This window comes from Synechococcus sp. CBW1107 (genome assembly GCF_015841355.1).
Taxonomy (GTDB): domain Bacteria; phylum Cyanobacteriota; class Cyanobacteriia; order PCC-6307; family Cyanobiaceae; genus Regnicoccus_A.
The window spans coordinates 1489011-1543079 of record NZ_CP064908.1 but is presented as its reverse complement, the minus strand read 5'-3'; the positions used below and the strand labels follow the sequence as shown (position 1 = coordinate 1543079).

60 protein-coding genes and 1 tRNA gene (2 of these 61 running past the window's edge) are annotated in these 54069 nt (G+C 67.1%); 32 read left to right on the top strand and 29 right to left on the bottom strand.

The genetic code is table 11. The annotated features are described in order from the left end of the window. Nucleotides 1-821 carry the 5' portion of a 4-hydroxy-tetrahydrodipicolinate synthase gene (gene dapA, locus I1E95_RS08055; protein ID WP_370594588.1) on the bottom strand. Its footprint begins 46 nt before the window's first position, so the window shows 821 of its 867 coding nt (coding positions 1-821); it begins with the start codon at nt 819-821; its stop codon lies beyond the left edge, outside the window. 50 nt (nt 822-871) lie between these two features. Next, nucleotides 872-1975, bottom strand: coding sequence for an aspartate-semialdehyde dehydrogenase (locus I1E95_RS08050; RefSeq protein ID WP_197166790.1), 1104 nt, complete (start codon nt 1973-1975; stop codon nt 872-874). A 400-nt stretch (nt 1976-2375) separates the two neighbouring features. On the opposite strand from I1E95_RS08050, the gene tig reads away from it, so the two are divergent. From tig to I1E95_RS08025, 5 genes are all read left to right on the top strand, one after another. Next, complete coding sequence (gene tig, locus I1E95_RS08045) at nt 2376-3731, top strand: trigger factor (RefSeq protein WP_197166782.1); 1356 nt, start codon at nt 2376-2378, stop codon at nt 3729-3731. Between the two features lie 47 nt (nt 3732-3778). Beyond that, complete coding sequence (gene clpP, locus I1E95_RS08040) at nt 3779-4420, top strand: ATP-dependent Clp endopeptidase proteolytic subunit ClpP (RefSeq protein WP_197166780.1); 642 nt, start codon at nt 3779-3781, stop codon at nt 4418-4420. Nucleotides 4421-4509: 89 nt separating this feature from the next. Beyond that, on the top strand, nt 4510-5850 hold the full coding sequence (gene clpX / locus I1E95_RS08035) for an ATP-dependent protease ATP-binding subunit ClpX (protein ID WP_197166778.1): 1341 nt from the start codon (nt 4510-4512) through the stop codon (nt 5848-5850). A gap of 83 nt (nt 5851-5933) precedes the next feature. Further along, entirely contained in the window at nt 5934-6614 is a 681-nt protein-coding gene (locus tag I1E95_RS08030; protein WP_197166776.1) for a lecithin retinol acyltransferase family protein, read from the top strand. 34 nt (nt 6615-6648) lie between these two features. Continuing rightward, nucleotides 6649-8421 (top strand): DNA polymerase III subunit gamma/tau, encoded by a 1773-nt coding sequence (locus tag I1E95_RS08025; RefSeq protein WP_197166774.1) that lies wholly within the window; start codon nt 6649-6651, stop codon nt 8419-8421. 11 nt (nt 8422-8432) lie between these two features. Here I1E95_RS08025 and I1E95_RS08020 read toward each other — a convergent pair whose 3' ends face one another. After that, nucleotides 8433-9860, bottom strand: a complete 1428-nt coding sequence (locus tag I1E95_RS08020) for a glycosyltransferase family 2 protein (RefSeq protein ID WP_197166772.1) — start codon at nt 9858-9860, stop codon at nt 8433-8435. A gap of 54 nt (nt 9861-9914) precedes the next feature. Then, nucleotides 9915-11474 carry a SpoIID/LytB domain-containing protein gene (locus tag I1E95_RS08015; RefSeq protein WP_231594940.1) on the bottom strand — a complete coding sequence of 520 codons (1560 nt, stop codon included), beginning with the start codon at nt 11472-11474 and terminating at the stop codon, nt 9915-9917. Nucleotides 11475-11567: 93 nt separating this feature from the next. Here I1E95_RS08015 and rpmI point away from each other — a divergent pair, with 93 nt between their 5' ends. Genes rpmI through I1E95_RS08000 form a run of 3 tightly spaced genes read left to right on the top strand, consistent with a single transcriptional unit; the run spans nt 11568 to nt 12882 of the window. Continuing rightward, nucleotides 11568-11768: a 50S ribosomal protein L35 gene (gene rpmI / locus I1E95_RS08010; protein WP_094554864.1), complete on the top strand. Its 201-nt coding sequence runs from the start codon at nt 11568-11570 to the stop codon at nt 11766-11768. Nucleotides 11769-11824: 56 nt separating this feature from the next. Beyond that, nucleotides 11825-12172 (top strand): 50S ribosomal protein L20, encoded by a 348-nt coding sequence (gene rplT / locus I1E95_RS08005; RefSeq protein ID WP_197166770.1) that lies wholly within the window; start codon nt 11825-11827, stop codon nt 12170-12172. Between the two features lie 53 nt (nt 12173-12225). Beyond that, complete coding sequence (locus tag I1E95_RS08000; protein ID WP_197166769.1) at nt 12226-12882, top strand: tetratricopeptide repeat protein; 657 nt, start codon at nt 12226-12228, stop codon at nt 12880-12882. A gap of 65 nt (nt 12883-12947) precedes the next feature. On the opposite strand, the gene I1E95_RS07995 is transcribed toward I1E95_RS08000, so the two are convergent. Beyond that, entirely contained in the window at nt 12948-13514 is a 567-nt protein-coding gene (locus I1E95_RS07995) for a hypothetical protein (protein WP_197166767.1), read from the bottom strand. A gap of 125 nt (nt 13515-13639) precedes the next feature. On the opposite strand from I1E95_RS07995, the gene I1E95_RS07990 reads away from it, so the two are divergent. The 4 genes from I1E95_RS07990 (at nt 13640) to I1E95_RS07975 (ending at nt 17154) form a co-directional block, all read left to right on the top strand. Beyond that, nucleotides 13640-14458 carry a thiazole synthase gene (locus I1E95_RS07990; RefSeq protein WP_197166765.1) on the top strand — a complete coding sequence of 273 codons (819 nt, stop codon included), beginning with the start codon at nt 13640-13642 and terminating at the stop codon, nt 14456-14458. A 69-nt stretch (nt 14459-14527) separates the two neighbouring features. After that, nucleotides 14528-14695 carry a photosystem II assembly protein Psb34 gene (gene psb34 / locus I1E95_RS07985; protein ID WP_197166763.1) on the top strand — a complete coding sequence of 56 codons (168 nt, stop codon included), beginning with the start codon at nt 14528-14530 and terminating at the stop codon, nt 14693-14695. Between the two features lie 92 nt (nt 14696-14787). Beyond that, nucleotides 14788-15984 carry an NAD-dependent epimerase/dehydratase family protein gene (locus I1E95_RS07980; RefSeq protein WP_197166761.1) on the top strand — a complete coding sequence of 399 codons (1197 nt, stop codon included), beginning with the start codon at nt 14788-14790 and terminating at the stop codon, nt 15982-15984. A gap of 36 nt (nt 15985-16020) precedes the next feature. Next, nucleotides 16021-17154 (top strand): glycosyltransferase family 1 protein, encoded by a 1134-nt coding sequence (locus I1E95_RS07975; RefSeq protein ID WP_197166759.1) that lies wholly within the window; start codon nt 16021-16023, stop codon nt 17152-17154. On the opposite strand, the gene mrdA is transcribed toward I1E95_RS07975, so the two are convergent. The 5 genes from mrdA to cbiD form a co-directional block, all read right to left on the bottom strand. Beyond that, the gene (gene mrdA, locus I1E95_RS07970; RefSeq protein ID WP_197166757.1) at nt 17139-18890 is read right to left on the bottom strand and encodes a penicillin-binding protein 2; all 1752 of its coding nucleotides are present in this window, start codon (nt 18888-18890) and stop codon (nt 17139-17141) included. The genes I1E95_RS07975 and mrdA overlap by 16 nt on opposite strands. Before the next feature lie 5 nt (nt 18891-18895). After that, nucleotides 18896-19288 carry a hypothetical protein gene (locus I1E95_RS07965; RefSeq protein ID WP_197166755.1) on the bottom strand — a complete coding sequence of 131 codons (393 nt, stop codon included), beginning with the start codon at nt 19286-19288 and terminating at the stop codon, nt 18896-18898. 83 nt (nt 19289-19371) lie between these two features. Next, nucleotides 19372-19980: a hypothetical protein gene (locus tag I1E95_RS07960; RefSeq protein WP_197166754.1), complete on the bottom strand. Its 609-nt coding sequence runs from the start codon at nt 19978-19980 to the stop codon at nt 19372-19374. Nucleotides 19981-20038: 58 nt separating this feature from the next. Further along, the gene (gene guaA, locus I1E95_RS07955; RefSeq protein WP_197166753.1) at nt 20039-21637 is read right to left on the bottom strand and encodes a glutamine-hydrolyzing GMP synthase; all 1599 of its coding nucleotides are present in this window, start codon (nt 21635-21637) and stop codon (nt 20039-20041) included. A gap of 35 nt (nt 21638-21672) precedes the next feature. Beyond that, nucleotides 21673-22833 carry a cobalt-precorrin-5B (C(1))-methyltransferase CbiD gene (cbiD, locus tag I1E95_RS07950; protein ID WP_197166752.1) on the bottom strand — a complete coding sequence of 387 codons (1161 nt, stop codon included), beginning with the start codon at nt 22831-22833 and terminating at the stop codon, nt 21673-21675. Between the two features lie 110 nt (nt 22834-22943). Between cbiD and I1E95_RS07945 the strand changes: the two genes are divergently transcribed. From I1E95_RS07945 to I1E95_RS07935, 3 genes are all read left to right on the top strand, one after another. After that, nucleotides 22944-24095 (top strand): alanine--glyoxylate aminotransferase family protein, encoded by a 1152-nt coding sequence (locus I1E95_RS07945; RefSeq protein WP_197166751.1) that lies wholly within the window; start codon nt 22944-22946, stop codon nt 24093-24095. Nucleotides 24096-24166: 71 nt separating this feature from the next. After that, nucleotides 24167-24238: transfer RNA gene (locus I1E95_RS07940), tRNA-Gly, on the top strand. Between the two features lie 126 nt (nt 24239-24364). Then, entirely contained in the window at nt 24365-25627 is a 1263-nt protein-coding gene (locus I1E95_RS07935; RefSeq protein ID WP_197166750.1) for a hypothetical protein, read from the top strand. Nucleotides 25628-25644: 17 nt separating this feature from the next. Here the strand turns inward: I1E95_RS07935 and I1E95_RS07930 are convergent, their stop codons facing one another. The 12 genes from I1E95_RS07930 to I1E95_RS07875 form a co-directional block, all read right to left on the bottom strand. After that, nucleotides 25645-26364 carry an SHOCT domain-containing protein gene (locus tag I1E95_RS07930; protein ID WP_231594939.1) on the bottom strand — a complete coding sequence of 240 codons (720 nt, stop codon included), beginning with the start codon at nt 26362-26364 and terminating at the stop codon, nt 25645-25647. Between the two features lie 112 nt (nt 26365-26476). Next, nucleotides 26477-26716: a helix-turn-helix domain-containing protein gene (locus tag I1E95_RS07925; RefSeq protein ID WP_197166748.1), complete on the bottom strand. Its 240-nt coding sequence runs from the start codon at nt 26714-26716 to the stop codon at nt 26477-26479. After that, nucleotides 26716-27531 (bottom strand): KilA-N domain-containing protein, encoded by an 816-nt coding sequence (locus I1E95_RS07920; protein ID WP_231594938.1) that lies wholly within the window; start codon nt 27529-27531, stop codon nt 26716-26718. Before I1E95_RS07920 ends, I1E95_RS07925 begins: the two co-directional genes overlap by 1 nt. A 151-nt stretch (nt 27532-27682) precedes the next feature. Next, entirely contained in the window at nt 27683-28549 is an 867-nt protein-coding gene (istB, locus tag I1E95_RS07915) for an IS21-like element helper ATPase IstB (protein ID WP_197163513.1), read from the bottom strand. Beyond that, nucleotides 28546-29898: an IS21 family transposase gene (istA, locus tag I1E95_RS07910; RefSeq protein ID WP_197163515.1), complete on the bottom strand. Its 1353-nt coding sequence runs from the start codon at nt 29896-29898 to the stop codon at nt 28546-28548. Before istA ends, istB begins: the two co-directional genes overlap by 4 nt. Before the next feature lie 349 nt (nt 29899-30247). After that, a complete protein-coding gene (locus I1E95_RS07905; RefSeq protein WP_197166745.1) occupies nt 30248-30835 on the bottom strand; it encodes a hypothetical protein in 588 nt (195 codons plus the stop codon). Beyond that, on the bottom strand, nt 30828-31064 hold the full coding sequence (locus tag I1E95_RS07900) for a hypothetical protein (protein WP_197166743.1): 237 nt from the start codon (nt 31062-31064) through the stop codon (nt 30828-30830). Before I1E95_RS07900 ends, I1E95_RS07905 begins: the two co-directional genes overlap by 8 nt. Then, nucleotides 31061-31786, bottom strand: a complete 726-nt coding sequence (locus tag I1E95_RS07895; protein ID WP_231594937.1) for a hypothetical protein — start codon at nt 31784-31786, stop codon at nt 31061-31063. Before I1E95_RS07895 ends, I1E95_RS07900 begins: the two co-directional genes overlap by 4 nt. A gap of 122 nt (nt 31787-31908) precedes the next feature. After that, nucleotides 31909-32610 carry an XRE family transcriptional regulator gene (locus I1E95_RS07890; RefSeq protein WP_231594936.1) on the bottom strand — a complete coding sequence of 234 codons (702 nt, stop codon included), beginning with the start codon at nt 32608-32610 and terminating at the stop codon, nt 31909-31911. Nucleotides 32611-32653: 43 nt separating this feature from the next. Then, entirely contained in the window at nt 32654-32833 is a 180-nt protein-coding gene (locus I1E95_RS07885; RefSeq protein ID WP_197166738.1) for a hypothetical protein, read from the bottom strand. Then, entirely contained in the window at nt 32830-33210 is a 381-nt protein-coding gene (locus tag I1E95_RS07880; RefSeq protein WP_197166736.1) for a VRR-NUC domain-containing protein, read from the bottom strand. The genes I1E95_RS07885 and I1E95_RS07880 overlap by 4 nt, the downstream gene beginning before the upstream one ends. 21 nt (nt 33211-33231) lie before the next feature. Beyond that, entirely contained in the window at nt 33232-34644 is a 1413-nt protein-coding gene (locus I1E95_RS07875) for a DEAD/DEAH box helicase (RefSeq protein WP_197166734.1), read from the bottom strand. A 106-nt stretch (nt 34645-34750) separates the two neighbouring features. Here I1E95_RS07875 and I1E95_RS07870 point away from each other — a divergent pair, with 106 nt between their 5' ends. The 7 genes from I1E95_RS07870 to I1E95_RS07840 all read left to right on the top strand — a co-directional run bounded on the left by I1E95_RS07870 (nt 34751) and on the right by I1E95_RS07840 (nt 41900). Then, nucleotides 34751-34954, top strand: a complete 204-nt coding sequence (locus I1E95_RS07870) for a hypothetical protein (RefSeq protein ID WP_197166733.1) — start codon at nt 34751-34753, stop codon at nt 34952-34954. A gap of 10 nt (nt 34955-34964) precedes the next feature. After that, nucleotides 34965-37589, top strand: coding sequence for a primase-helicase zinc-binding domain-containing protein (locus tag I1E95_RS07865; protein ID WP_197166732.1), 2625 nt, complete (start codon nt 34965-34967; stop codon nt 37587-37589). A gap of 287 nt (nt 37590-37876) precedes the next feature. Next, on the top strand, nt 37877-38569 hold the full coding sequence (locus I1E95_RS07860; RefSeq protein ID WP_197166731.1) for a hypothetical protein: 693 nt from the start codon (nt 37877-37879) through the stop codon (nt 38567-38569). A 104-nt stretch (nt 38570-38673) separates the two neighbouring features. Further along, on the top strand, nt 38674-39048 hold the full coding sequence (locus I1E95_RS07855) for a hypothetical protein (RefSeq protein WP_197166730.1): 375 nt from the start codon (nt 38674-38676) through the stop codon (nt 39046-39048). Between the two features lie 4 nt (nt 39049-39052). Further along, on the top strand, nt 39053-39574 hold the full coding sequence (locus I1E95_RS07850; RefSeq protein ID WP_197166729.1) for a hypothetical protein: 522 nt from the start codon (nt 39053-39055) through the stop codon (nt 39572-39574). Next, entirely contained in the window at nt 39571-41202 is a 1632-nt protein-coding gene (locus I1E95_RS07845) for a terminase (RefSeq protein WP_197166728.1), read from the top strand. The genes I1E95_RS07850 and I1E95_RS07845 overlap by 4 nt, the downstream gene beginning before the upstream one ends. Continuing rightward, nucleotides 41199-41900: a sigma-70 family RNA polymerase sigma factor gene (locus I1E95_RS07840; protein ID WP_197166727.1), complete on the top strand. Its 702-nt coding sequence runs from the start codon at nt 41199-41201 to the stop codon at nt 41898-41900. Before I1E95_RS07845 ends, I1E95_RS07840 begins: the two co-directional genes overlap by 4 nt. Nucleotides 41901-42010: 110 nt before the next feature. Here I1E95_RS07840 and I1E95_RS07835 read toward each other — a convergent pair whose 3' ends face one another. After that, nucleotides 42011-42406, bottom strand: a complete 396-nt coding sequence (locus tag I1E95_RS07835; RefSeq protein ID WP_197166726.1) for a hypothetical protein — start codon at nt 42404-42406, stop codon at nt 42011-42013. 657 nt (nt 42407-43063) lie between these two features. Between I1E95_RS07835 and I1E95_RS07830 the strand changes: the two genes are divergently transcribed. Genes I1E95_RS07830 through I1E95_RS07820 form a run of 3 tightly spaced genes read left to right on the top strand, consistent with a single transcriptional unit; the run spans nt 43064 to nt 46331 of the window. Further along, complete coding sequence (locus I1E95_RS07830) at nt 43064-44638, top strand: DUF4055 domain-containing protein (RefSeq protein ID WP_197166725.1); 1575 nt, start codon at nt 43064-43066, stop codon at nt 44636-44638. 19 nt (nt 44639-44657) lie between these two features. Next, nucleotides 44658-45155, top strand: a complete 498-nt coding sequence (locus I1E95_RS07825; protein ID WP_197166724.1) for a hypothetical protein — start codon at nt 44658-44660, stop codon at nt 45153-45155. A gap of 3 nt (nt 45156-45158) precedes the next feature. Further along, nucleotides 45159-46331 carry a LysM peptidoglycan-binding domain-containing protein gene (locus I1E95_RS07820; protein ID WP_197166723.1) on the top strand — a complete coding sequence of 391 codons (1173 nt, stop codon included), beginning with the start codon at nt 45159-45161 and terminating at the stop codon, nt 46329-46331. A gap of 194 nt (nt 46332-46525) precedes the next feature. On the opposite strand, the gene I1E95_RS07815 is transcribed toward I1E95_RS07820, so the two are convergent. Next, nucleotides 46526-47446, bottom strand: coding sequence for a hypothetical protein (locus I1E95_RS07815; RefSeq protein ID WP_197166721.1), 921 nt, complete (start codon nt 47444-47446; stop codon nt 46526-46528). Between the two features lie 144 nt (nt 47447-47590). Between I1E95_RS07815 and I1E95_RS07810 the strand changes: the two genes are divergently transcribed. Further along, nucleotides 47591-48547: a hypothetical protein gene (locus I1E95_RS07810; RefSeq protein ID WP_197166719.1), complete on the top strand. Its 957-nt coding sequence runs from the start codon at nt 47591-47593 to the stop codon at nt 48545-48547. A gap of 19 nt (nt 48548-48566) precedes the next feature. Then, nucleotides 48567-48842 carry a hypothetical protein gene (locus I1E95_RS07805; RefSeq protein ID WP_197166717.1) on the top strand — a complete coding sequence of 92 codons (276 nt, stop codon included), beginning with the start codon at nt 48567-48569 and terminating at the stop codon, nt 48840-48842. 41 nt (nt 48843-48883) lie between these two features. Here I1E95_RS07805 and I1E95_RS07800 read toward each other — a convergent pair whose 3' ends face one another. The 5 genes from I1E95_RS07800 to I1E95_RS07780 all read right to left on the bottom strand — a co-directional run bounded on the left by I1E95_RS07800 (nt 48884) and on the right by I1E95_RS07780 (nt 51176). Further along, a complete protein-coding gene (locus tag I1E95_RS07800; RefSeq protein ID WP_197166716.1) occupies nt 48884-49102 on the bottom strand; it encodes a hypothetical protein in 219 nt (72 codons plus the stop codon). A gap of 275 nt (nt 49103-49377) precedes the next feature. Then, a complete protein-coding gene (locus I1E95_RS07795; protein ID WP_197166714.1) occupies nt 49378-49701 on the bottom strand; it encodes a hypothetical protein in 324 nt (107 codons plus the stop codon). 115 nt (nt 49702-49816) lie between these two features. Continuing rightward, nucleotides 49817-50083, bottom strand: a complete 267-nt coding sequence (locus tag I1E95_RS07790) for a hypothetical protein (protein ID WP_197166712.1) — start codon at nt 50081-50083, stop codon at nt 49817-49819. A gap of 54 nt (nt 50084-50137) precedes the next feature. Beyond that, on the bottom strand, nt 50138-50881 hold the full coding sequence (locus I1E95_RS07785; protein WP_197166711.1) for a L,D-transpeptidase: 744 nt from the start codon (nt 50879-50881) through the stop codon (nt 50138-50140). Between the two features lie 97 nt (nt 50882-50978). Then, the gene (locus tag I1E95_RS07780; protein WP_197166709.1) at nt 50979-51176 is read right to left on the bottom strand and encodes a hypothetical protein; all 198 of its coding nucleotides are present in this window, start codon (nt 51174-51176) and stop codon (nt 50979-50981) included. Between the two features lie 261 nt (nt 51177-51437). Between I1E95_RS07780 and I1E95_RS07775 the strand changes: the two genes are divergently transcribed. The 5 genes from I1E95_RS07775 to I1E95_RS07755 form a co-directional block, all read left to right on the top strand. Continuing rightward, nucleotides 51438-52346: a major capsid protein gene (locus tag I1E95_RS07775; protein WP_370594584.1), complete on the top strand. Its 909-nt coding sequence runs from the start codon at nt 51438-51440 to the stop codon at nt 52344-52346. A 62-nt stretch (nt 52347-52408) separates the two neighbouring features. Next, a complete protein-coding gene (locus I1E95_RS07770) occupies nt 52409-52843 on the top strand; it encodes a hypothetical protein (protein WP_197166705.1) in 435 nt (144 codons plus the stop codon). Nucleotides 52844-52853: 10 nt separating this feature from the next. Next, nucleotides 52854-53552, top strand: a complete 699-nt coding sequence (locus tag I1E95_RS07765) for a hypothetical protein (RefSeq protein ID WP_197166703.1) — start codon at nt 52854-52856, stop codon at nt 53550-53552. A 77-nt stretch (nt 53553-53629) separates the two neighbouring features. Next, a complete protein-coding gene (locus I1E95_RS07760; RefSeq protein ID WP_197166701.1) occupies nt 53630-53872 on the top strand; it encodes a hypothetical protein in 243 nt (80 codons plus the stop codon). Nucleotides 53873-53912: 40 nt separating this feature from the next. Next, nucleotides 53913-54069, top strand: partial view of a hypothetical protein gene (locus tag I1E95_RS07755; RefSeq protein WP_197166699.1) — the 5' end (the start) only. 521 nt of this gene lie beyond the right edge of the window; only the first 157 of its 678 coding nucleotides appear in the window; its start codon is at nt 53913-53915; its stop codon lies beyond the right edge, outside the window.

Genomic DNA, 54069 nt, shown 5'->3' with positions numbered 1-54069 from the left:
ACGTCGCTGTCGGCGGAAACCAGCGGAAGACGGGGGGAGCCCACGGGCCAGCCCTCCAGTTCAAGGGCGGCTTTGACGGGAATCGGATTGGTGGAGGCGAACAGGGCCCGGCAGAGGGGCAGCAGGCGTTCATGCAGGGCCAGGGCGGCCGCCAGCTCACCGGCGAGAAAAGCGGAAATCATGCGCTGGATCTCGCGCCCCACCAGATGGCTGGCCACGCTCACCACGCCGACGGCACCCACGGACAGCATCGGCAGGGTGAGGGCATCGTCGCCGCTGTAGATCGCCAGCCGGTCGCCGCAGAGCAGACGCAGCTGGCTGACTTCATCGGTGCTGCCGCTGGCGGCCTTGTAGCTCACCACGTTGGGCAGATCGAGCAGGCGGGCCGTGGTGCGGGGCTCAAGGCTGCAGCCGGTGCGACCGGGAATGTTGTAGAGCATCACCGGAAGGCTGGGGGCCGCCTGGGCGATCGCTCGGAAATGGGCTTCCAGCCCCTCCTGGGGCGGCTTGTTGTAATACGGAACCACCACCAGGGCCCCGTCGGCGCCTTCCTCGGCCGCCCGCTCGATCGCTTCGATGGCCTCGGCTGTGCAGTTGCTGCCCGTGCCGGCGAGCACCAGGGCCCGGCCCGCCACGGCGCGCTTCACAGCTTCGAACAGCTCGTGCTGCTCCTGCCAGCTCAGGGTGGGGGACTCGCCGGTGGTGCCGCAGAGCACCAGTCCGTCGGAGCCTTGATCCACCAGATGCACGGCCAGGCGCGCGGCCAGATCGAGATCCACCGCGCCATCCACACGGAAGGGGGTGACCATGGCGGTCAGCATCCGGCCGAAGGGAGGATGCTCAGCCGTGATGGCCTGATCAGCCGTGGCGCTCAAGCGGCACCTCCGACGGCAGAAGCGGATGGGGTCACCGGTGGCTGGGGGTCGGCCTGGCGCCAGGCTGGATCCAGCAGCAACTCCGCGATCTGCACGGCATTGAGGGCCGCCCCCTTGCGGATCTGATCGCCACAGAGCCAGAGCTCGAGAGCGTTGGGATCGCTCAGGTCCTGGCGAATGCGTCCCACCGCCACCGGATCGCGGCCGGTGACATCGGTGGGCATCGGGAAGCGGTTGGTGGCGAAATCCTCCAGCAGCTCCACCCCAGGTGCCGCAGCCAGCAGGGCTCTGGCCTCCTCGACTGGGAAGGGCTGCTCGAACTCGATGTTCACCGCCTCGGAGTGGGCCCTCAGAACGGGCACCCGCACACAGGTGGCTGAGAGCCGCAACTCCGGCAGATCCATGATCTTGCGGGTTTCGTGCAGCATCTTGAGCTCCTCCTCGCAGTAGCCACTGGGTTGCAGGGGGGAGTTGTGCAGGAAGAGATTGAAGGCGAGGGAGTGGGGCAGCACCTCGCTCACCGGCTCACCCCCATCAAGAACCGTGCGGCTGAGGGTGCGCAGCTCCTCCATCGCCCGGGCCCCGGCGCCGCTGACCGACTGGTAGGTGCTCACGACCACACGACGGATCGGACGGCGGGCCTGCAGAGGCGCCAGGGCCAGGGTGAGCAGGATCGTGGTGCAGTTGGGGTTGGCGATGATCCCCCGGTGACCCAGGGCCGCCTGCGGATTCACCTCTGGCACCACCAGCGGCACCTCCGGATCCAGGCGGAAGGCGCTGGAATTGTCGATGACAACAGCCCCTGCCGCCGCCGCCACCGGAGCCCAGCGCCGTGAGATGGAGCCACCGGCGGAGGCCAGCACCACATCAACCCCCTCGAAGGCGGCAGCGTCAACAGCCTTGATGGAGAGATCGCGGCCCTGCCACGCCAGCCGGCGTCCAGCGGAGCGGGGGGAGGCCAGCAGCCGCAGATCACCGACCGGAAAACGGCGTTCCGCCAGCAGGGACAGCAGCTCGTGCCCCACAGCACCGGTCGCACCCAAAACCGCCACCGTCAGGGGACGACTGGGAAGAGGTTGAAAGGAGGTGGTGCTTGACAACGGCAGGAAGGGGCGAAAGCTCTGGTGCTGAGGCTGGGCCTGGAGCTCGCCGGGGTGCGACGGAAGCTCGGCTGAGGAGGACGCGAGGTCCGCAGAAGAGGCCGAGCCCGCTGATCAGGGCCGGGCCATCAGGGAAAGAGCGGAGGGAAGTGGGGAGGGTTGCAGAGGAACGGGAAAGACTTGGTGAGCCTGGGCCAGCGTCACGCTCCGTGGGGCGGAGGGAGCTGTGCACGGTGGACCGGAGGCTCGAAGTGGAACCGGATGGTCCTGGTGGATATCAACGACCACATGTCGTTCCTCTTACAATACGCTCCCCGGGCCTCTCGCGGGTCGGCTGAATGCGCTGGAGGTCGAGTTCATAGGATTGGGGGCTGCATCGCCGCGGCCCGGCCGTTTCGCCATGAGCTCCGCCCTGAAGGTCAAGACCAGCCCCCGCCCCGGCAGCCGCCTGGCGCTGGAGGTGGCCGTCCCCGGCGGCCGCTCCCAGGCCAGCTACGAGGCCGCTGTGGTGAAACTGAGCCGCAGTGTCCGCCTGCCCGGATTCCGTCAGGGCAAGGTGCCCCGGCCGGTGCTGCTCCAGCAGATCGGACCTCTGCGGATCCGGGCCACCGCCCTTGAAGACCTGGTGGACAGCGTCTGGCGGGATGCCCTGGAGCAGGAGAAGATCGAGGCTCTCAGCAGCCCCGAGCTGAGCGGGGGCTTCGAGGCCCTGCTCGAACGCTTCAGCCCCGGCGAGGAGCTCACCCTCACCCTCGAGCTGGACGTTCAACCCACCCCCAGCCTCAAAACCACCAAAGGGCTCAAGGCCGAAGCCGAGCTGATCACCTACGACCCCGCGCGGGTTGAGGAGATGCTCGAGCAATCACGCCGCCAGCTGGCCACCCTCGTGCCTGTGGAGGATCGGCCCGCCGCCACGGGCGACGTGGCGGTGGTGGCCTTCAGCGGCACCTTCGTCGACACCGGCGCGGCGATCGAGGGCGGCAGCTCCGACGCCATGGAGGTGGAACTCGAGGAGCAGCGGATGATCCCCGGCTTCGTGGCAGGCATCCTCGGCATGTCCGTGGGCGAGGAGCGCGAGGTGAGCTGCCGCTTCCCTGACGACTACCCCCAGGAGGACGCCCGGGGCCGCGAGGCCAGCTTCCACATCACCCTCAAGGAACTCAAGGCGCGCGAACTGCCGGCCCTGGATGACGCCTTCGCCAGGGAGGCCAGTGACAAGGACAGCCTCGAAGAGCTCAGATCGGATCTCGAGACCCGCCTGCGCGAGGACGCCGAACGGCGGGCCCGCAGCAGCCGCCACGACGCGCTCCTGGCGGCACTGGTGGAGCAGCTCGAGGTGGACCTGCCCGAGACGCTGATTCAGCAGGAGATCCGCTCGCTGATCGAGCAGACCGCCTCCCAGATCGCCCAGCAGGGGATGGATGTGAAGAAGCTGTTCACCCCTGAGCTGGTGCGCAGCCTCATGGACAGCTCCCGCCCCGAGGCCGAGCAGCGGCTGCGGCGCAGTTTCGCCCTCAAGGCCCTGGCCGAAGCCGAAGGCATCCGCCCGGAGGCCGACGCCATCGAGGCCAAGGTCAAGGAGGTCAGTCAGGGGCTGAGCGACACCAGTTCGATCGATCCGCTGCGGCTGCGCGAAGCCGTGGCCGAGGATCTCCTGCGCGAGAGCCTGCTGGAGTGGCTTGAGGCCAACAGCACCCTCACGGAGAAAGCCCCTGAGGCCGCCGAGCCTGCTCCCGGCGCCGACGACCAGGCCTGAGGCCGCCATAGATTGAACACCTGAACCGTTTCCCCTGCCCCGGCCGCGTGATCGAAGCCCTTCGCTCCCATCCGATCCACAACAGCTGGCAGGCCTCGCCAGGCGTGCTGCCCACCGTGGTGGAGCAGTCGGGGCGCGGCGAGCGGGCCTTCGACATCTATTCCCGCCTCCTGCGGGAGCGGATCATCTTCCTGGGCACCGGCATCGACGATCAGGTGGCCGACTCCCTGGTGGCCCAGCTCCTGTTCCTGGAAGCGGAAGATCCCGAGAAGGACATCCAGATCTACGTCAACTCCCCGGGCGGATCCGTCACGGCCGGGCTGGCGATCTACGACACCATGCAGCAGGTGGCTCCCGACGTGGTGACCATCTGTTACGGCCTGGCGGCCAGCATGGGCGCGTTCCTGCTCTCGGGTGGAACCAAAGGCAAGCGCATGGCCCTGCCGAGTGCGCGGATCATGATCCACCAGCCCCTCGGGGGCGCCCAGGGACAGGCCGTCGACATCGAAATCCAGGCCAAGGAGATCCTTTTCCTCAAGGACACCCTCAACGGCCTGATGGCAGAGCACACCGGTCAGCCCCTCGAGAAGATTGCGGAGGACACCGACAGGGACTACTTTTTGTCTCCGCCTGAAGCCGTCAGCTACGGACTGATCGATCGTGTCGTGGATGACACCGTCACGGTTTGATCCTTAAGGTCTGCTGACGAACCTCTGGTTTCGGCCCATCCTGGAAGGCCGGCCCACGCCCCACCCCCTGACCAGGACGCCCCAGCCCGATGGCCAAGTTCGACGCCCATCTCAAGTGCTCGTTCTGCGGCAAGTCTCAGGAGCAGGTGCGAAAACTGATCGCCGGACCAGGGGTCTACATCTGCGACGAGTGCATCGATCTCTGCAACGAGATCCTGGATGAGGAGCTGGTTGAAAGCCATGGGACCGCCAGGTCCGGCGGAGACCACGGCCGCAAACCTGCCGTCAAGAAGACCAGCAAGCCCGCCCCCACCCTGGCGAGCATCCCCAGACCCAAGGAGATCAAGGCCTTCCTCGATCAGCAGGTAGTGGGTCAGGACGAGGCCAAGAAGGTCCTCTCGGTGGCGGTCTACAACCACTACAAACGCCTGGCCTGGCAAGGGGACGGCAAGGGTGAGACCGATCGCAGCGCCACCCGTCTGCACAAATCGAACATCCTGCTGATCGGCCCCACCGGCTGCGGCAAGACCCTGCTGGCCCAGACCCTGGCCGAACTGCTCGATGTGCCCTTCGCTGTGGCTGACGCCACCACCCTCACCGAAGCGGGCTACGTGGGCGAGGACGTGGAGAACATCCTCCTGCGCCTGCTGCAGAAAGCCGACCTCGACGTCGAGCAGGCCCAGCGCGGAATCATCTACATCGACGAGATCGACAAGATCGCCCGCAAGAGCGAGAACCCCTCGATCACCCGCGACGTCTCCGGTGAAGGGGTGCAGCAGGCACTGCTCAAGATGCTGGAAGGCACTGTCGCCAACGTGCCGCCCCAGGGGGGCCGCAAGCATCCCTACCAGGACTGCATCCAGATCGACACCAGCCAGATCCTCTTCATCTGCGGCGGGGCCTTCGTCGGCCTCGAAGAGGTGGTGCAGCGGCGCCTGGGGCGCAATTCGATCGGTTTCGTGCCTGCGGATGGCCGCGGCCGCGGTCACCGCGAACTCAAGGCCAGCCACGTGCTGCGTCACCTCGAACCCGACGATCTGGTGCGCTACGGCCTGATCCCGGAGTTCACCGGCCGGCTGCCTGTGAGCGCGGTGCTGGAACCCCTTGATGTGCGCTCCCTGGAGTCGATCCTCACCGAACCGCGCGATGCCCTGGTCAAGCAGTTCCAGACGCTGATGAGCATGGACAGCGTGCGCCTGGAGTTCGAGCCCGGCGCCATCGAGGAAATCGCTCATGAGGCCCACCGCCGCCGCACCGGTGCCCGCGCCCTGCGCGGCATCGTCGAGGAGCTGATGCTGGATCTGATGTACGACCTGCCCTCCAACAACGAGGTCAGCACGTACACGATCACCCGCGAGCTGGTGGAGCAGCGCAGCAAGGCCAAGGTGCTCCCTTATCCCAGTGTGGTCAGCCAGCAGGAATCGGCCTGAACGGCAATCCACCCCTGACCGTTCTTGTCCGGCCTGCAGACCCGGCGGCAGGCTGAATCGGTCCTGACCCGCGATCACGGCCCATGGCAGCCGCCGACCATCTCCAGGTGCCTAGGCAGCATGGTCTGTTCCACCACCACGGCATCGACCTGGGAGATGGCAGCGTGGCCCATTACCTGGAGGGCCGGGCAATCCTGCGCTCAACCCTCGAGGACTTCAGCCGCGGTGAACCCGTGGCGGTGGTGGCCTATGACCCTGCCGAGATCTCTCCGGCGGGCATGACCCTGCGCCGTGCCATGGGCCGGCTTGGAGAGCAGCGGTACAACCTGATCTTCAACAACTGCGAGCATTTCGCCATCTGGTGCAAGACCGGTCGTCATCGCAGCGCCCAGGTGGAGGGCTGGCTGCACACCGGCAGCCTCGGAGCCCTGATGCTCGGCCAGCTGGTGCCGGCGGCCCTGATCACCGGCGTGCGTCTGCTGCTCAGGCAGGGCCTCAACCTGGATGGGGAACAGCTGGAGAAGGGTCGAACACTCGCGCTGCAGAGCCTGGAGCAGCTGGATGGTCTGCGCCTGAAGCTGCAGCAGAGGCTGGAGGCGGAGCTGGCCCGGGCGGAGGCTCGCTGGGGGGAAGGCCGGGACGAGGCCTCGGAGGCGTTCCTCAAGCTGCGGCAGGCGGCCCAGACCCTGGCCGACCAGCTCGAGGAGGTGGAGGAGATGGAGGACCGTCTGGAGCGCCTGCTCGCCCCGAAACCCTCTGAGTAGCCTCATGGGCCAGGCCGTCCGGGGAGCAGCCTCCATGACCCAGGCCAGCGCCTACCTGCCCCTGCCCCAGAAGTACAGGCCGCAGCGCTTCGACCAGCTGGTGGGGCAGGAGGCGGTCGCCTCAACCCTCACCAGTGCCCTGCGCCAGAACCGCATCGCACCGGCTTACCTGTTCAGCGGGCCCCGGGGCACGGGCAAGACCTCCAGCGCCCGGATCCTGGCGCGGTCGCTCAATTGCCTGACGGCCCCGGGCCCCACCCCCGACCCCTGCGGCAGCTGTGAGCTCTGCCGCTCGATCACGGCCGGCAACGCCCTTGATGTGATCGAAATCGATGCCGCCTCCAACACCGGCGTCGACAACATCCGCGAGCTGATCGAGCGCTCCCGCTTCGCGCCGGTCCAGGCCCGCTGGAAGGTCTACGTGATCGATGAGTGCCACATGCTCTCGACCGCCGCCTTCAACGCCCTGCTCAAGACCCTGGAGGAACCACCACCTCGGGTGGTCTTCGTCCTGGCCACCACCGATCCCCAGCGGGTGCTGCCGACCATCCTCTCCCGCTGCCAGCGCTTCGACTTCCGTCGCATTCCCCTGGAGGCCCTGGAGGGTCATCTGCGCTTCATCGCCAGCGAGGAGGAGATCGCTATCACCCCCGAGGCGCTGCATGTGGTGGCGCTGCGGGCCCAGGGTGGCCTGCGCGATGCCGAGAGCCTGCTCGACCAGCTCAGCCTGCTGAGCCCGCCGATCGAGGCCCTGGCGGTGTGGGACCTGCTCGGCGCCGTGCCTGATCAGGAGCTGCTCGAGCTGGTGGCCGCCATGGGAGAGACTGATCCCGTGGGACTCCTCGAGACCTGCCGGCGGCTGCTCGAACGGGGGCGGGAGCCCGGGGCCGTGCTGCAGGGTCTGGTCAGCCTGCTGCGGGATCTGGTGCTGGCCGGGGTGGCCCCGGACCGACTGGAGCTCACGGCGGTCAGCGCCCAGGTGCAGCCGCTGTTGCCCGAACAGGCCCGCCGTATCGGCAAGGCGCGGCTGCTCAGCTGGCAGGCGCAGCTCAGGGGCAGCGAACAGCAGCTGCGCCAGAGCGCCCAGCCGAGGCTCTGGCTGGAGGTGCTGCTGCTGGGTCTGCTGGCGGAGCCGGTGGCTGCGGCTCGGCCCCAGGCGCCCGAGGCAACGCCGACAGCCCCCCGCCCCCAGGCAGGAGTGACAGCAACAGCCTCTCCTGCTGCTGTCGTCACCCCAGCCAGCCCGGCTCCGTCCAACACCCCTGCTGCCGGCCCGGAGCCGGAACCGGAGCACCAGGATCTCGGGGAGCTCTGGCAGCAGATTCTCTCCAGCCTGGAGCTGCCCTCCACCCGCATGCTGCTCTCCCAGCAGGCCTCCCTGCTGCGCCTCGATGGCCAGCGGGCGGTGGTGCGGGTCAGCAGCAAGTGGATCGCCATGGTGCAGAGCCGCCTGCCCCTGCTGGAGTCGGCGCTGCGCCACGCCCTGGGCAGCCCCCGCCAGGTGCTGCTGGAAGCCTCCGACCAGCCCAGCAGCCCGGTGGTGGTCACTCCACCACTGGTGGCCAGGCCCACGGAACCACCCCAGGACCACGCGTCTTCAGCGGCTGAGGCAGCGGTGGCCACCCAGGCGACGACGTCCCAGATTGCGGCCCCCCAGGCGATGGCCGCAGCCCAGACGCCCTCTCCTGATGCTGTGAAGGCAGCACCGAACCCAGCACCTGATCGATCTGAGCGCCGACCGCTCGATGACCAGGCCCGCCGTCTGGCGGACTTCTTCAACGGCGAGGTGGTGAGCCTGGAGGAGTGAGCCGGGCCGGCTCAGTAGACCTGGGTGGAGGGATCGGAGAGCGGCTCCGCCAGGGGATCGATGGCGACAGCGAGGTCGTCGGGGCTGGCCTCAGTCCCGCTGTCGCCGCCCAGGTGCTGGGTCTTGGCCCACACCAGGCGCTTGGGCAGCAGGGCCATGCGCAGGGTGACCCAGGGGATGACCACGAACCAGTGCGTGAGATAAGCAATCCCAACCGCGGCCGCCAGGGGGTTCATCACCGGCAGGGGAGGGCCTTCGCTGGGGCGACGGCACCCGGCCACGATCGCTGCGCCGGAGAGGCCGAGGGCCACGATCGACAGCGGCCAGATCGTGGGGGCGGTGCGGGTGACCAACGCGGTGAACAGGTCGACGACCGAAACCATCGGCAGAACGTACTGCAGCAGGAAGAAGCTGCTGAGGTCGAGTTTCTGGGCCGGGTTCAGGCGCTCCGAGCACAACCCAGGCCAGTAATCGAAGAAGCGCTGCAGGCCGCCTTCCGCCCAGCGCTGGCGTTGGCGCCAGAGTGCGGGGACGGTGAGCACCGCTTCCTCCTCCACAGGGGGATCCCAGAGCACGCCCACGGGCTCACCGGCCAGCAGCAAGCGAAAACTGAGGTCGAGATCATCGGTGACGGTGTCCTCATTGAAGCCTCCGACCCGGGTGATCGCGTCCCGGCGCAGCAACTGGCCGTTCCCCCGCAATTCCGCCACACCACCACCGGCCAGGCGGCCCTCCTGCACCACCGCATCAAGGGCCATTTCCATGGCCTGGGCACGGGTGAGCAGGTTGCTGCCTGCATTCACCACCGCCTTGCGCAGTTGCATCGCCGACCAGCCCCCCTGCTCCGCCCGAGGGATCAGCTGCTCGAGCAGATCCTCCTGCAGGCCGGCATCAGCGTCGAGAACCAGCATCCAGCGGCCTTCGAGCTGCTCGAGCACCGCATTGAGGGCCCCCGACTTGCCGCCGCCGGCATGGCGGGGCCGCCGCAGCACCCGCAGCATCGGCGTACTGGCCTCGAGGGCCTTCAGCACCTCGGGCGTGCGGTCCTCGCTGCCGTCATCCACCACCCAGAGCCGCAGAACCCCATGGCGGTAAAGCAGACGGCTGACCCGCTCCACCAGACGGCCGACCACGGCCTGCTCGTCGCGGGCCGCCACCACCACATCCACCGGTGGCCAGGGCCCCGGCCAGGGACCATCGCCGCTGGCGGTCCCTGGGGCGGGGGCTTCGTCTGAGCTCTGGGCCGGGTTGCGACGCCAGAGCTGGCCCAGCACGGTGCGCACCACATAGGCACCCAGCAGCAGGGTGAGACTGGCGGCGGGCAGAAGGTTGCGTGGTGGCTCCAGCCAGTGGGGCGCCACCCCGGCCCAGCTGCAGAGCACAACGAAGAGGGCAGCTTTGCCACGACGCCCCCTGGGGCTGGAACCGGTGGCTGTCATGGCAACTCCGTCATGGCAACGCGCCGGCGTGGCTGGTCCGCGTCAGGGCGAACTCTAAAGGCCACCACTGAGGGCTTCGATGCCGACCAGCGTGGTGCCCGGGTAATAGTGCGCCAGGATCCGGTTCTGGCTCCAGCCACGACCGCCCAGATCGATGGCCCCCTGCTGGGAGAGGCCGGCACCATGGCCGAAGCCACCACCCGTGAAGCTCCATCGGCCGGGTCCATCGGACTTGAGCACGAAGAGGGTGCTCGGCAGTTGCCGGAACGTGCGGCGGATGGCGTCGCGGCGCAGCACCCGCTGGCCGCTGCTGCCCACCACCGAGAGGGCCAGCACCCGGCCGCTGGGGCCGCGCTCGAGCACCTTGATCTCCCGGGGTTCTCCGACGCCGCCGGGTCCCTTCTCCAGGGACTGGCGGATGCGGGTGTCATCCAGCTGCCGGGTCCAGCGAAACAGGGGATGATCCGCTCCATAGGCGGCGCTTCCCTGACGCAGCAACTCCGGCAGGGAGGCTGCGGACAGGGGCAGAGCGAAGCGCTGGGCAAAGGCCGGCGGCCCATCGGGACGGGCCTGGAGGTAAGGCAGGGGCGGACCGCTCCAGACCTCCTCGAATCCGGCGGAGATGCCCCCGTTGCTGGCGTGGTAGACGGCGTGGATGGGCTGCCCCTCCCAGCTCAGCACCTGCCCGCGGGTGGCCTCCACGGCACGACGCACAGCGGCGCCGGCCTGTCGGGGATCGGCATACACCTGGCACTGGGTGTCGGAGCAGAGGTGGTAGCCGTCGACGTCGTAGCGATGGCTGTTGCGCAGGGCCCAGGTGCGGGCGAGAACAGCCTGGGCGGCAAGCGCCGCCGCTGGGGAGCCGGCGCCGATCTCATGGGGAACGACCCCCAGCAGATAGCGCTCCAGGGGCACCTGCTCGATCAGGCTCCAGCCGCCATAGGCATTGGCCTGCAGGCGGAAGGGGCCCTGGAATACGCCCTTGCCCCAGCGCAGGCCCTGCGGGGCCTTCAGCCGCACGGGGCCCTCCAGGGCAACAACACGGCCGTCGGCGGCCGTGGCCTCCAGCTCCAGGCGGGCGGTCTCCTCCCGCATCCAGGCCCTGGCCTGGAACCCCTCAGGCGGAGCCGTGCGGGGTGGGGCCCACACTTCCCACTCCCCCGGATGGGCGATCACGGGTTCCACACCCTGCAGGCGCCAGGCCGAGGCGGCCTGATCCGCTGTTTCGAAACTGGGAAAGGGGCCCAGCACGGTGCGCTCCAGCAGCAGGGGCTCCGATAGGGGCCGCTGCCGCCAGCGCAGACTCAGGCTGGTGCCCTGAAGCTTGAGGCCACTGGCATCCTCCAGCTCGAGACTGCCGGCGGCGGCAGTCAGCACAAGAGGTGGCGCCTTGGCGGCAGCCGTCCCAGGAGTCGGTCCGAGCCGGGCACCGAGGGCAACCCAGAGCACCGGTTGGCTGCGATCGATGGCGGGACGAGGGGATGTGGGCCAGTGCAGGGCCGCCGCAGGCATGGCACGACAGCCCGGAGCCAGGAGCAGGGAGCTGCCGAGGCCCAGGGCCAGAGGGGCCAGACGGGGCAGGGAAAGCGGTGAGGGCAGAGCGGGGAATCGCATCGAAAAACCGTACGGCCGAGGTAATGATCCTGGGGGAGTTGGCGGAAGGGGCATCCGCGTCGTACTTTGGTTGTTTGTGAACAGGCGCCAGACATGCCGAAGCTCAAGACCCGCCGAGCAGCTGCCAAGCGGTTCAAGGTGACCGGCAGTGGCAAGTTCATGCGTCGGCGCGCCTTCCACAACCACCTGCTCGATCACAAGAGCCCCAAGCGCAAGCGCTACCTCGGCACCATGGCGGTTGTCGATGAGCGCGATGCCGACAACGTGAGCCGCATGCTCCCCTACGCAGGCTGAGACGCCAGGCGCAAGCCGGCGGTTCCTGATTCCCACCGTTCAACCGAGAGATTTCCATGGCCCGCGTCAAGAGGGGCAATGTCGCCCGTAAACGCCGCAACAAGGTCCTCCGCCTCGCCCGCGGTTTCCAGGGCAGCAACGGCAGCCTCTTCCGCACCGCCAACCAGCGGGTGATGAAGGCTCTGTGCAATGCCTACCGCGACCGTCGTCGTCGCAAGCGTGATTTCCGTCGCCTCTGGATTGCCCGCATCAATGCGGCCGCTCGCCTCAACGGCCTCAGCTACAGCCGCCTGATCGGTGGTCTCAAGCGCTCCGACGTGCTTCTGAACCGCAAGATGCTCGCCCAGCTCGCCCTGGCCGATCCCGGCAGCTTCAGCGAGGTGGTCGGCGCCGCCCGCGCCTGACCCTAAGGCTCACCGAACCAACTCAGCGCATTCGCCAACCCCCCGCAGGCCCGATGGACCTTCTCCTTCCGCAGGCCTACCTGATCGGCCTGATCGTTCTTCTCGGGGGGGCTGCCGTGGTGATCGGCCTGCAGGTCTGGCGGGTACGTGCTGATGAGGTTCGCCTGGCCAAGCTGGAGTCACAAGTCAAGGACGACCCCAAGGATTCCGCCACGCTTTATGAGCTGGCTTCGGTGCAGTTGCGAAAGCGCCTCTACGACCAGGCGGTCGACACACTCAAGCTGGCTTTGAAGCGCTCGGAGGGCGAACCTGGAGAGGCCCGTGCGCTGATCCAGAACGCTCTGGGCTTCGCTCTGGCAGCCCAGGGCAACCACGCCGCGGCCGTGCGTCACTACAGATCGGCCCTTCAGGCGAAAGCGGATTACCCCGTCGCCCTCAACAACCTGGGCTATGCCCTCGAGAGGCAGTCCCTGAACGAGGAGGCCCGCCAGGCCTATAACCAGTCCCTGGTCCTCGATCCCACCAACAAGACCGCGACCAAGCGCCTGAAGCTGCTCGACCGTCGCTTTCCTGCCGAGGCAGTCGAGTCGTCAGGCCCTTCCAAGGGAATGGCCCCGACTGGCGGCCGCTCGACCAGCGGAACCAACGCCGGGTCCGCCACTTCAAGCCCGGCCAGGAACGACAGCTCTGGACCGAAGAAAGCGGCCTGAACCTGATTCTTTCAGTATCCTCCGACTTGACCTTCAGGCGCACGCCTCAATCCGCCTGCTGCAGGTCACCACAGGCCCCGGACCGGCGCTCCAGTGGAGCGTGAAGGCCCGGCTGGCATCTGGGCCACTGGACGCAGGTCGTAGCGACCGCCTGGATTTGTGAGACGGGGGGCCACCCATCCAGCCAGCTCCAGCCCCTGAACCCCGCTGATTTCACCACCCGATTCCATCCCACCGACTTCGCAGTCGCAGAGCATCAGCAGATCGAGCTGGTCGGATTTGGCGTTGAGGTTGCCCTGCACCGCCACAGTGGTCTCTCCCACCTGCATCTCGCCGCGCAGGTCGACCATCTGGCCCATGGGGGTGGCCTGCGAAAGGCGCAGCTCCACCGGCAGGGGCGCGCCTCCACTGAAGGAGCGGTAGACGCCCGACCACACCCTCGGCAGGTCGCGGGCCAGATCGACGGCCCGGCCCTTGGGATCAAAGGTTTCCACCGGTCCGAGCTCGGCCTCGAAGACCTGCACCGCTGGCGTGGGAGGGGCTCCGAAAGGCACGACGCTTCCCACCGGCAAGGGATTCATCGCCAGCTGGGGGTCGGCGGCAGCCAGGAGCAGCGGCAGGAGCAGCGGCATCGGGACGATTCAGGGCACGTGGATCAAGGCTAAGGGCGGCAGTGCGATCCGGCGGACCGAAACGGCCGCCGGGGCCACCGTTCGCGGTAGTTTCGCGGCATGGCCCGGGCTTCGACGACACCCCAATGGACAGCGACACCCTGGTGATCGCGGGCCGGCCCTTCCGCAGCCGCCTGATGACCGGCACCGGCAAGTATCCGAGCCTGGCGGCGATGAAAGCCAGCCTCGCGGCCAGCTCCTGCGAGATCGTCACCGTGGCGGTTCGCCGGGTGCAGTCACTGGCCGCCGGACATGAGGGACTGATCGAGGCGATCGACTGGAGCCGTCACTGGATGCTGCCCAACACCGCTGGCTGCGCCACCGCCGAGGAGGCGGTGCGGGTGGCACGGCTGGGCCGGGAGCTGGCACGGCTTGCCGGGCAGGAGGACAACAACTTCGTGAAGCTGGAGGTGATTCCTGACAGCCGGCACCTGCTGCCGGATCCGATCGGCACCCTCCAGGCCGCTGAGACCCTCGTGCGGGAAGGCTTCGTGGTGCTCCCCTACATCAACGCCGATCCGATGCTGGCGCGGCGGCTGGAGGAGGCCGGCTGCGCCACGGTGATGCCGCTGGGCTCTCCGATCGGCTCCGGCCAGGGGATACGCAATGCCGCCAATATCGCTCTGATCATCGAGAGCGCCCGCGTTCCCGTGGTGGTGGACGCCGGCATCGGTGTTCCCAGCGAAGCGGCCCAGGCGATGGAGATGGGCGCGGATGCCCTGCTGATCAACAGCGCCATCGCCTTGGCGGGAGATCCGGAGGCCATGGCCCGCGCCATGGCCATGGCCACCGTGGCTGGCCGCACCGCTTACCTGGCCGGACGGCTGCCGGTGCGCTCCGAGGCCAGCGCCAGCTCACCGCAGCAGGGCCTGGTCGGTGCCCCGGCTCAGGCCGAGGTCCCGTAACAGTCCTTCTCAGGGCAGGGCCGGAACCGCCGGCACTGGGTAGCTTGCGGCTTCACCTGCGCCCCATCCATGTCGGTCACCGAGGAAGACGGCGGCAAGCTCAATGCCTTTGCCAGGGAGCCCCGCATGGAGGTGATCGAGACGGGGACAGGGCGGAGCCGGTCGACCACCCTGCTGCTGCTGGGGGGTGTGGTGCTGGTGCTGCTGATGGTGGCGGTGGCGGCGGGGATCAGCTGAGCCCCTGGATCCCGGCGGCCTGCTGAGGGGGGGCGGAACGCCTGTAGTAGCTTGCCCCCAGGAGCATCGGCTCGTTCAGCAGGAGTTCAGACGTGAAGGTTCTCGTTCTCGGCGGCGACGGCTTCTGCGGCTGGCCCTGCTGCGTGAATCTGGCCGAGGCTGGCCACGACGTCGTCATGGTCGACAACCTCAGCCGGCGCAAGATCGACGTGGATCTGGGGGTGGAATCACTGACCCCGATCGCCACCGTGCACGACCGCCTGCGGGCCTGGGAGGAGACGGGTGGCCGCGCCATCCGCTTCGTGCACCTCGACATCGCCCAGGACTACCACCTGCTGCTCGAGCTGCTGCGCAGCGAACACCCCGAGGCGGTGGTTCATTTCGCCGAGCAGCGGGCGGCGCCCTACTCGATGAAGTCGAGCGCCACCAAGCGCTACACGGTGGACAACAACGTCAACGGCACCCACAACCTGCTCTGCGCGATCGTTGAGAGCGGCCTCGACATCCATATCGTCCATCTGGGGACGATGGGGGTGTACGGCTATGGCTCCCACCGGGGCGCCACCATCCCCGAGGGCTACCTCACGGTGGAGGTGCCCCAGGCCGACGGCACCCGCTTCCGGGAGAAGATCCTGCACCCCACGGATCCGGGCAGCGTCTACCACATGACCAAGACCCTCGATCAGCTGCTTTTTTACTACTACAACAAGAACGACGGAATCCGCGTCACCGACCTGCACCAGGGCATCGTCTGGGGCACCAACACCGATCTCACCGACCGGGACCCCCGACTGGTGAACCGCTTCGACTACGACGGCGATTACGGCACGGTGCTCAACCGCTTCCTGATGCAGGCCGCGATCGGCTATCCCCTCACCGTGCACGGCACGGGCGGCCAGACCCGCGCCTTCATCCACATCCGTGATTCGGTCAAGTGCGTGGAGCTGGCGATCGATCACCCGCCCGTGTCCGGCGAAAAAGTGCGCATCTACAACCAGATGACCGAAAGCCACAAGGTCAAGGATCTCGCTGAGAAGGTCGCGGCCGTGACCGGCGCCCAGGTGAGCCATCTGCCGAACCCGCGCAAGGAGGCGATCGAGAACGATCTGATCGTCGACAACCGCTGTCTGATCGAGCTGGGCCTCAAGCCCACCACCCTTGAAGACGGTCTGCTCAGCGAAGTGGTGGATGTGGCCCGGCGCTGGGCCGACCGCTGCGACCGCTCACGCATTCCCTGCGTGTCCTCCTGGACCACCACCCAGGCGGCCGCCCTCAAGGCCGCCGTCTGAGCCGATGACCAGGACCATGCCCCGACAGCGGTTCCCGTGAAGATCGCCCTGTTCACCGAAACCTTCCTGCCCAAGGTCGACGGCATCGTCACGCGTCTCACCAAGACCGTGGAACACCTGGTCCGTGCTGGGGACGAGGTGCTGCTGTTCTGCCCGGAGGGCGCCCCATCGCTCTACATGGGAGCCCGGGTGATCGGCGTACCGGCCCTGCCCCTGCCGCTCTACCCGGAGCTGAAGCTAGCCCTGCCCCGACCGGCCGTGGCCGAGGCCCTGGAGGTGTTCCAGCCGGATGTGGTGCATGTGGTCAACCCGGCCGTGCTGGGCCTGGGGGGCATCTGGATGGCACGAACCCGCCAGATCCCGCTGGTGGCCAGCTATCACACCCATCTGCCCAAATACCTGGAGCACTACGGCATGGGCGTGCTGGAGCCTTTGCTCTGGGAACTGCTCAAGGCCGCCCACAACCAGGCCGTTCTCAATCTGTGCACGTCCTCGGTGATGGTGGAGGAGCTCAGTCAGCGGGGCATCCAGCACACCGCCCTCTGGCAGCGAGGCGTCGACACCGAGATGTTCAGACCCGAGCTGCGCTCGGACGCCATGCGACGGCGGCTGATGGGCCGCCATCCGGACAGTGACAGCCTGCTCCTCTACGTGGGTCGTCTGTCAGCCGAAAAACAGATCGAGCGGATCCGGCCCGTGCTCGACGCCCTGCCCCAGGCCCGGTTGGCTCTGGTGGGAGACGGCCCGCACCGGGCCCAGCTGGAGAAAGTGTTCGAGGGAACGGCCACCACCTTCGTGGGCTATCTGGGCGGTGAGGAACTGGCCGGCGCCTTTGCCAGTGCCGATGCCTTCCTCTTCCCCTCCAGCACCGAAACCCTGGGTCTGGTGCTGCTGGAAGCGATGGCGGCAGGCTGTCCTGTGGTGGGTGCCAACCGGGGCGGCATCCCCGACATCGTCACCGATGGGGTCAACGGCTGTCTGTATGACCCCGACGACGACGCTTCCCTCACCGCGGCCACCCTGCGGCTGCTGGCCAGTCCCGAGCGGCGCGAACAGCTGCGGCTGGCAGCTCGCCATGAGGCCGAACGCTGGGGCTGGGCCGGTGCCACCGCCCAGCTTCGCCGCTTCTACCGCGATGTGGCCGGTGCCGGACTTCAGCTGGCGGCCTGAGCCGGCTTGAACCAGGCGGCCAGCAGAGCCTTCACCATCGGTACCGCGACGGTGCCGCCGTAGCCACCACTGTTCTCGCCGAAGGCAATGATCACCAGATCGGGTTGGCCCGCCGGGGCATAACCGCCGAACCAGGCATGATCAGGCCGCGGTGGATCTTCGGCGGTGCCGGTCTTGCCGGCCACCGGCGGCAGGCTGGGATCGTTGAGCATGGTGGCGGTGCCGTTGGTGACCACTTCGCGCAGGCCCTGGCGCAGCACCTGGAGGGTGGTGGGCTTGAGGCCGATCCAGGTCCTCGGGGTGTCCCGCTCCACCAGGTGCGGTGTGACCAGCCAGCCGCCATTGGCCACGGCCGCGTAGAGCCTGGCCATCTGCAGCGGCGTCACCGAAACGGCCCCCTGACCGATCGCCGAGGTGATCGTGTCAACGGACGTCCAGGATTCGCCCAGCACTTTCTTCTTCCAGGCCTTGTCCCCCAGCAGCCCCGGACTCTCCTCATCGCGCAGCTCGATGCCGGTGTAGCTGCCATAACCCAGGCGGCGCGCCGCCTTGAACAGCTCCTCGGAGCCCACCTTCAGGCCCAGCCGGTAGAAGAAGCTGTTGCTGCTCACCGCCAGGGCGAAGGGGAAACCGATGCTGCCGAAGCTGCCATGGTCGGCGTAGCACTGGCCGTCGTAGCAGAAGGAACCGGAGGTGGGGATGGTGGACGTGGGGCCGTACTGCCCCGATTCGAGACCGGCGATCGTGCTGATCAGCTTGAAGGTGCTGGCGGGAGGAAAGGCCCGCATCGCCCGGTTGAGCATGGGGGCTTCCGGGCGGTTGAGATTGTTCCACTGGGCCGTGGTGGGGCCGGTGGAGAAGATGTTGGGATCGAAGTTGGGGCGGCTCGCCATGGCTCGGATCGCGCCGGTGCGGGGATCCATGGCCACGATCGCCCCTTTGGCCACGCCATCGAGGGCCTTCTCGGCGGTGCGCTGCAGCTCCAGATCCAGGGTCAGGCGCAGGTCCTTGCCGGCGCGGGCCTGTTTGTCCCCCAGCACCCGCTGCACCTGGCCCGCGGCATTCACCTCCAGCTGCTGGCCGCCCCACTCGCCCCTCAGATGGGATTCGTAGACCTGCTCCAGCCCGGTACGCCCGATGCGGTCCTGCACCCGGTAGCCCTTGTCGGCCAGCCGGGTGTATTCCTCCTCCGTGATGCCACTGGTGTAGCCGAGCACATGGGCAGCCAGGGGGCCGCCGGGATAGGAGCGCAGGTAATCGACATCCACCTCGGCGCCATCGAGATTGACCGCCTGCTCCCGGAAGCGCAGAACCTGGACGCTGCTCAGCGAACTGGCCAGCTCGATCCGGTAGCCATCACTCTGGAGCCCTTCCCTGTAGTTCAGGTCCAGCTGATCAACCGGCAGCGCCAGCAGCGCCGCCAGCTTGTCGCGCAGGGCGGGCCAGCGTTCCTTCGACACCAGACGAGGCGGCAGGTAGAGGTTGTAGGTGAGGCGGCTGGTGGCCAGCACCTCCCCATGGCGATCGAGCAGACGGCCGCGGACGGGGTGACGGGGCACCAGGCGGATGCGGTTCTGATCGGCCCGCAGGCGGTTTTCGGAGCCCTGGACCAGCTGCAGCCAGGCCAGGCGAGCCCCCATCGCCGAGGCTGCCAGCAGGACCACCGCCAGCAACCAGGCCGGCTGATGACTCATTCCCGACTGCCGAGACGAGCCGGTCTGGAATCCACTGGCCATCGGCTTCAGGCCCCGAGGCGGCGCTCGAGTTCCTCCAGGCGCCCGGAGATGCGCACCAGGGCCTCCTGCAGCGCCCGTCTCTCCTCAGGCCCGGTGGGGGAGGCGACGGGTGGCGTACCGCTGGGATCAGGGGGTGGGGAAGAGGGCACGTCGCGCACCTCCACCCTCACGACAGGGTTGCCCAGCCCAGGTTGCACCTGATCGAGGCTCTCACGCACCTTCTTCGCGGCCGCATCCCCCTCCTGACGCAACTGCCCAAGGGGATCATCCGTGGAGGTGAAGGCCTCGACCACCTGGCGGGGTCCGCCCCGGCGGGCCCGGTCGACCACAGCGATGCCGACCGGAAGCAGGTCTTCCATCAGGCTGAGCCGCAGGGCATCAAAGGGATCGGCAGCCATGGCACAACTCCTGAAGCGAACGCCGCTGGCAAGCACCATCGGACCGTCTCCCCAGTCTGACTCGCAGGGGAGCCCTGGAGGGTTCAGGGGGTGCGCTGGATCCCAGGCTCGAGAATGACCGCCCGGCAGAATTCGCGTGATCCCACCCACCAGCCGCCCACCACGGCCAGTGCAAGGGCGGCTGTGAGGGGCAGCAGGGCCTGGCGGGTCATGTCGAGGCTGAACCACTCGCCCCAGCCACGCAGGGCACGCTCACGATCAAACCGGCGCCGTTCCCGCTGTTCCAGCTTCTGACGACGCTGCAGCGATTTCTCAACCCAGCGCTCGAAGGCCCGCTTCTTGGTGACCGCCATCTTGCGCTCCACCTCCAGCAGGTGACCGGCGCTGAGATCGGGATGGAAGGTGCTGATCAGCTCCAGGCTCTTGATGAACATCTCCACCGCGCCATCCTTGATCTGGCGGTCACCGTCGCTGAGTTCCTCCCAGTGGACTTCCGGGTAGAAACGGCCACGGTTGGCCAGAATCTGCTCCTCCTGCAGCTGACCGGGCTCCCGCAACCAGCGGTCGGTGTTGGCATCGAAGCGACGCCAGTACAGAAAGGGATTGAGATAGATGGTTTTCCCCCCCAGCAGGATGCTGTCCTGCTGCAGGCGGCGCTGCATCTGGGGATCCTGCTGGCTGACGGCGGTCAAGGGAAACAGGCTGGGAGCCGATGGTATCGAACGCCGACCAAACAGGCCAGCGCCGGGCTCATTCCCACTCGATCGTGCCGGGGGGCTTGCTGGTGATGTCGAGGACCACACGGTTCACCCCCTGCACCTCATTGACGATCCGGTTGGAGATGCGCTCCAGCAGGTCGTAGGGCAGGCGGGACCAGTCGGCGGTCATGCCGTCTTCGCTGGACACACAGCGCAGCACGATTGGATAGGCATAGGTGCGTTTATCGCCCATCACGCCGACGCTGCGCACCGGCAGCAGCACCGCGAAGGCCTGCCAGATCTCGTGATACAGCCCGGCCTCCTGCACCTCCTCGCGCACGATCAGGTCGGCATCCCGAAGGATGTTCAGCTTCTCGGCCGTGACCTCCCCGAGGATGCGGATGGCCAGACCGGGCCCCGGGAAGGGGTGGCGGCGCACGATCTCCTCGGGCAGCCCGAGGCTGCGGCCCACCTTGCGCACCTCGTCCTTGAAGAGACGCCGCAGGGGTTCCACCAGCTTGAACTGCAGATCCTTGGGCAGCCCTCCCACGTTGTGGTGGCTCTTGATCTTCACCGCCACTCGCTCGCCGGTCTTCGGATCGAGGTTGGTGCCGGCCGATTCGATCACATCGGGGTAGAGAGTGCCCTGGGCGAGGTAGTCGAAGGGTCCGAGCCGCCTGCTTTCCTCCTCGAACACCCGAATGAATTCACCACCGATGATCTTGCGCTTCTGCTCAGGATCGGTGACCCCTTCGAGTTTGGCCAGAAAGCGATCGCGGGCATTGATGTATTCGACTCGAATGTGAAACTGCGCATCGAAGAATTCGGTGAGGAACTCCGGTTCCCCCTTGCGCATGAAACCCTGGTCGATGAACATGCAGGTGAGCTGATCTCCGATGGCCCGGTGCAACAGGAAGGCCAGCGTGGAGGAATCGACTCCGCCCGAGAGCGCCAGAAGCACCCTCTTGTTTCCCACCCGCTCCCGAACATCGGCAAGGGCTTCATCGATGAAGGCCGCGGTGGTCCAGTCGGGTTCACAGCCGCAGATGTGATAGACGAAGTTGCGAATCATCGCCATCCCGCCACGGGAATGCACCACCTCAGGGTGGAACTGCACCCCGTACAACCGCCTCTGGTGATCGGCCACCGCTGCTTCCGGCGTGTTGTCGGTGTGGGCCAGGCGGCTGAAGCCAGGCGGCAGGGCCTGCACCGAATCCCCGTGGCTCATCCACATCGTCGAGCCGTGCTCCACGTTGGTGAGCAGATCAATCGGGTCGTCCACGTAGAGGGGTGCCTTGCCGTATTCGCCCCGGCCGGCGGCTTCCACCTGACCGCCGAGCTGCTGAACCATCAGCTGCATGCCGTAGCAGACCCCCAGCACGGGGATGCCCAGGCTCCAGATGGCGGGATCGCACAGGGGCGCCCCCTCGTCGTACACCGAGCTGGGACCCCCGCTGAGGATGATTCCCTTCGGGGCCAGGCGTCTGATCTCATCCACGCTGGTGGCATACCCAAGCACCAGGGAATACACCTCGGTCTCCCGCACCCGACGGGCGATCAGCTCGGAGTACTGGGAGCCGAAATCAAGGATGACGATCGCCGGCAGGCGTGCGCTTTCGGGCTGTTCGGTCGAGGGAGACGGGTGGGACATAACGACCGAATCACGGCCTGCATGGCCTTCTGGGCTCACCCTAGGTCGTGCCGGAAAGCCTCCAGCAGCTCCTGACCGCAGGGGCCCAGCACCCGCAGTTGCCGCTGTCGATCGAAGAGCGCCGCGCCGATCCGCATCCCGAACCGGCCATAACGGGCCAGGTAGGCCTGGCTGCGGGTCTCGATCGCCAGCGCCAGCCGTGCCTCGACCCGGGCCGCCAGCGGCCCATCGAGCTGCTGCAAGTCCGCCAGGGCGGCCTCCACCGTGGAGGCCGCGAACAGCCGCTTCAGCTCAGGACCTGCCAACCCCTCGAGAGCCGCCAGAGCCGTGAGCACCTCGGCGCGACCATCGGCCAGGTGGTGGTGGGTGTGGAAGATCCCGCCCGCCAGCTTGATCAGCTTGCCGTGATAGCCGAACAGCAGCAGACGCTCGACGCCGGCTTCGGCCGCCGCCACGATCAGTGGTCCGAGCCAGTTGCCGGCCTTGAGCAGCAGGCCGGCAGGCAGGCCGAGCCGGGGAGCCAGATCGAGCCCGTTCTCGCCGATCACCAGCACCAGATCGCAGGGGTGGGCCGAATCCGGCCACTGGCGCAGGATCTCCAGGCACTGCTCGAGCCGTTCGGGTGCGGCGCTGCGCTGAACCACAGCCTGGGTGCCGATCAGGGCCAGACCGTCCACCACCCCGAAGGCTTCATTGCTGGTGCGGCCAGCAAGCTCCCGGCCCCGGGGGAACACCAGCTGGAGCCGCACTCCGCGGCCGGCGGGCACCAGCGGCAGAAGGTTGACCTCCAGCAGGCGGCGGGCATAGGCCGAGAGGCACAGCTCCCGGCTGCCGGCCATCACACCCAGCCCCTCCCCCGCCTCCAGGAGCAGCCGCTGGGATGGCTCCGCCCCCTGCGGTGGATCCCACCAGCTGACCCGAACCCACACCAGCAGGCCCCGCGTGAGATCCAGGCCATCACCCGGATCGCAGCGGGCCATGCCCAGAGCCTGACCATGACCGAGGGTGGCAGCGGCCTCCACCGGCACCAGCTCGACCCCCGGCGGCTCGAGCAGCTCCAGCGGCTGAGCCTCGCTGGAGCCCCTGCTCGCCACCGCGCCGGGCAGAAGGCCCTCGTCCTCCAGCAGCGCCTCCAGGCCTGCGCGGGCTGCTGCCGCCACCCAGACCGGCAGGGTGAAGGGCGTCGCTTGGGTCATCGGCAGGGAGATGGCTGGTGTTTCGGTCGGGGCGCTGGACCGGGGTGGGGGGACCCTGGTTTTTTAAGGTGGTGGATTGGGCCGCCGCGCCCGTCCCCCCAGCGCCCCCCATGCAGGACAAGCTCAGCCTGATGATCCCCGGTCCCACGCCGGTGCCGGAGACCGTCCTGCTGGCCATGAGCCGCCACCCGATCGGCCATCGCAGCGGCGAATTCCAGGCGATCGTGAAACGCACCACCGCCCAGCTCAAGTGGCTTCACCAGACCGAAGGTGATGTGCTGGCGCTCACCGGCAGCGGCACCGCCGCGATGGAGGCGGGCATCATCAACGTACTGAGCCGGGGCGACAAAGTCCTCTGCGGTGACAACGGCAAGTTCGGCGAGCGCTGGGTGAAGGTGGCCAGGGCCTATGGCCTGGAGGTGGAGGTGATCAGCGCCGACTGGGGCCAGCCCCTGGATCCGGAGGCCTTCCGCCTGGCCCTCGAAGCCGACAGCGAGAAGAAGATCCGCGCGGTGATCCTCACCCATTCGGAAACATCCACCGGGGTGATCAACGACCTGGAGACGATCGCCCGGCACGTCCATGCCCATGGCCAGGCCCTGGTGGTGGCTGACTGTGTCACCAGCCTGGGAGCCTGTCCGGTGCCTGTGGATGCCTGGGGCCTCGATGTGGTGGGCTCGGGCTCCCAGAAGGGATACATGATGCCGCCCGGCCTGGCTTTCGTGGCGATGAGCGAACGGGCCTGGGAGGCGCACAAGCGCTCCGATCTGCCCAAGTTCTACCTGGATCTGGGCAAGTACCGGAAGTCGGCCGCCGCTGACAGCAACCCCTTCACGCCTCCTGTGACGCTGTATTACGCCCTGGAAGCCGCCCTGGGGATGATGGAAGAGGAAGGCCTGGAAGCCATCTTCGCCCGCCACGCCAGACTGCAACGGGCCACGCAGTCGGCGATGCGTGCCATCGGCCTTCCCCTCTACGCCGCTGAAGGCCACGGCAGCCCGGCGATCACAGCGGTGGCCCCCGAAGGTCTTGACGCGGAGGTGCTGCGCAAGAAGATCAAGGAGCGCTACGACATCCTGCTGGCGGGCGGACAGGACCACCTCAAGGGCAAGGTGTTCCGGATCGGCCACCTGGGCTTCGTCTGTGATCGCGACGTGCTGACAGCGGTGGCCGCTATCGAGGCGACTCTGCAGGAGCTGGGGTGCAACCGCCAGCCGGTGGGGGCAGGACTGGCCGCGGCAGCCCGGGAGCTGGCGGCCTGAGGATCCAGACCAGGAGTGGGGGCTGAACAGTTCAGCTCCCACCTGTTCACCCTTTGCTAAGGTGAGTGTGTGCGGGTGTAATTCAGTGGTAGAATGTCAGCTTCCCAAGCTGAACGTCGCCGGTTCGAGTCCGGTCACCCGCTTCTAGTCCAGGACTGAGAAATCCCCCAAAAAGCCAGTCTGGCACTGGCTTTAAGGCTGCCAGCGGCTGACTGCTCCTGACAGGCCGTGCCAGGCTGTAGGGCCGACCTTCTCACAGACCTTCTCACATGGCTGAGGCAGCCCCCTGGGAGATCGCCATCCGCGTCGAAACCGCTCACGCCTTGTCCCGCAAGGGATGTCCAAGGGGCTGGGCGCTCACAGAGCACCGAGGCTTCGCCAGGCTCAACATCACCGCCAAAGCGGGCGGCGGTAAGCGGCGTCAAATACAACTTCCGATCCCCTGGCATTTCGACAACGCCAAGAAGATTGGCGCAGCTGTTTGCAAGATCTATGACGACTTCAGCAGCGGAATAGAACCAGAACAGGCAGCAAAGACAATCACCTATACATCAGCAAGCGAATCAGATACCAGGACTGCTGACACCCAAAAGGCAAATCCTGAGCAACAAACAGACTGGAATGCACTGATCGAACGGTATCGCGAGTACAAAATCCGCACTGGTGAGATCAAGGAGTCGACCTGGACCAGGGTGCATCGCCACCACATGAAGCATGTGCTGGATGCCTTCGTCAGCCGTCAGCCGCCCCAAAGCGCCACCCTGCTGCTGGATCGGCTCACCCTGCACTGGGCCGACAAGCCCGGGGGTCGCACCCGGCAGATTCAGATGCAGGCCACCTCGGCCCTGCTCCGCTGGGCGGTGGCCCAGGGCGAACTCGCAGCAACCAGGTGGGAGCCGCCAACCGACCTGAGCTCCTTCGTGGGGCGGTCACGCTCCGCGAAAGCGATTACCACCCCCATCGAAGTGGGCCACATCCTGGCGTTGGTACGGGCGCTGCCCGACCCGCGTTGGCGACTCGCTTTCCAGCTGATGGCCGCCTATGGATTGCGCCCCGAGGAGCTTCAGCACCTGCAGCTGCGCGATGGGCGCCTGTGGTGCACCTATGAAAAGGTGGCATCCCGCGGCAAGACCAAGCCTCGAGCCCTGCGGCTGCTGCCCTGCGATGACTGGGCAGCCGACTGGAAGCTCGCCGACCAGTTCTGCCCTGCCGATCTCCCTCCGATGCGTTCCGGCTTCTGCGGCAACGACATCAGGCAGTACCTGCACCGGCGCCCTCTCTGGAACCAGCTGCGTCAGGAGTACGAAGCCAAGGGCGAGAAGCTCGTGCCCTACTCCTGCCGGCACGGCTACGCCCACCGCGCCCACGTGATCTGCGATCTACCACCCAAGGTGGTGGCCGCGGCCATGGGCCATAGCGTCCAGACCCACCTGGTGGCCTACAGCCGCTGGTGCGGGGATGATGTGGTGGATGACGCGTTTGCCAAGGCCGCAAGCCGCTTTAGCGTCGACGAGTCGAGCTCAGCGGCATAATCCCCCCCAGTCCAGCATTAGAGACCAAGGGCTTTTTGCCTAAGCCGATTATACTCGCTCTCATCAATCAGCCCTTTCTCTCTGAGCCTCTTCAGCTCATTGAGTTTCTCTTCGATACTTAAAGCTGCAGGCACACCTGAATCCGGAGTTGCAAGCTCATTATTGCGGTTGAGCACGGCACCAAGCAATCTTCTCGATTTATCGCCAACCCTGTACTCGCGATACTTGTCCCATGTCGTCTTGATGGTAACAGCAGCGGTTTCGCTTGACGAGATAGCCTGCCTTGCTGCCAACGGCAAGTAATATCTGTAGCGACTTTCATCGACCATCAACAGCTCATACTCCTGGCTCCCGACACTAATTTTTATGCGAGAGTCAGGCCTGGGAAACGTGATGGTGTTGCAGCCCCCAGCCAGCGCAAAGCACGTGCTTTCATAAGGCTGCAGATCCAGGTAGTACCCGCTCCATCTTGACGTGTAGCCATCATAGAAGTGGCAGGAAATAAAGCAAAGCCTGCCACGATAAGCCTGGTCGAAAAGAACTTTTTCATTACCACCCGTCTCCCCCGAAGCAAGGACCTTGGAAAAAGGCAGCGATTTTGCCTTGTAGTCTCTAATATTCAGGTCAAAGTAGTCGACAACCTCGCCACTCGTGACCGAAGGGTTGGCAGCCGCCGCAAACGGCAGCATCAGCTGAAAACAGGTAAGCGCTACCACAAAGGCTCTATTGGTCTTCATGGACAGGCTCGACTCATTCCTTTTCTAGCGCCAAGCCCTGTAGTGGCAGGACTATCGGAACAAAAGGTCGCCCGTGAAGGCCCGTCGGAATCTGTAGAACACGTTGCTGGCCCTAAGACTTCAGGTTCCGCCGGCTCCAAGAGGTGATCGTGGCCTCAACGTTCTCCAGGTGCCACTGCAGGGGCCCCCGACCCTGGGTGCAGCCCCAGCGTCGATAGTGCTTGCCGGCTTGTAACACCCCCCGCAGCCGCAGCTGGCGGAGGGTTTCACGGCTCATCCCGAGTGCTTCACAGGCTTCTGCTGTGGTCACCCAGACCCGCTGGCGGGTTGGTGTGGTGATGGCGGTGTCCATCAGCCCCCTGCCAGCTGGGCGCGGAAGCGCTTGAGGGTGTCGATCAGCCAGGAGCGTCGGTAGCTCTTGACCTGACGCGGGGCCCCATCAACGAACTGCTGCCGCAGCGGCGGCTCCTGGCCAAAGTCTGTTCGGTAGGCCTCGGCCACCAGCATCCCGGCCGAGCGGTACTTGGCACGCGGCAGCACTTCCTGGAACACTTCCAGCCAGGCATCGCTGAGGGTCAGTTCGTCGGAGGGGGGGGTGCCGGGCAGCAGTCCTGAACTGGCAGTGAGGACGTTGCTGCGGACGATGTCCTTGAACAGGAGCTGGTCGCGCTGATCCAGTCCGCCCAGCCGCTCGAACAAGACAATGCTGCGCTCCACCAAGGCGATCACCTCGGCCTCCCTGAGCCGAGGTGCGGGCGTGTCTACAGGAGCGGGCTGAGCCTGCTGGATGCTCTCCAGGAACCAGCCGTCCATCCAGACCGCGAACGGTGCACTGATCCAGCGGGCCAGGTCGACTGCGACTTGAGGATGGACCCAGGTGCCGCCGCCCTGGCCCTGGCGGGACTCGATCAGGTCAAACATCCGAATTTCGGAGGTTTCAGCCAGGGCATCGAGATAGGTCTGGCAGCGGTCGCTCTCCCGGTACTTCGACCATTGCTTGCCGTTGGCCCTGCACATGGCTGTGGCATTGACGTAGCCATCGGTGGTGCGCCGAGAAATTGGCGTGCCGTTCCAGGAACGGGAGACCAGAGCGGGGTGATCCATCGAGGCGAAAGGACTGACAGGAAAGGAGCCGGTGGTTGTGGTGTTCATCGTGTCAAGCGACATCCGCTTTTGGTCCTCCGGCGACACGAAAACTGGTCCACCTGATGGCTTGCTGATGGGGGCCTTACGGCTGCCCTTGGATCGGTGTTTCATCGGTGGGTGTCGTGTCGTTGTTGTTGGCTGCGGCATCTGTGCCGCTTGATCCGGGTTCCCCTTAGGCCTTCTCACCGGGCGGTGGTGGCCGTAGGCCAGCGCTGTCCGGTGAGGAGGAACCGCCCGCCTGCGGGCGGATCAGGCCGCTGCGCCGCTTCTCCCTGAGCCGGTAGCTGTCGCCCCGGATCGTCAGCACGTGGCTGTGGTGCAGCAGCCGGTCGAGGATCGCTGTGGCGACCACCTGATCGCCAAACACCTCGCCCCATTCCATGACGGGGCGGTTGGAGGTGATCAGCACGCTGCCGCGCTGGTAGCAGCGGGAGATCAGCTGGAAGAACAGGTACGCAGCGTTCGGCTCCAGCGGCAGGTAGCCCAGCTCATCGATGATCAGCAGCCGGGTTTTGGCGTACTGCGTCAGCCGGCCCTCCAGGGCGTGCTGCGCCTGGGCCTTGGCCAGGGCGCTGATCAGCTCCATGGCACCGACGTACTGGACGCTGTGACCGAGACGCACCGCCTCCCGGCCCAGCGCCACCGCCAGGTGGGTCTTGCCCACACCCGGCGGCCCGAGCAGCAGCAGGGTGTCGCCGTTGGCCACCCAGCGGCAGGTGGCCAACTCACGGATCTGGGCCGGGTCGATCGACGGCTGGGCCTCGAAATCGAACGCTTCCAGCGTGCGCACATAGGGGAAGCGCGCCAGCCGCAGCGCCATCTCCATCCGCAGCTGGTCTTTGCGTGCCACCTCGGCCGCGCACAGCCAGGCCAGGGCCTCGCGCAGGTTCATCTCCCGCCTTGCCGCTTCCTCCAGCAGCGCATCGAGGCGGTCGCGGATTGCTGGGAGCCGTAGGCGGGTGAGCATTGCCTCCAGCTCCTCGGTCGGTACCGGTGGTATCGCCGCTGTGGATCGGTTGCGTGGGTTGGTGGGACTCATGCCGCCACCTCCCCGATCAGCTCGGCATAAACCGCCAGAGGCCGGGCCAGTTCAGAGCTGCGGACCGGGCGCTGCTCCTGATCACGTCTTGCGTTGCCATCCCGCAGCGATCGCTCCGCCTCGCGCTGCTGCCGTTGCGGCAGCAGGCCCTCCCAATGGCCGTCGATCACCTGGCGGCTGCGGCTACCGGGCCGCTGGCGCCTGTGCTCAGCGACGATCCGGCCGCCGTGGCGGATCAGTACCTGTTGATCGCGCACCAGCACGCTCACCCGCTGACGGATCAGCGCCTGCGGCGCCGAGTACCAGTTCGCCTCCACCTCCACGCAGCAGTCGCTGTGCACGATCCGCACCAGCTCCCGCTCCGCCAGGAACGACGGCTTGGCCTCCAGCGGCTGCAACGCCTGGGCTTCTGCCCGCACAAACCGGTCCAGCGGCGCCTCGCCGGTGGTGCCGTGCACCCGCAGGTCGGCCACCTCGCGGGTCCAGCGCACCAGATGGGCCTCAAACTCCGCCCAGCTGCTGAACTCCCGCCCAGCGATGGCGTTCCTCTTGACGTACGCCACCCCACGCTCGTCCTTGCCTTTGGTTCTGGCCCGGTACGGCCGACAGGCACGGGGCTTGAACCCCCAGTAACGGGCGAACTCCTCCAGCCGCTCGGCAAAAACCAGGATGTTGCGCTCGGGATCGTGCTGGCTCACCAGCGCACGGGCGTTATCCACCAGCACCTCCTGCGGTACCCCGCCCCAGTGGCGGAAACCCTCCTCCAGGGCCTGGAGCCAGTGGTCCTGCTTCTCGCTGCGGAATGCCCGCACCAGCAGCCGGCGCGAGTACCCCAGGGTGAGCACCGCCAGGTGCACCCGCACCCGCTCGCCGCCAATGCTCACCAGGCACTGGCCAAAGTCTGCCTGCAGTTGCCGGCCCGGCGGGGTCTCAAACCGCACCGTCGCCAGGGCCGCGTTGCGCAGCTCCCGCCGCCACGGCTCCACGGCACGCTCCACTGTCCGCAGGCTCACCTCGATTCCCTTCTCACTGGCCAGCTCCTGCCGCACCACATCGGCATTGCCGCGGTGGGCCATAAACCGCTGCCGCAGCCACTCCCGTTGGCCATCGAGAACCGTGTTGCGGCAGGGCTTCCCGTAGGGCTGCCAGCCACCCTGCCGCAGGTACTTGCGCACCGTCTCCGGTGAACAGCCCAGTTCTTTAGCAATCCGCCTCCGGCCCCAACCTGCTGCCGATAGCCGTCGCATCGCCTCCACGTCCTGAGGGGTCTGCACAGCTGTCTCCAGAACCATCGGCTCCAGAGATGGCGCCCCTGCGCTGCCCTTGTCGTCCTGCCTGGCTCGCTCCACGGGGTGGACCAGTTTTCGTGTCGCCTCCGGACCAGTTTTCGCTGTCGCCTGACACATCGGTCTGACAGCGGTGTGGCTGAACTCCCACCGGCGACGGCGGAGCGAAAGGCGGTGTTGGCGCTGATCCCGGGCCGCGGCGGCACCGGCCCGGCGAGCACCAGCAGCAGGGTGCTGAGCTGAAACAACAGCCCCAGCAGAACCAGCAGCCGCAGGGCGACGAGGCTGCTGGCCGTGACGGCCACGGTGGTGGGCCGGCGGGTGCGGCAGAAGGCAGGCAGCTGGGGACCGGGCCGGTGAAGGGGCCTGCCCCTCCAGGCCCCGGCGTTGTGGTCCTGACGATCGAGCGGCATCAGAACAGCTCCTCGTCGTCGTCGGCAGCGCCGGCGCTCCAATCACCGGAACCAGCGCCGGTGGTGGTGTAGCCCTCGACCTCCTCAAACCCGTCGGTGGGATCGACCTGCTCGTAGGGCACGAACTCGACCACCTGGACAGCCCGGGGCTGGAAGGTCATGCCGCAGCCGTTCTCCCCGTCCCAGTCGTAGATGTCGAAGGCCACCACAACCTTTGAGCCGTTGCCGATGGCGGCCCCATCCCAGGGCTGCTTCTTGGCATCGACGATGCGCGGCCCCTCGGACAGGGAGCCGTCGCGCCGCTGGAACTGCGGCACCTTGAAGCGCACCACCGTGATCTCGCTCGGCTTCTCCTTGTCGGGCTTCCAGGGGAAGCCCTTCTCGGCGCGGCGCTTGCGGCTGCCGTGCAGGGCGATGAACTGATCCTCCATCGCCAGCAGAAAAGACTGGGCCTTCTCGTCACCGTTGGGGAGAAGCAGGTCGGCCGTCCAGGCCTTGGGCTTGCTCTTATCGAGCTGGTGCCGGGGGGTGATCAGGTGGGCCCAACGCACTTCAGCGAGGGGCGTGCGAAAGATGTCCTTAGCCATGGGTTGGATCGGGGTGAACGGTGGAAATGGGCTGTTGATCGAAAGGGGGGAGCGGCGGCAGGTCAAAGCGCTCACGCAGCAGGTGATGCACCGCGCCGCTGGCCGAGAGGTTGTGGCGCTCCATCACCTCGCGGACCCGCAGGTACACATCGGTGCGCACCTGGGTCTGGATGAAGTGGCGACCGGCCTGGGAGCGGGGCTGCTCGCCGTAGCGACGAAGCCCTTTCATGGCTCTGCCGGCGCCGCGGCGCCATCGAGGGATTGTTCTTCGCACTCCTCAAGGAAGTGATCGATGAAGGCAGCGTGCTGGTGCTGGGTGATGCGATCGCCGATGGAGCGGGCATTGCGCGGCACCTGGAAGTGCTCGCGGAACGCCTTGGTCAGCGCCTGACGAGAGGCCTGCGGGAGGGCGAGGATTCGCTGGTGGGTGGCCTCGATCTCCTGGGGCGTTAGCGGCTCCAGAGCGACATCGAGGTCAACCACTGGAGCCGCGTCTTCCTTCTTGCTGGGCTCAGGCCCAGCCGATGCATCAGGAACCCCGACAACTGCAAGGCACTCTGCCTCTGCTATCTCAGCCTCTACAGGCCGAGCCTGCTTGGCCAAGGGAATGCCCAGCAGCATTGCCAGCATCCAGCCGGCGGCCTGGAGCAAGTCGTCGACCTCGTCAGCCCACTCCTCGCTGGTGACCTCAGCGCCGCCGGCGTGCATCACGATGACTCGCAACTTGTGGCGGCCGCGGACGTCGACCAGCTGGGCGCTGAAGGCAATGCCAGAGGAGAAAGCTGGCTTGGCTGCTTCGACCACGGCAGCCAGATCTAGGGATGGAACGGCCTGCACCTGCTCCTGAAAGGAGGCCAGGGCGGCTGTGAGCGCGCGCTCGGCGCTGCCCTTTTCGCTGAGCAGCTCGAGAGCGTCGGGTGGCACGCCTGCGCGTGCGGGGGATTGCGTCATGGCAACTGAGAGCCGGGCTTGTGCCCGCTGGCCTGAGCTTAGCGGCTAGCTGATGCTAGGCGCAACCATTGCTCATCCTCTGAATCGTCCGGGTCGCGGTCGACCCCTGCCTAGGTGAGCTCCTAGGCGGCCAGTGCCGTCTGCTCCCAGGCACTGATCCACTGTTCAGGCAGGAACTCCTCGCCATCCACCCAGAGCTGGGCCAGCTCAACCGAGCTGTAGTCGTCGATGGCCAGCACCTCTGAGAAACGCTTCTGGTGCTCCTTCGGCGCACTCTTGACCAGCTGCTCCAGGGCCTGGCTGACATCGAGGCCGCCTTCCTTGATCACGCGGCGCACGTGCTGCCGCCACTTCTGACAGAGCTCCTCGGCTCGCTTCGACGTCAGGGTCGGCGCCGGAGCGTTCTGATAAGCCTTGGGCACCGGCACATAGCCGATGTAGCAGCTCCAGAAATCCACCGCATCCCAGAGCTTGCCGTCATCGCCGCGCAGGGGCTCAGCCTCCCTCAGCTGGTCCTTGAGGCGCTGGGTTGTGACTCCTGCCAGTTTCTTGGCCCCGTCATCGAGGCGGCGGTTGATCTCCTCCAACTGGAAGAAGGCCTTCTGACGCAGCTCACCGGCCTTGCCCTGTTCGATCACCGAGAGGTTGCCGTAGGAGATCACCTCAAACTCAGCTTCTGTGCCCCACTCGCAGGCGGTGTACTGGGTCCAGCCGTTACGGCGGCGCCAATTGAGCAGCATCTTCCCGAAGGCTCTGCGGGACTCGTCCTGCCAGTCCAGGACGGCCTGGTAGGTGCGCTTGACGGGCTGTTTTGCTTGTGCCATAGCCCAATCCTAAGCGCTGCTTGGCACTGCTAGCCAGAGCTTGTTACAGCTTGGCAGCCTGCTTTTGGTGGTTTCCTGGCTCGGCCAAGAGCTGTTTGACCTGTTGGCCGGTGAGGACCCGGCCCGTCTGGGCCTGGAAGTGGAGGGCCAGCGTGTAGGGATGGAGACCTGGATGGCGGCGGGCCAGGGCCTGCAGCTGCCGGCGCAGTTCGGGCCTGTTCACCCGTCCGACCCGATCATGGGGTCCAGGTTCAAGACCGCCTGGGCCTGTGCAATGGAGCGGCAGACCGCCCCCAAACCACCCAGTTGCTGCACCAGATGCAGAAAGGCCCGCTGCTCCGGGCTGACGGTCCCGCAGTCCGTCTTGATCTCCAGGGCCACAAACTGGGCAATGCGCTGGCCCACCATTTCCGTCGTCACCACCACGGAGCGCAGGCCGATCAGGTCGCTGCTGCCCTTGCACAGCCCAAAGCGCACAAAGCGCCCCTGCTGATCGACCAGGGCGCCGGTGTTGTTGCGCCAGAGCCGCACCGCTCCGCGGCCGCAGGCCAGGCGGATGCGCTGCTGGATCTCGTGTTCGCTGGGGGAGGAGGAGGCCATGCTTCCTCTTGCCGGGCTGGCTCATCGCTGCTGCCGTGCCGCCCAGACGTGTCTGGCCCAGCCCGGCTTGTAGCCCCGCTCCTGCTCGCGCTGCAGCAGCTCCTCGAAGGTGCGACAGCCTGCGGCCGGGTGCGTGCGCCGCGGCCGTTGCTGGTGTTTGGGCCTGGGCCGGTGGCGGGCTGCGCCTGTGACTTCCACCAGCTCGCCTGCAAGCTGCTGCAGCACGCGCTGCTGCTCATCGCGCTCGTCGGTCAGGAACAGATGGCCGCAGTCGGGGCAGAGCTGCGCCGCACTGGGGCAGCTGCAGAAGCAGGCCGGGCAGTCCTTGATCGGGATCGAGACCCCCTCGCGGCGGCGCCGGCCGGCCAGGTTCCACTCGCGCTCATCGGTGGGCAGGCCATGGCGATGGGCGTTGCCGACGTGATCGAGGATCACGGCCTCCTGCTTCCCATGTGCGGGACGCAGGGCCCGGCCGACCATCTGCAGGTAGAGCGACAGGCTGGCGGTGGGGCGCATCAGGATCGCCCCGCCAACTGAGGGGATGTCGGTGCCCTCGGAAATGATCATGCAGCTGCTGAGCACCTCCACCTCGCCGGTGCCGAGTCCGGCGATCAGGCGTTTGCGCTCCTCCGCTGGGGTGCCGCCGCTCACCGAGGCGGCCCGAATTCCCGCACTGCGAAAGGCCACGGCCATCTGCTCGGCGTGCTCGATCGTGCAGCAGAAGCAGATCGCCGTGCCCGGGTGCAGCCGGCGGCGGTAGTGGGAGACGGCATCGCCGATGGCGGCCCGGTCCCCAAAGGCGCGTGCCGCCTGCTCCAGGTCAAAGTCGCCCATCCGCCGGCGGAGTTTGCTGTTGCGGGCCCCTGGCCAGGAGAAGACCCTGGGCCGGGCCAGCCAGCCCTGCTCCACCAGCCAGGCTGCTGAAGGCCCCAGCACCAGGGCCTCGAAATAGCCGCCGGCCTCCACGCCCAACCCCTTGCCGTCGAGGCGTTCGGGGGTGGCGGTCTTGCCGATCAGATGGGCGCCTGGCCAGGCCTCGATGATTCGGCCCCAGACATTGCCGGCCACAAGGTGGTGGGCCTCGTCCTGAATGATCAGATCCGGCGGCGGCAGCTGCTCCAGCCGCCGGGCCACGGTCTGCACCGAGCCCACCGCCACCTGCCGGTCCTGCAGCCGGATGCCGGGGGCGATCACATCCGGCTCCAGTCCCCACGCCCGCACGGTGTCGGTCAGCTGCTCGATCAGCTCGGCCCTGTGGGCGAGCACCAGCACTCGCCGGCCCTTGCCAGCCGCGCCCTGGACAATCGCGCCGATCGTCTGGCCCTTGCCAGCACCGGTGGGCATCACGGCGCAGACCCGGCGGTGGACCTTGAGGGCGGCGCGGAGATCGGTGAGCAGCTGCTGCTGGTAGTGGCGCAGAACGATCGGGGCCATCAGGATCACAGGCGATCAGGACAGGAGCTAGCCGCTGGCCTTTCTTGGCTCAGCCTAGCGAGAGCTGGCCCACGGTATTAGGCTGTAGTTCACGAGCAGAGTTCCCATGTCCGACTACGCCCTGCCGGTGAGTGTCTCCATCACCCAAGAGCAGCTGGCCTGGCTGGATGCCCGCCGTCGCCATGGCTCCCTGAGCCGCTCAGCCGCCCTGCGCCAGGTGCTCGACGCGGTGATTCACCGTGAGGCCCTGGTGCCCGCACCTGATCGCGGCTCTACGGGCAACCAGGCGCCTGCCAGCCAGGGATGGTGAGCGACATCCCATGGCCGATGCCATTGCTGCGGCCCGGGGCCGCTGGCCGGAGATCCTTGCTGCCCTGGCAGGGCTGAGTGACGCGGAGCTGAGCGATCGTCATCAGCCCTGCCCGCTCTGCGGCGGAACCGATCGCTACCGCTTCGACGACAAAGACGGCAGCGGCTCCTGGTTCTGCAACCAATGCGGCGGCAAAGACCAGCGCGGTGGTGCCGGCTCCGGCATCGACCTGCTGATGCGCCGGCAGGGCTGGAGCTTTGTGGAAGCCGCCCGGCAGGTGGAGGCCTTTCTTGGCCTGGTGCCCGATCACCAGGACCCACGTGCCGGCAGTGCCACCAGCCGAAACGGCAAGCCCTGGCGCATGCCCGAGAAGCCGCCTGCCGATGCGCCGCCGCCGCCGTTGAACCGCGGCGCCACTGCCCAGTGGGCCTATCGCAATGGCGCCGGAGAGGTGCTGTTCTGGATCCAGCGGATCAAGCTGCGCAGCGGCGCCAAAGCCTTCCTGCATCGGGTCTGGCTCGATGGGGACTGGCATCGCCCCAGCCGCCGCGATGCCTTCACATGCGATTGGCCCGCACCGCGGCCGCTCTATGGGCTGCCGGATCTGCTGCAACGCTCCGAGGCTCCGGTGCTGGTGGTGGAAGGGGAGGGCACCGCCGATGCCGCCGCCCGCCTTTTCCCGCAGCACGCGGTGCTGACCTGGCCCAACGGATCGAAGGCGATCGCCAAGGCGGACTGGACACCGCTCGCCGGCCGTTCGGTGACGCTCTGGCCGGATGCCGATGCCGCGGGGCTGGAAGCCATGCAAAGCCTGGCCGCTCTGCTGCATCCCCTCGACTGCCAGCTGCAACTGGTGGCCCTGCCGGCGGACCTGCCCCAGGGCTGGGACCTGGCCGATGCCGACTGGACGCCCCGGCAGGCCGCACGCCAGCTGGCGAAAGCAGCCCAGCCATGGACCCCGCCCGAGGCGGATGGCGCTGGCAATGGCGATGGGCCTCCTCCCCCGCCGGCAGGTGCTGCAGCCCCCAGGCCGGCAGCGCCCTTCCTCTGCCTGGGCTACGACGCCGACGCGAACTTCTACCAACCTTCCAGCACCGGTCAGGTGATCCGGCTGCCCCGCGGCTGCCACACCGCCACCCACCTTGTCGCCCTGGCACCACTGGAGTACTGGGAGAGCCTCTACCCCAGCCGCACCGGGGTGAACTGGCCGGCTGCAGCCAGCGATCTGCACAAGAGCTCCGCCGCGATGGGGATCTTTGCGGTGGAGCGCATTCGCGGCCGCGGGGCCTGGTGGGATGAGGGCCGCACCGTGCTGCACCTCGGCGATCGCCTGATCACCCCCGAGGGGGAGCACCCGATCACCAAGCCATTCCGCTCGCGGCACATCTACCAGCGCCTCGAACGCCAGGAGGGGCCCTGCGGCGTCAAACCCCTGACCGTGGAGGAAGCGGCGGTGATCGTCAGCATCGCCAACCGCTTTCGCTGGGAGGTGCCCGCCTCCGGCACCCTGCTGCAGGGCTGGGTGGTGCTGGCTCCGATCTGCGGAGCCCTGCGCTGGCGGCCCCATATCTGGCTCACCGCCGGTGCCGGCTCGGGAAAGAGTCAGATCCTTGATCGCTTCGTGGTGCCGCTGCTCGGCGACCTGCGCCTGGCGGTGTCGGGCGCCACGACAGAGGCCGGCCTGCGCCAGACCATCTGCTCGGACGCCGTGCCGGTGGTCTTCGATGAGGCGGAGAGCAACGAGAAGGGCGACCAGCAGCGGATGCAGGCGATCTTGTCGCTGGCACGGGTGGCCAGCAGCGAGAGCAGCGCCGAGATGCTCAAGGGTTCCCCCAGCGGCGATGTGAGCCGCTACCGGGTGCGCTCGATGTTCCTGATGTCATCCATCGCCACCGCCCTCAAGCAGGGGGCCGACAAGAGCCGCTTCGCGCAGCTGACCCTGCGCAGCCCCACCGAGATGGGCCAGGAGGAGCGCGAGGCCCACTGGCAGAGCCTCGATCGGGATCTCGAGCGCTACATCACCCCGCAGCTGGCGCGGCGCTTAATCGCCCGGACGGTGTCGCTGATCCCGGTGATCCGTCAGTCAGTTGTGGTCTTCTCCGCGGCTGCCGCCCGCCACTTCGACTCCCAGCGCCTGGGGGATCAGTACGGCACCTTGATGGCCGGCGCCTGGTCACTGCTCAGCGATGCGGTTCCCAGTCAGAAGGAGGCCGAGGAGTGCATTGAGGTCCACAACTGGGACAGCTACAGCCAGAGCACCGAAGTTCCCGACGAGGCCCGCTGCATCCAGACGATCCTGCAGCGGCAGGTGCGGGTGGAGACCGACGACAAACCCGTCACCCGCACCATCGGCGAACTGGTGGAGCTGGCCGCCTGCCACAGCAGCTGCATCGATGTGAGTCCCGGCCTGGCGGCCCAGACCCTTGGCCGCCATGGCCTGCGTGTGGATCAGGAGCGTCTGTTGGTGAGCAACACCGCCAAGGCGATCGAGCACTTCCTCGCCGATACCGCCTGGCAGAACAGTTGGTCCGTGGTGCTGCTGCGCCTGAGCGGTGCGCAACGGGCTGGACCGGTGCGTTTCTGTGGCGCCGGCATGGTCAGCCGTGCGGTCGCCATTCCCCTGAGCGTGCTGTAACCAGAAGCCGTTACAAAACGGCCAGACATAACAGCAGCGGTAACGCCCAGATCTCCTGCCCCGCAAGCGATCTGGGCATCCGTAACGATGTAACGCTCCAGGTAGCACATAGAGCCCCCTATGAATTCAAAGACGAATGCACACCTGCTCAACCAGACACTGCTGCTTGCTACTGCTTCTATCTCTGAAAAAGGGTTACAGCGTTACAGCCACCCCTAGAAGCTCCTGCCGGCAAGCCCTCTCGGCTGTGACGCCCATCGTCACAGCGCGTCACACCTGAAACGGTCATGATCACCACCACCTCCACCTGGCTTGATCCCATCCCCGGCCTCTGGCGGGATGAGGAGGCCCATCGCTACTGGCTCGGCGATCACTTGTTTCCGGTGTCGATCACCGGCGTGCTGGCCCATGGCCTGAGCGAGACCGCTAAACGGGCGATTGAGGCCAAGCGGCCGATCTGGGAGCCGCGTGGCACCACCGTGCACACGGCCCTTGAGCACTACACCCAGGCCCGTTTTCTGCTGGGCAAGAGCGCCACTGCGGCGCTGCTGGACGCCGAGGCATTGCCCGGGCATCACCCATATCGGGACTGGATCCTGCCGCTGCTGCTGCTCCCACTCTGGGAGGAGGTACAGGTCATCGCCAGTGAACGGCTGACCTGCTGTCTGACCCGCAACGTCGCCGGGGCCTTCGATGGCGCCTACATCTCACCGGCCCTGAGCGAGCGGCGGGGAAGGGAGGTGCGGGTGCTCTACGACCTCAAAACCCTCTCGGCCCACGGACGGCCCTACTCCACCGCCGCGCAGCTGGGCGGCTACATGGTGCTGGAGACCGCCCAGGGGAACCACTACGAGCTGGGCCAGACGATCTGGAGCAAGCCCGGCGAGGCGTTCACCAGCACCTTCTACAGCCGTGAGCAGTGCCTGGCGGCCTGGGCTGCGGCCTGGAGCCGCTACTGCTCTGCCCACAGGCCCTTCTGAGAGCCAGGATCAATGTGAGCTGGCCCAGCAGTTTGGCTTGCAGATGTTGGCCGCTAGATTGAGCAGGCTCGGAGTTATCCGCGCAACTGTTCTGGTGTTCCTCGATGGCAGACCTCCTGCTTGCTGCTGCTCCCCCAGCGCCAGCCGCGGCTGCGGCTGATCTCGATGCCCTACTGGATGACGTCACCGCCATCAAGGCCCAGCAGAAGGAGCTGGAGCAGCAGCTCGAGCCCCTGCTGGAGGCCCTCAATACGGCGATGGCCACCGGTCAGCTGGATCCGTCCTTCTCGCACAACGACTGGGCCTTCTCCCACAGCCCCGGCCGGCTGACCTACGACTTCCCGGCGGCTGTGCAGCAGATCGAGCAGCAGCTCAAGGCCGCCAAAGAATCCGCGATCCAGCTGGGCAGCGCCAAGGAGAAGCGCGGCAATCCCTTCTGGACCATCCGCCCCCCGAAGACCCAGCCCCTGCCGTTCTGAGCTGATGTCGCTGCGCGCTCCCAACCAGGCCGCTGCTGATCCGGTAGAGGAGCTGCGCTTCGCACCGGCTGAGCAGGACTCCGATGGAGAAGCGGTGTGGGAACCGGTGGCGGTGGACCCGAGCCGGCCGATCAGCCAGACCAACCCGCCACGGCGTTCACCCCATCACGCCCAGACCCCCAGGGCCACTGCCGGGGAGGTGGAGCGGCGCATTGCAGAAGCGCAGCTCTGGATCGCGCAGCGGCTTCCTTTGGTGGAAATCAGGGCGAAAGCGGGCGAGAGCTGGGGGGTGAACAACATCAAAACGATCAATCGCTACCTCGACCTCGCCCGCGAGCGGATGGTGGAGGAGCTGATCACCGACCGGCGCCGCCACCAGGCCGAGCAGATTTTTGCCCTCAATGAGTGCGCCCGCCGGGCCATGGACGCCGAGCAGTTTTCGGCAGCCGTCGGCGCCTTCCGGGTGATCGCCGAGATCGGAGGGCTGCTACGCGCGCCAATCAAGCCGCCGGAGCCACGGGCATGACCTGCGCTCCTTCACCTACGGCCCTTGTGCAGCGTCCTGCCGCAGACAGCGGCGGTCTGCTGCTGCCTGCGCTCGACCCCTGGGGTGACAGCGGCCTGCTGCACCTCCCCATGGCCATGGCAGCCGAGCCAGCAGAGCCCCAGAGCCTGCGTAGCTTCATTGCCGAGGCCTACCCCCGCTACGGCTTCCACCGCTGGGCCGAGCAACTGATCGAGCTGCTCCAGGCCGTCGCCGATGGCCAGCTGAGCCGCTTGATCGTCACCTGTCCGCCCCGGCTCGGGAAAAGCCTCCTGGTGTCCAAGCTGTTCCCGGCCTACTTCCTGCAGCGCTACCCGCACCTCTTCTCGGCGATCGCCTCGTACTCAGCTGAGCTGGCCTACGCCCACTCCAGAGAAGCGCGCCACTTTTACCGGGTGACGGGCCACCTGCTGGCCCGCGACTCGTCTGCTGTGGGCAACTGGCTGACCCGCCAGCGCGGTGGCTGCATTGCTGCTGGTGTGGATGGCCCGTTCACGGGCAAGGGCTACAGCTTGGGGATCATCGACGACCCCTACAAGGGCCCCGGTGATGCGGCCAGCCCTGCGCTGCGCCAGAAGCTGATCGACTGGCTGCGCTCGGTGTGGCTCACCCGCGCCGAACCGGCCTCGGTGCTGGGACCGGACGGCAGGGAGCAGCCGAATCTCTCGGCCCAGGTGGTGGTGCTCACCCGCTGGGACCACCAGGACGTGATCGGCTGGTTGTACGAGCAGGAGCTCGGCGAGGCGCCGCAGCAGTGGACCGTGCTTGATCTGCCCGCGATCGCCGAGGACCCGGCCGAACGGCCCAAGCTGCCGCCCAGCTGCACCCTGATCCCCGACTGGCGACAGGCGGGCGAGGCGCTTTGCCCGGAGAGGTTCCCCCTGCCGGAACTGCTCAAGATCCGCGCCCGCCTCGGTGCCTACTGGTGGGCGGCGCTCTATCAGCAGCGGCCCAGCCCGGCGAGCGGATCGATCTTCCTGCGCGAGTGGATCCGGCCGTCCTTCCCTCGCGAGGACGGCAGCCAGCGCCCGTACGCCCTGCTGGCTCTCTCTTGTGACCTGAGCTTCAAGGGGGAGGCGGAGAGCGACTACTGCGGCTTCTGCCTGGCCGGGCTGTTGGCACCACCAGCCCGGAATGGCATCCCCCAATCGGGTGAACCACAGGGGCACCAGAACCCGCAGGCGTTGGAGATCGAGGTGCTGTGGGCCACACGGCACCGCTTTGGCCTGCCGGAGGTGATCCGCTTCCTACTGGGCTGCCTGGAGGCGCTGGAGCAGCAGGGTCTGCGCCCCCATGCCGTGCTGATCGAGGACGCCGCCAACGGCCCGGCGGTGCTGCAGACGCTCCGGCGCCGCGTGCCGGGAATGTTGCCGATCACGGCCCGCGGCAGCAAGGAAACCCGCGCCCATGCCGTCGCCCCCTTGGTGGAAGCAGGTCAAATCCGCTTTCACCACCGCGCCCAGCCGCTGGTGGAAGAAGCGATCCGCTTCCCCAAGGGCAGCAAGGACTTGGTGGATGCCTTCTGCCACGGCGCCCTGTGGCTGGAGGGCCGCTACTGGAAGGCCCAGGGCATCCAGCCGGTGGTGACGCCACTGCTGGTGAGCCGATGAGCAAGCCGCTGGTGTCCGCGGTGCGGGAAGATTCCACGCCATCCCTGGTGGAGAGCCCACCCTCTGCCGTGCTGACTCCGGCTGCTGTGCAGCTGGAGCTCCCGATGACAGTTGTACTGGTGGGTGATGCCGCAGGTGTGGCTCAAATGCTCAACCAACGGCGTCACCGGCAGCCGGCATGCCATGCCCGGGCACAGCAGCTGGAGATCAACCTGCAGACGCCGGGGCATCACCCACCCAGAGCTCAGGGAAAGCAGCAGATGCGTTGCAGGCACCGGCGGCAGCGAGCTGTACGGCCCCATGCCGCTGCTGATGCCCTGGCGCTGGAGCACATGGACCTGGCGGAGAAGATCGCCGGCAACTTCGCTCGGCGCACTGTTCACCCCAAGGAGGACCTGCTGCAGCTGGCGATGATCGGGCTGATCAAGGCGGCCCGCCGCTACGACCCCTCACGGGGTCCATTTCGGCCCTACGGGCGCACCTATGCCAATGGGGAGATCACGCACTTTCTGCGAGACAACGGATTTTTGCTGAAGGTGCCGCCGACATGGCGGGAGATTCATGCGCGGGGGCAGCGGTTGCTCACTTCCGGAGTCGGAGCGGGAGAGATGATGGAGAGACTAGGGATTACTTGCGAGCGGTGGGTTCAGATCGTCGATGCGTGCTCACTCCGGGTAGTTGCTTTTCCACTTCAGTGAATACCTAAGTTTAGCTGCGGAGCGGCCTTCGAGGAAGCCTGAATGCTCGTTACACGTCCCTGATCACTCCTTCAGCTGCAACGGCAAGCTAGACAGCTGCGAACAAGGGCTCACAACAAGGTCAATGAGGCGATTTCCTCCTCAGCTGCTCGATGCCATCCCTGATACTCGCCCTGGGCGTCGGGCAAGCCCCGATAGGAGGCTGCGGCATTCCTCAATATATGCTGCCAATGCGTGCCTCTGAGTGAGTACATCCCCAGAAGTGAAAGCAGTGCGTCAGTGTCTTTCACACGCACAAACATCCAAGAAGGCACAGAGATCCGGCCGCGAAGCGGATCTGCGGAGAGCTCGCTGAGGAATGGAAGGATCTTCTTCTCATTCGCGGCTCCAGATGGAGCCAGCGCGAGTTCGCGCGCCGTAAGGACAAACATGTCGAAGTACCGGTATGTCACCTGCAATTCATCGTGAGGATATGCCAAGTCCATCACTAGAATCGCACCGTTCATTCCGGCCCCAGCGACCGTAGGATGCAGTCCGTGATGCTCAGAAAACCACGGGTCCGGTCGCAGAAATCCCTTGTGAATGCACCAAGAATTAGTAGTTGCATCCTGCTGCACAACCTTAGTTTGAACCTTGCGAAGCGCGTCCTCAGATTCTAGAACTAGGTCAAAGCCATCTCGGTCAACATCGGGTTCGTAGACTCGGAGATCGACGCCAGCGCGCGCGGATGCAAGCTTTAACTCATAGATCAGTCGATGAGCGAGCAGGCGCTCACGCGAGGTTGAGTTCTTTGGGTCGTCAAGAAAATCCGCGAGAGGCGTCGAATTTGACATGTGCTTAGGAATTGTGGCCTAAAGTGCTTTGAGTTCGCTATCTAATACTAAATGAGCGGGCCTTTACCAAGAAATAGCCCGCCGCTTCGTGATCCACATAAGAACGCGTAGCCATCAAAAGTAGAAGCTTAGGCCGGCTGCACGGCAGTCAATCCTGTCCCGGGAGCTCATCTCGCGTGGATCTTCACCGGACCCACATAAGAACGCAAAGCCCTGCTCTGATCACCCTGCTTGTTCTGACGCCTTGACCGAATCCATGCCGATCCTGCATGGTCCTTCCTGCCGTTCATTGCTGCCACTGGCAAGAGATGTGGCCACAAGCAGCAGCCAGTGCCCACCACCCGCCGACGCAGGACAACTACCCCCCGCAGCCCCTCCTCCCCACAAGAGACGCAGCCCCACGCCCCAGCTCAGCCCCCCTGGCTGGAGCACCCAACCCTCAGCGGCCTGAGTGACCGCTTGCAGTTGGTCTACGACTGCTGGACCCTGCTGGAGCTCCCTGACGGCACCAGCCGCCGGCCGGTGTATCTGCCCCGCGGCATCGAGGAGCCCGAGTCCTGCTACCTCAAGCGCCTGGAAGCGGCTCGGCCCACCGGCTTCTACCGCGACGCCCTGCGCACCTACGCCGGGATGCTGTCGCGGCTGGCCTGGCAGCAGCTGCCTGATTCCCTCAGCCGGGTGGCCACCGATGTGGACGGCCAGGGAACTGACCTGGGGGTGTTCCTGTTCCTGGCCGACCTGCTCACCCTGCGGGATGGCGGCTGCCTGATCCTGCAGCTGCCGCCCCAGCACCGCTGGCCCTCAGAAGGGGATCGACTGGAAGCCCTGGCCAAGGGCGACCGGCTCTCGTTGCCGCGGTTGCAGCTGGTGCCCCGGGGAGACCTGCTCAACTGGCGCCTGCCCACCGACGGCGCCACCGGTGCCCCGGCATCGGGGCCGGTGGAGATCGTCTGGCGCGAACCGCGCCGCCAGGCCCTGCCTCCCCGGTTCGCCAGTGGCAATGCAGCGGTGCCCATGGTGGTGCTCGACGCCCACGGCGGGCTGGTACCGGATCCGGCGGCCTGGCTGTACCGCAGCCTCTCGGTGACGGATGACGGCCTGGTGCTGCGCAGCTGGCAGGCCAACCCCAACCCCGGCGCTGTCGATGGCTACGACGTGGTGCCTGTGGGTGAGCCTTCGCTGCTGCCCCAGCGCTTTGACCTGCCGGCCCTTTGGTACTCGGTGGATGGCACCGCCTTTGGCGAGGGCGATCTGCCCCACCTGGGCCTGGCCCATCAGTACCTCAACCACTACCGCTGCCGCAGCGACTACGAAGACCTCCTCTCCCGCACGGCCCTGCCGGTGGGCGTGCGCACAGGGCTGGTGGATGCCTACGGCTTCCGGCGCAGTGACGGCGCCCTCGGCTCTGCTGCAGGGACCGGCGCAGAAGGTCAGCGTCCGCAGCGGCTGGTGCTCTCCACCTCCTCCTTCATGGATCTGCCCGAGGGAGCCAAGTTCCAGTGGGTCGAAATAGAAGCCCGCTCACTGGCGGAGCACCGCGGCTACCTGCTGCAGCTGGAGGAGGCGATGCGGCGTGACGCCCTGATCCCTGCAGGCGGCCACGGCCCGGCCCGCACCGAGCTGGAGATTTCGCTCACTGCCGGCCAGAGCTTTGCGGTGCTGCAGTCGTTGGCGGGTCAGAAACGTTCGATGCTCAGCACCCTGCTGCAGCAGTGGACCCGGCTCACCGGCGAGAAGCTCACAGGTGCCGAGGTCTGCACGGTGGAGATCTGCCCACTGGTGCCGCCGCAGCCAGCGTGCAAACCCGAGCCCTCGGTGCAGGAGTGGCTGGTGCTGCATGAGCGGGGGGTGATCGACGCGGCGGAGTTGCGGAAGCAGTTGGGGCTGGCGATCCCTGGCGAGTGAGCTGCTGGCAAGAGAGGACATGACCCAGCCCTCTCCACCCACCTGCAGCTGGCGGCCCGGCGACAGCGAGGCGCTGCGCATCGCCCTGTCCATCCCCGTCACCAGTGCGGCCCTGTCGGCACTGAATAGGGAGATGGCCCAGCTGCAGACCGAATACCCCACGGGTGTCTGCACAGCTCAGCGTCACCTCGATGCCATTGCCGAACTGGACCAGCGGCTAGCGGCACTGACGCCGGACGATCTCAACGCTCCGATCCGCAGCAGCCGTAAGGGCGTGGCTGGTGGCGTCGTACCCAACCCGCTGCCGCTGAGCAAGTTGGCGGTGGTGGAGTACGCCACCGAGCTGCTGCTGGAGGAAACCGAGAGCGAGTGGAATCCTGCGGGCCCCTCGCCGGCGGTGGTGCTGGGGAAGCAGCGCAGCCAGCACATCGGCCAGCTGGCGCTGCTGCTGCCAAGGCTGCAGAACTGGCGCCAGTGCAACCCGGATCCCTTCCAGGGAGCACTGGTGCGGGGCTGAGCGATGGAGAAGCCCCTCTCACCGCTGAACCAGGGCCTCAACCCCCTGCGGGGTGCGCCGCTCTGGGGCCAGCTGGTGTCTCTTCCTGCAGCCACCCCGGCGATCGACAGCCGGCTGGCCCAGTCGGCGGCGGCCGCGCCTCTCTGGCTGGCGCTGCAGCCCTACGCCAATGCCCGCCTCTGCCTGTTTGAAGTGGACCGGCCCGAGAGCCGCAACCCCATTCCGATTCGCCGGCACGTGATCGACTGCTTCCTCGAGCAGAGCGGCATCGTCAGCGGCTACAACGACACCGCTCTCACCGACCCGGGCGATGTGCTCCTGCGGGGCTACCTCTGCCGGGCGGCGATCCTGCCGGTGAGCACCAGCAACACCTTCGACTGGCTGGCTGCTGAACTGAATTGGGGCACACCGGGCTGCCGCGACGAGGCGCCGCTGCCCTGGGATCCGTCGCTGCTGGGCACGGTGCAGGCCCCTTGCCAGGGGGTGATGTGGCTCGGGGACCTGGCCCAGCTCTCGCCCCAGGGCGGCCTGCCCAGTGGCGGGCGGGCCCAGTTCGCCGGCTGTCAGGTGATGCACTTCGGGGCGGATTACGGCCCCGGCGGCATCGGCCTGCTGGTTCAGCCGCTGCTGGGGGAAGCGATCCAGCTGGTGCTCAGACCCCACAGCGTCTTGGTGCTGCGCGATGGCGACACCTTGAACCTGATCGCCGAGCGCTACAGCACCACCGTGGCCACCTTGCGGCGGATCAACCCCCAGCTGGAGAGCACCCAGACGATCACCGCTGTCGAGGGCGACTCCCTGGCGGTGCTGGCCGGCCGGCACGGCACCACGGAAAGCAAGCTGCGCAGCCTCAACCCGGTGGTGCAGCAGAGCGAGACTTACATCAGCGTGGAAGGCGACACGCTCAGCAGCGTGGCGGCCGAGCAGAACCTCAGCCTCTCCCTGCTGCGTCAGTTCAACTCGGAGCTGAGCAGCTGGCCCAGCGAGGAACCCCTGCCGGCAGGCACCACCCTGCTGTTGCCCCTCTACCGCTCCACCACGCCGATCCCGGCCGGGATGCAACTGCTGGTGCCGGGTTATCTGCCCTCCACCCAACTGCCGGCGGGGGAATGGATCTACCTGCCGGCCCGGCGCTCGGCGCCTGTACTGGATGAGCTGCCGGATCCGGCGGGCTGATGGAGAGCCCAGCGGCTCAAGCCGCCTCCAAGTCCAGATGCTCCACGTAGGCATGGAAGTCACGGTCGAGGAGCTGTGCCACCAGCTGGCCCTGGCCACGGCCAATGCAAGCAGCAGCCCGACGCTCGATGACAGCCCGGCCACCAGGGCCGGGTAAGGGAGCCACAATCCTGATCCCGAGAAGTCTCAGCCGATCAGCTCGCCGGCTGGGCCTGCACGGTGATGGTCAGATTGCCGTCGCTATCGCGCTGCTGGGCATAGGCCAGCTCCTGCAGGAAGCCCTGCAACTGCTGGACCGCCTTCCGCTCCTGCTGGCTGGGATGACGCACGGCAGAGGTGATCAGCCTCAACCCGAGTCCGGCACTGCCGATCACCCCCAGCGGACCCATTACCACCGCCAGGCCAGGCACGAGCATCAGTGCCACTGCCAGAAACACCGAGACAGGCAGCGCTCCCGCAGCCATCAAGCCGCTGGTCTGCAGGATCTGCAAGAGCCTCTCTTTGCGTTCATCGGCTGTGCCGTTGAGCAACAGGTCGCGGTGCACCAGCAGTTGATCCACCGCGGTGATCGCTGCTGAATAGGCACTGGCCTCCACGGCATTGCCGAGGGTGCGCTGCCAGAACTCAGGGGTCTGAGCTGCGGCGATCAGTCCATCGAGGTGGTTGTCCGTGCTGGCCCGGAGTCGCTCCAGCCAGCTCATGTCGCTGGAGCCGCGGCTAATGTTGACCGAGCCGTCCTCCCAGATGCCATTGGCCGCATCGGCGGCCAGGTGGGGGGAGTTGAAACGGCTTTCGATGTGGGACCAGTGCTTGCCGAGGGCATCGCCCCCCTTGAGGAAGCCATCAACCGCTGCGGTGCCGTAGTGCTCCAGTTCCCCGGGCAGCTTGGCCAGCAGATCTGCTGCAGCCACGCTGTGATTGGAGGCCGCAGATGTGATGCGGCTGATGAGCTGGGGGTCAACCCCGAAGTTGTTGAGCTCGCTGAGCGAAGCCGCAACCGTGCCGGCAGCCACCGCCAGGACTTTGGTGGTGCGATCCAGACCCTTTCGGACCTTGGCAGCGGCGGCGGCTCCTGCGGCCAGGCCGGCACCAGTAACGGCGGTGATATCTGCCATGGCCCAGGCACCAGGGCTTTCCATCTTGACGCGGACCGGCACGCCCCCTGGCGTTGCTAGCCAGCAGTGGGATCGGCTGCTGGCAACAGGGAAAGCGAGCGCAGCCCGGACGGGGCGCCCGCAACACCACAGCCGTGATGGGTGATGTCCTCCTCCTTCTTCTCCTCTGATTCCTATGGCGCCAACAGCGGCGCTGCTCCAGCTCCCCTGGCCTCTTCTGCTCCGTGGCAGACCTACCGCCAGCAGCAGCAGCAACCCAACCAGGGACCTGCTGGTTCCTTAGCTCCACTAGCTGCTGAACTCGACCCCCTCGATGAGGGCGACGACGAGGCCGGCGGCCACGACGTCGGCACAGGTGACGACAGCTTTGATGCTGTTCCTCCCCAGGACTCGAGCAGCGCCAGCGGCGACAACGACGACCCCCCTGCAGCCGCTTCCAGCAATGCTGATCCCCTGCGGGCTGAACGGCGCCGCAGCAACCAGCTCGAGAAAGAACTGCGCAAGGCCCGTGCCCAGCTGTCGCGGTTCTCGGAGATCAACCCGGACGAATACGCCCGCCTGCAGGACGCCGAACGCAAGCGCGAGGAGTTCGAGCGCCAGGTGGGCGAGCGCGAGCGCCAGCTCAACGAGGCCAACCTGCGTCGCGTGCGCAGCGTTGAAAAGGAACGGGACGAGGCCCGCTCTCAGGTGCAGAATCTGCGCAAGGAGCGCTTGATGGAGCGCCTGTTCTCCGAGGCCGAGGGCCGCGTGGGTGGCGACGAACGGGGCACCTTCTTTGACACTTTCGTGACGCTGTGCGGCGGCCACTTCCAGCTGGCGGATGTGGATGGCCGCGAGCGGCTGCTGCCGGTGGACGGCAAGGGCCAGCCCCTCACCGCCGACGGGGTGGCCCTGAGCGATGGCGACTACATGGAGGAGCTGCGCCGCCACCCGGTGTACAGCTTCCTGTTCCAGCAGCGCAGCGGCCTCTATTCGGCTGCTGTGCCTGAAACGGGCCATGAGCACGGCGGCGCGGTGAATCTGCAGACCCTGAGTACGGCCGAGCTCTATCTGGAGGCCGTCAAGGGCACCACGCCCAGGGCGGCTGCACCGCGGCGCTGATCACCCTGCCGGTAGAGCGATGGCCTGGTATCTGGTGTTCTGGCGCAACCGATCCACCGCCACGGTGGTGCCGGCCGCCAGCGCCAGCCAGGCCCGCTCCCGTGCTCAACGCCAGCAGAAACGGGGCTATGGGGCGATCGTGGCCGCCCGTCGGGCCAATCCCCAGGACAGCCAGCTCATTCGCCGTGGCGTCTGGGTGCGCCGTCGCCGTGACGGCAGCAGTCCTCAGTTCGGCAGTGCTCGCTCCAAAGCCAGGGCCCGCCGGCAGCGGAGTGCCTACCGCCATTGGCTGTAAGGCCCGGCCACCAACCGGCAGCCGGGCCTGAGCCCCCAGGCTCAGCAGACCGAGACGGTGCAGCCGGGTGTGCCCTGCAGCTTGCGGGCAAAGGCGAACGCCTTCTCGGCGGGGATCAGCCGCATCTTCTTGACGGGCTTGCCGCGGCGGCCCAAGAACTCGACCTCACAGGGGGTGGTGCCGAGCTTCTGGACTCCTGGCTGATAGCGGTGAACCACAAGCAGGCGGACTTCGCAGACGGGGCCTTGGGGAGTGGCCATGGCTGGGGTGGAGCGGAGAACACCGACCAGACGCCCTGCAGGCGCAGTGCTGGCCAGGGGCGAGCCCCAGCGAGCCTCGCGTCAGCCCTGGCCAGCGCAAGCCGCAGGGGCAGGCTGCGGAGGGGTTTCGCTTCGCCCGGCCAGCCACGCCCCACGGGCATGGATGCAACTCCGTGCTGAACGCCCACCGCGCCCGAGCAGTGGAGCTGCTCCACCAACCCTGGGATCGAGAGACAGGCAAGGGGGCCGCAGTTGCAGCCCCCAATCCATGGCGCTCAGACCATCTGCAGCTTCTGCACAGACAGTGGCTGGCGCTGCAGCTCGAGCTCACAGCGCTGCATCAGCTCCTGCTGGGCCAAAAGCCGCTCATCCAGCTCATCGACCCGTGCCAGACACTGCCGGATCGCCGGAATCACCTCCTCCTCCAGCAGGGTGATTTCCTCTTCTCCATAGGGCTGCTCGATCCAGGTGCGGCGCAGCGGCAGCCCACGACGACGCAGCAGGATCTCCTCCACCGAGCGCAGCGTGGATTCGAGCAGCAGGAACGGATCCTCTTCTGGCCTGCAGAAAGGAGAAGCGGCAGATGAGAGCGTGGCCATGACGATCGGCGCCAGGTGTGGCGCAGCGACGGGACCGATCCCAGCGGAGGCCCGACTGCAGGACGGGCCTCAGACTGGAGAGGCCCGGAGCAAGCCCTCCTCCCGCTCCCAGGCGTTACCGGTCCATGCGCGTCAGCGCTGCTCCACCCAGCAGAGCCAGCAGCAACTTGAGGGTGGAATCAAAGCCGCCCTGCAGCTGCTCCAACGTGCCGGGGCAGATCTGGCCGATCGGCCTGCCCTCCATCGCCCGCTGGCCGCAGACCCCAGCGGCGAGGGAATAGATCAGCAGCTGGGTGCCGATCACCACCGCCAGGATCTTGAACACAAACCGTTCGCGGTCGAACGGCGGCTTGGGCGGTCGGGGTGCTGGGTTGGCTTGCATCGCCGCTCCTCCGTCGCGATCAGGCCCCAGCCGGTGGCAGCACCAGCCCCGGCGTCACTTTTTTTCCTGGAAGACCCCCACATAGACGGTGCCCTGGCGGTAGAGGGGCAGCACCTTGTCGCGCAGATCGGCGTTGTGCAGGCGTACGCAACCGAGGGTGGGGTGCAGGGGCTGCTGCGGTGCCCAAGCCCCGGGCCAGCCGCAGGCCGAGCCGCCGCCATGGAGCATGATCCCGGCCCGGCCAACGGCCACCTCCTGGTTCTCCAGCTCCTCCATGTCGAAGGAGTACCAGCCGTAGCCCATGGCGGTGTCGGAGCAGGGCGGGTTGGGGTTCTGCTCGTAGTCGGCGTAGAGCTGGCCGAGCTTGTAGAGGCCTGGCGGGGTGTCAGTGCTGTTGTGGCTCCAGTCGGTGTCGGCGCCCTGGCCGCGGGCCAGGCAGGGGATTGTCCAGAGGAAGGCCCCGGTGTGGTCGTAGGCCTCCATGTCCTGGTCCCGGTCATTCACCAGCAGGTAGGTGTCGCCGGGCTGGACCGGGGCAGCCTTCTGGGGGCCGGCCATGCCGACTTCCTCTGAACCGCGGGGATCGAGGCCGCCGCTGGGGACTGCCGGCGCCGGGGGCGCAGCGGGTTTCTGGCTGAAGGTGAGCGCCCAGGGGGCCTGCTCATCGAGGACGGTCTCGCTGCCGGGAAGTGCAGCGATCGCGGCATGCAGGGTCCAGACGCCGGAAACCTGCTGGGGTTCACCGCGGAAGGCTTCAAAGCGGTCCTGGAACCGCTCGGGGGTCATGGGGCTGGCCATGGGCTTGGTGCTGCTGAGCCCTGTTGCCAGTGCCGGCTTGGGGCCGTCGGCTACGGGCAAAACGAGAGCGCCCCAGCCGCAGCCGGGGCCGCCTCTCTCAGAAGGGCAGCTCGCTTTCGGGGAAGGAGCTCACCCGATGAGGATTGAGGAGCTGGCGATCGAAGAGCAGATCGGCGCAGAGGCGCTCCAGCCGCTCAAGAGGAGCCGGGCGGTGGGCCGATGCCTCCTCGCACAGGCACTCCAGGGTGCGGGAGCTCAGGAGCTGGAAGGCGCGGATCCGGGATGCGGAAGCCATGGCAGGCGTAGCGGAGACCCCGAAGCAGGCCGGGCGGGGTCAAGGGGCAGCCCCCTCTGCAATGCGGAGCGCAGCGAAGCCAACGCACCAGTCCGGCTGACTTGCGCAGCCCTTGAGGCCGCCCGGACCATGAGGAGGGCTGCGCGTAGCCGCTCCACCAGGAGCTGGGCCACCACGGTTCTGTCTCCTCGGTGGTTGGGGCGTGGGGACACCTGGCAACAGCTGTTGTTGTCACTGGGGCCAGGCCCCTGGAGCGTGCCCTTGGGCCTGACCTTGATCGAGGCGCAGAAATACGCCCGCCGCGCTGAACAGTTGGCGGTGCTCAAGACCTTCGCGGAAGGGGAGCTGCTGCGCCGCCTGCCCTTCCGCAACCTCGTGGGCGGCTCCCTGAGCTTCCCGGCAGAGACCAAGCTGCCCCGCGTCGGTTTCCGGGCCGTCAACGAGGGCTACCGCCAGAGCTACGGCGTCATCAACTCCGATTCGGAGTTCGTGCACCTGTTCGGGGGAGACCTGGATGTGGACCGCTCGATCGTGGACCTGCAGGGTCCTGAGGCCCGCGCTGCCCAGACCGAGATGAAGGTGCGCTCGATGCGGCTGACGCTTGAGGCGGCGATCATCAACGGCGATGACACCTTCGATCCGCGGGCGTTCAACGGGCTGAGCAAGCGGCTGACACCTGGAGACGACCAGACGATCGACAACGGCGGCAGCACGCTGAACCTGCTGGCGCTGGAGGCGCTCACCGACAGCGTGATCGGCTACGGCGGCGACAAGGTGCTGATCGCCAGCAAGGCGGCCCGCCGCCAGATCAGCACCGCCTCCCGCCAGGCCGGCGGCGACCTCTATGAGGTGATCGACAGCCGGCACTACTTCGAGGGGGTGGAGATCCTGCTGGTGGAAGAGGACGCCGAGGGCAACGCGGTACTCGGCTACGACGAACCGGGGGACACCACCTCGATCTACTGCTGCGTGCTGGGTGATGCGGCGGTCTGCGGCCTGCAGGGGCCGTTCGAGGGTCGCTACGGCATCTCGGTGCGGGACTTCGGCGAGGTGCACGACGCACCGGTGTTCCGCACGCGGGTCGATTGGTACGTCGGCTTTGCCGTCTGCAACCGCAAGGCGGCAGCGCGCCTGTTCAACGTGGCGCCCATGCCGCTGGTGCTGCCCTGAGTCACGCCTCAACCCGGAGGACAGCCCAAACCCATTCATCCCTTTCGCACAGGAGATCCCTGATGACCTCTCAAGCCACCCGGCTGCTCGACGCCCAGACGGTGCTCGTCGGCTGGATCAACCACTCCGCCACCGACTGCTACGAACACACCCGCAGTAGCGGTGATGTCGTCAACCTCGGCACCGATCTCGATGCCGCCAGCTCCGTTGTGCTCGTGGCCTCCCACCCCGGCCACAGCGAGGCCGTGACGGTGACGCTGGAGCTGGCGCCGCTGCTGGCCGATGGCAACGCCGGCAGTTGGATCACCGCCGCGGCCGTCGCCATCCCCGCCGCTGGCGGCAAGGTGGAGGCGATCATCAGCGGCGCCGCCCTGCTGATCAACCCGGCCGACAGCACGCTGATCACCCCGCCCTGCCTGCGGCTGGCGCGGGCGACGGTCTCTCCCGCCACGCCGGTGGGGATGACCGTGGCGCTCACTGCCAACCAGGGGCTGTGAGGTGAGCGCCATGGGCAACCCAATCGACACCCTCAACGTGGCGGCCGGGGCTGAGGCTCTGCCGCTGGAGCTGCTGCAACCCTTTGACAGCAGCAACCCCTCCTCCACGCCTGTTCGCCTCTCGGGCCCGGAGCAACGGCTCAGCGTCACCCCTGATCCAGGTGTGGGCGATGCATCCCTGCTGCCTCCGAGCCAGCTGCTGATCGGCAAGGACGGTGGGACCCGCTCGATCTGGCCGGTGCACCTGGCCGGCTGGCAGGCCCTGGGCTGGCAGTTGCTCAGCCCCGCCAGTGGTGGCGATGAGCCGACCCCGGTTGATGCCGGGGACAACGCGCCGGAACCGGAGCTGGTGGATGCACTCGACCTCGAGCCCGAGCAACCAGAAGTGACGGAGCCCGCGCCGGCACCCGATGAGCCCACTCCTACCGACGACCCGTTGGAGACCACCACCGATGGTGGCGAGGCCCTGCTGGCCTCACAGCCCACCGACTTCCAGGCGATGACCAAGGCCCAGATCGTCGAGTTCTGCTCCACCGTCTACGGCGTGGAGCTCGATGGCAGCCAGACCAAGGCTGAGCTCGTGGAGCAAGCCACGGCGCTGGAAGCCCAGGCCAGCGGCAGCAGCATGCCCACCAGCGACGGCACGGGTGTTGCCAGCAGCGATCCTGCTGATCTCGCGGCCCTGGAGCTGGGGGATGCCCTGCTCTGACGCGGGCCAGCGGTGCCTCAGCCAGCGCATTCCTGGCTGGGGGCTGGCAACAGCTCAGCAGCACTGCCCTGGCGCCGATGGCCACTCCCGATCCGGCTGTGCTGGCCCAGCTGACGGCCCAGTGCCGCAGCAGCAGTCGGCCGCAGGGGGTGATTTTCCTGGGACAGGCCCAGCTGCAGGACGGCGGCACCCCTGAACCACCCCCTTCCGGGGGTGTCAGCGCAGTGCAGGCCCTGGCGCCGCTGCTCAGTGCTGCCGCCGGCGAGGGAGTGGTGGTGATCGCGCTGGACCTGCGCCTGCTCAGCCCCCTGCCTCCCTGATCCCTCGTCTCAACCGCCTTCCCCTTCTGAACTGATCGCCATGGCCACCGCCACCGAGAGCCGCACCACCGGCCGCTCCCTGCCTCAGCCCACCGACCTGCTGCTGGTGCAGCGCGGCAGCACGCCCTATCGGGCCACTGCTGATGAGGTCAAGGCGTTCATGCTCAGCCCAGCCACGGCGGTGGCAATCGGTGCGA

Excerpts from the sequence above, each read along its gene's own strand:
- psb34 (WP_197166763.1), top strand. The coding sequence starts at position 14,528 with ATGTCGGTCACCGAGGAAGACGGCGGCAAGCTCAATGCCTTTGCCAGG.
- I1E95_RS07835 (WP_197166726.1), bottom strand. The coding sequence starts at position 42,406 with ATGAACGGTGCGATTCTAGTGATGGACTTGGCATATCCTCACGATGAA.
- I1E95_RS07855 (WP_197166730.1), top strand. The coding sequence starts at position 38,674 with ATGGCAGACCTCCTGCTTGCTGCTGCTCCCCCAGCGCCAGCCGCGGCT.
- I1E95_RS07905 (WP_197166745.1), bottom strand. The coding sequence starts at position 30,835 with ATGGCTAAGGACATCTTTCGCACGCCCCTCGCTGAAGTGCGTTGGGCC.
- I1E95_RS08030 (WP_197166776.1), top strand. The coding sequence starts at position 5,934 with ATGGCAGCCGCCGACCATCTCCAGGTGCCTAGGCAGCATGGTCTGTTC.
- tig (WP_197166782.1), top strand. The coding sequence starts at position 2,376 with ATGAGCTCCGCCCTGAAGGTCAAGACCAGCCCCCGCCCCGGCAGCCGC.
- mrdA (WP_197166757.1), bottom strand. The coding sequence starts at position 18,890 with ATGGCCAGTGGATTCCAGACCGGCTCGTCTCGGCAGTCGGGAATGAGT.
- guaA (WP_197166753.1), bottom strand. The coding sequence starts at position 21,637 with ATGTCCCACCCGTCTCCCTCGACCGAACAGCCCGAAAGCGCACGCCTG.
- clpX (WP_197166778.1), top strand. The coding sequence starts at position 4,510 with ATGGCCAAGTTCGACGCCCATCTCAAGTGCTCGTTCTGCGGCAAGTCT.
- I1E95_RS07930 (WP_231594939.1), bottom strand. The coding sequence starts at position 26,364 with ATGAAGACCAATAGAGCCTTTGTGGTAGCGCTTACCTGTTTTCAGCTG.
- I1E95_RS07770 (WP_197166705.1), top strand. The coding sequence starts at position 52,409 with ATGACCTCTCAAGCCACCCGGCTGCTCGACGCCCAGACGGTGCTCGTC.
- I1E95_RS07825 (WP_197166724.1), top strand. The coding sequence starts at position 44,658 with ATGACCCAGCCCTCTCCACCCACCTGCAGCTGGCGGCCCGGCGACAGC.
- istB (WP_197163513.1), bottom strand. The coding sequence starts at position 28,549 with ATGAGTCCCACCAACCCACGCAACCGATCCACAGCGGCGATACCACCG.
- I1E95_RS07845 (WP_197166728.1), top strand. The coding sequence starts at position 39,571 with ATGACCTGCGCTCCTTCACCTACGGCCCTTGTGCAGCGTCCTGCCGCA.
- rpmI (WP_094554864.1), top strand. The coding sequence starts at position 11,568 with ATGCCGAAGCTCAAGACCCGCCGAGCAGCTGCCAAGCGGTTCAAGGTG.
- I1E95_RS07790 (WP_197166712.1), bottom strand. The coding sequence starts at position 50,083 with ATGCAAGCCAACCCAGCACCCCGACCGCCCAAGCCGCCGTTCGACCGC.
- I1E95_RS08000 (WP_197166769.1), top strand. The coding sequence starts at position 12,226 with ATGGACCTTCTCCTTCCGCAGGCCTACCTGATCGGCCTGATCGTTCTT.
- I1E95_RS08020 (WP_197166772.1), bottom strand. The coding sequence starts at position 9,860 with ATGACAGCCACCGGTTCCAGCCCCAGGGGGCGTCGTGGCAAAGCTGCC.
- I1E95_RS07895 (WP_231594937.1), bottom strand. The coding sequence starts at position 31,786 with ATGACGCAATCCCCCGCACGCGCAGGCGTGCCACCCGACGCTCTCGAG.
- I1E95_RS07785 (WP_197166711.1), bottom strand. The coding sequence starts at position 50,881 with ATGGCCAGCCCCATGACCCCCGAGCGGTTCCAGGACCGCTTTGAAGCC.
- I1E95_RS07765 (WP_197166703.1), top strand. The coding sequence starts at position 52,854 with ATGGGCAACCCAATCGACACCCTCAACGTGGCGGCCGGGGCTGAGGCT.
- I1E95_RS07800 (WP_197166716.1), bottom strand. The coding sequence starts at position 49,102 with ATGGCCACTCCCCAAGGCCCCGTCTGCGAAGTCCGCCTGCTTGTGGTT.
- I1E95_RS07865 (WP_197166732.1), top strand. The coding sequence starts at position 34,965 with ATGGCCGATGCCATTGCTGCGGCCCGGGGCCGCTGGCCGGAGATCCTT.
- I1E95_RS07805 (WP_197166717.1), top strand. The coding sequence starts at position 48,567 with ATGGCCTGGTATCTGGTGTTCTGGCGCAACCGATCCACCGCCACGGTG.
- I1E95_RS07995 (WP_197166767.1), bottom strand. The coding sequence starts at position 13,514 with ATGCCGCTGCTCCTGCCGCTGCTCCTGGCTGCCGCCGACCCCCAGCTG.
- I1E95_RS08015 (WP_231594940.1), bottom strand. The coding sequence starts at position 11,474 with ATGCGATTCCCCGCTCTGCCCTCACCGCTTTCCCTGCCCCGTCTGGCC.
- I1E95_RS07920 (WP_231594938.1), bottom strand. The coding sequence starts at position 27,531 with ATGTCGCTTGACACGATGAACACCACAACCACCGGCTCCTTTCCTGTC.
- I1E95_RS07760 (WP_197166701.1), top strand. The coding sequence starts at position 53,630 with ATGGCCACTCCCGATCCGGCTGTGCTGGCCCAGCTGACGGCCCAGTGC.
- I1E95_RS07900 (WP_197166743.1), bottom strand. The coding sequence starts at position 31,064 with ATGAAAGGGCTTCGTCGCTACGGCGAGCAGCCCCGCTCCCAGGCCGGT.
- I1E95_RS07795 (WP_197166714.1), bottom strand. The coding sequence starts at position 49,701 with ATGGCCACGCTCTCATCTGCCGCTTCTCCTTTCTGCAGGCCAGAAGAG.
- I1E95_RS07890 (WP_231594936.1), bottom strand. The coding sequence starts at position 32,610 with ATGGCACAAGCAAAACAGCCCGTCAAGCGCACCTACCAGGCCGTCCTG.
- I1E95_RS07875 (WP_197166734.1), bottom strand. The coding sequence starts at position 34,644 with ATGGCCCCGATCGTTCTGCGCCACTACCAGCAGCAGCTGCTCACCGAT.
- I1E95_RS08025 (WP_197166774.1), top strand. The coding sequence starts at position 6,649 with ATGACCCAGGCCAGCGCCTACCTGCCCCTGCCCCAGAAGTACAGGCCG.
- I1E95_RS07925 (WP_197166748.1), bottom strand. The coding sequence starts at position 26,716 with ATGGACACCGCCATCACCACACCAACCCGCCAGCGGGTCTGGGTGACC.
- I1E95_RS07870 (WP_197166733.1), top strand. The coding sequence starts at position 34,751 with ATGTCCGACTACGCCCTGCCGGTGAGTGTCTCCATCACCCAAGAGCAG.
- I1E95_RS07780 (WP_197166709.1), bottom strand. The coding sequence starts at position 51,176 with ATGGCTTCCGCATCCCGGATCCGCGCCTTCCAGCTCCTGAGCTCCCGC.
- rplT (WP_197166770.1), top strand. The coding sequence starts at position 11,825 with ATGGCCCGCGTCAAGAGGGGCAATGTCGCCCGTAAACGCCGCAACAAG.
- I1E95_RS07945 (WP_197166751.1), top strand. The coding sequence starts at position 22,944 with ATGCAGGACAAGCTCAGCCTGATGATCCCCGGTCCCACGCCGGTGCCG.
- I1E95_RS07990 (WP_197166765.1), top strand. The coding sequence starts at position 13,640 with ATGGACAGCGACACCCTGGTGATCGCGGGCCGGCCCTTCCGCAGCCGC.
- I1E95_RS07815 (WP_197166721.1), bottom strand. The coding sequence starts at position 47,446 with ATGGCAGATATCACCGCCGTTACTGGTGCCGGCCTGGCCGCAGGAGCC.
- I1E95_RS07935 (WP_197166750.1), top strand. The coding sequence starts at position 24,365 with ATGGCTGAGGCAGCCCCCTGGGAGATCGCCATCCGCGTCGAAACCGCT.
- I1E95_RS07810 (WP_197166719.1), top strand. The coding sequence starts at position 47,591 with ATGTCCTCCTCCTTCTTCTCCTCTGATTCCTATGGCGCCAACAGCGGC.
- I1E95_RS07965 (WP_197166755.1), bottom strand. The coding sequence starts at position 19,288 with ATGGCTGCCGATCCCTTTGATGCCCTGCGGCTCAGCCTGATGGAAGAC.
- cbiD (WP_197166752.1), bottom strand. The coding sequence starts at position 22,833 with ATGACCCAAGCGACGCCCTTCACCCTGCCGGTCTGGGTGGCGGCAGCA.
- I1E95_RS07850 (WP_197166729.1), top strand. The coding sequence starts at position 39,053 with ATGTCGCTGCGCGCTCCCAACCAGGCCGCTGCTGATCCGGTAGAGGAG.
- I1E95_RS07840 (WP_197166727.1), top strand. The coding sequence starts at position 41,199 with ATGAGCAAGCCGCTGGTGTCCGCGGTGCGGGAAGATTCCACGCCATCC.
- I1E95_RS07880 (WP_197166736.1), bottom strand. The coding sequence starts at position 33,210 with ATGGCCTCCTCCTCCCCCAGCGAACACGAGATCCAGCAGCGCATCCGC.
- I1E95_RS07820 (WP_197166723.1), top strand. The coding sequence starts at position 45,159 with ATGGAGAAGCCCCTCTCACCGCTGAACCAGGGCCTCAACCCCCTGCGG.
- I1E95_RS07860 (WP_197166731.1), top strand. The coding sequence starts at position 37,877 with ATGATCACCACCACCTCCACCTGGCTTGATCCCATCCCCGGCCTCTGG.